At 36.6% G+C, this 57671-nt stretch carries 44 protein-coding genes and 1 riboswitch (1 of these 45 running past the window's edge); of the genes, 21 read left to right on the top strand and 23 right to left on the bottom strand.

Going from position 1 to position 57671, the window contains the following annotated elements; all coding sequences use genetic code 11:
- From A3EE_RS0107555 to thiS, 4 genes are all read right to left on the bottom strand, one after another.
- On the bottom strand, positions 1-29 hold the start of the coding sequence (locus A3EE_RS0107555) for a thiamine phosphate synthase (protein WP_018342840.1). Its footprint begins 574 nt before the window's first position; 29 of the gene's 603 nt are visible here — the first part of the coding sequence; its start codon is at positions 27-29; the stop codon falls past the left edge of the window.
- Positions 30-38: 9 nt separating this feature from the next.
- The gene (locus tag A3EE_RS0107550; protein ID WP_018342839.1) at positions 39-785 is read right to left on the bottom strand and encodes a hydroxymethylpyrimidine/phosphomethylpyrimidine kinase; all 747 of its coding nucleotides are present in this window, start codon (positions 783-785) and stop codon (positions 39-41) included.
- A gap of 277 nt (positions 786-1062) precedes the next feature.
- A complete protein-coding gene (gene thiC, locus A3EE_RS0107545) occupies positions 1063-2955 on the bottom strand; it encodes a phosphomethylpyrimidine synthase ThiC (RefSeq protein WP_018342838.1) in 1893 nt (630 codons plus the stop codon).
- A 3-nt stretch (positions 2956-2958) separates the two neighbouring features.
- Positions 2959-3162: a sulfur carrier protein ThiS gene (gene thiS / locus A3EE_RS0107540; protein ID WP_018342837.1), complete on the bottom strand. Its 204-nt coding sequence runs from the start codon at positions 3160-3162 to the stop codon at positions 2959-2961.
- A gap of 88 nt (positions 3163-3250) precedes the next feature.
- Positions 3251-3359, bottom strand: a riboswitch (TPP riboswitch).
- A 252-nt stretch (positions 3360-3611) separates the two neighbouring features.
- Here thiS and A3EE_RS0107535 point away from each other — a divergent pair.
- From A3EE_RS0107535 to A3EE_RS0107525, 3 genes are read left to right on the top strand one after another with little or no spacing between them, the layout of a single operon-like run.
- Positions 3612-4352 carry a TIGR04255 family protein gene (locus A3EE_RS0107535; protein WP_018342836.1) on the top strand — a complete coding sequence of 247 codons (741 nt, stop codon included), beginning with the start codon at positions 3612-3614 and terminating at the stop codon, positions 4350-4352.
- Positions 4333-4812 (top strand): hypothetical protein, encoded by a 480-nt coding sequence (locus tag A3EE_RS0107530; RefSeq protein ID WP_033417690.1) that lies wholly within the window; start codon positions 4333-4335, stop codon positions 4810-4812. The genes A3EE_RS0107535 and A3EE_RS0107530 overlap by 20 nt, the downstream gene beginning before the upstream one ends.
- Positions 4813-4819: 7 nt before the next feature.
- The gene (locus tag A3EE_RS0107525; RefSeq protein WP_018342834.1) at positions 4820-5203 is read left to right on the top strand and encodes a hypothetical protein; all 384 of its coding nucleotides are present in this window, start codon (positions 4820-4822) and stop codon (positions 5201-5203) included.
- A 23-nt stretch (positions 5204-5226) separates the two neighbouring features.
- On the opposite strand, the gene A3EE_RS0107520 is transcribed toward A3EE_RS0107525, so the two are convergent.
- The gene (locus A3EE_RS0107520) at positions 5227-7284 is read right to left on the bottom strand and encodes an ATP-binding protein (RefSeq protein ID WP_018342833.1); all 2058 of its coding nucleotides are present in this window, start codon (positions 7282-7284) and stop codon (positions 5227-5229) included.
- Between the two features lie 629 nt (positions 7285-7913).
- On the opposite strand from A3EE_RS0107520, the gene tnpA reads away from it, so the two are divergent.
- Positions 7914-8375, top strand: coding sequence for an IS200/IS605 family transposase (gene tnpA / locus A3EE_RS0107515; protein WP_018342832.1), 462 nt, complete (start codon positions 7914-7916; stop codon positions 8373-8375).
- A 138-nt stretch (positions 8376-8513) separates the two neighbouring features.
- Here the strand turns inward: tnpA and A3EE_RS0107510 are convergent, their stop codons facing one another.
- Positions 8514-9866 carry a T9SS type A sorting domain-containing protein gene (locus A3EE_RS0107510; protein ID WP_018342831.1) on the bottom strand — a complete coding sequence of 451 codons (1353 nt, stop codon included), beginning with the start codon at positions 9864-9866 and terminating at the stop codon, positions 8514-8516.
- Between the two features lie 332 nt (positions 9867-10198).
- Here A3EE_RS0107510 and A3EE_RS0107505 point away from each other — a divergent pair, with 332 nt between their 5' ends.
- From A3EE_RS0107505 to A3EE_RS0107470, 8 genes are all read left to right on the top strand, one after another.
- Positions 10199-10393 (top strand): hypothetical protein, encoded by a 195-nt coding sequence (locus tag A3EE_RS0107505; RefSeq protein ID WP_018342830.1) that lies wholly within the window; start codon positions 10199-10201, stop codon positions 10391-10393.
- A gap of 253 nt (positions 10394-10646) precedes the next feature.
- Positions 10647-11219 (top strand): hypothetical protein, encoded by a 573-nt coding sequence (locus tag A3EE_RS0107500; RefSeq protein ID WP_018342829.1) that lies wholly within the window; start codon positions 10647-10649, stop codon positions 11217-11219.
- Between the two features lie 150 nt (positions 11220-11369).
- Positions 11370-12104 carry a hypothetical protein gene (locus A3EE_RS0107495; protein WP_018342828.1) on the top strand — a complete coding sequence of 245 codons (735 nt, stop codon included), beginning with the start codon at positions 11370-11372 and terminating at the stop codon, positions 12102-12104.
- A 609-nt stretch (positions 12105-12713) separates the two neighbouring features.
- Positions 12714-13364, top strand: a complete 651-nt coding sequence (locus tag A3EE_RS0107490) for a hypothetical protein (RefSeq protein WP_018342827.1) — start codon at positions 12714-12716, stop codon at positions 13362-13364.
- A gap of 605 nt (positions 13365-13969) precedes the next feature.
- Entirely contained in the window at positions 13970-14695 is a 726-nt protein-coding gene (locus tag A3EE_RS0107485) for a hypothetical protein (RefSeq protein ID WP_157446934.1), read from the top strand.
- A 150-nt stretch (positions 14696-14845) separates the two neighbouring features.
- Positions 14846-15283, top strand: coding sequence for a hypothetical protein (locus A3EE_RS0107480; protein ID WP_018342825.1), 438 nt, complete (start codon positions 14846-14848; stop codon positions 15281-15283).
- Positions 15284-15469: 186 nt separating this feature from the next.
- Positions 15470-18916: a T9SS type A sorting domain-containing protein gene (locus A3EE_RS21270; protein WP_018342824.1), complete on the top strand. Its 3447-nt coding sequence runs from the start codon at positions 15470-15472 to the stop codon at positions 18914-18916.
- Between the two features lie 298 nt (positions 18917-19214).
- Positions 19215-20669 (top strand): hypothetical protein, encoded by a 1455-nt coding sequence (locus A3EE_RS0107470; RefSeq protein WP_018342823.1) that lies wholly within the window; start codon positions 19215-19217, stop codon positions 20667-20669.
- 227 nt (positions 20670-20896) lie between these two features.
- Here the strand turns inward: A3EE_RS0107470 and A3EE_RS21265 are convergent, their stop codons facing one another.
- The 3 genes from A3EE_RS21265 to A3EE_RS0107455 form a co-directional block, all read right to left on the bottom strand.
- Positions 20897-23743 carry a PQQ-dependent sugar dehydrogenase gene (locus A3EE_RS21265; protein WP_018342822.1) on the bottom strand — a complete coding sequence of 949 codons (2847 nt, stop codon included), beginning with the start codon at positions 23741-23743 and terminating at the stop codon, positions 20897-20899.
- A gap of 153 nt (positions 23744-23896) precedes the next feature.
- On the bottom strand, positions 23897-24067 hold the full coding sequence (locus A3EE_RS21820; RefSeq protein WP_018342821.1) for a hypothetical protein: 171 nt from the start codon (positions 24065-24067) through the stop codon (positions 23897-23899).
- Positions 24068-24272: 205 nt separating this feature from the next.
- Positions 24273-25001: a tellurite resistance TerB family protein gene (locus A3EE_RS0107455; protein WP_018342820.1), complete on the bottom strand. Its 729-nt coding sequence runs from the start codon at positions 24999-25001 to the stop codon at positions 24273-24275.
- A 398-nt stretch (positions 25002-25399) separates the two neighbouring features.
- Here A3EE_RS0107455 and A3EE_RS0107450 point away from each other — a divergent pair, with 398 nt between their 5' ends.
- Positions 25400-25756 carry a hypothetical protein gene (locus tag A3EE_RS0107450; RefSeq protein WP_018342819.1) on the top strand — a complete coding sequence of 119 codons (357 nt, stop codon included), beginning with the start codon at positions 25400-25402 and terminating at the stop codon, positions 25754-25756.
- Between the two features lie 344 nt (positions 25757-26100).
- Positions 26101-26985, top strand: a complete 885-nt coding sequence (locus A3EE_RS0107445) for a hypothetical protein (RefSeq protein ID WP_157446933.1) — start codon at positions 26101-26103, stop codon at positions 26983-26985.
- Positions 26986-27066: 81 nt separating this feature from the next.
- Here the strand turns inward: A3EE_RS0107445 and A3EE_RS21260 are convergent, their stop codons facing one another.
- The 3 genes from A3EE_RS21260 to A3EE_RS21255 form a co-directional block, all read right to left on the bottom strand.
- A complete protein-coding gene (locus tag A3EE_RS21260; RefSeq protein WP_018342817.1) occupies positions 27067-27852 on the bottom strand; it encodes a LuxR C-terminal-related transcriptional regulator in 786 nt (261 codons plus the stop codon).
- A 157-nt stretch (positions 27853-28009) separates the two neighbouring features.
- On the bottom strand, positions 28010-29011 hold the full coding sequence (locus A3EE_RS0107435; RefSeq protein WP_018342816.1) for a serine hydrolase domain-containing protein: 1002 nt from the start codon (positions 29009-29011) through the stop codon (positions 28010-28012).
- Between the two features lie 126 nt (positions 29012-29137).
- Positions 29138-30835, bottom strand: coding sequence for a BspA family leucine-rich repeat surface protein (locus A3EE_RS21255; RefSeq protein WP_169334019.1), 1698 nt, complete (start codon positions 30833-30835; stop codon positions 29138-29140).
- Between the two features lie 375 nt (positions 30836-31210).
- Between A3EE_RS21255 and A3EE_RS0107420 the strand changes: the two genes are divergently transcribed.
- Genes A3EE_RS0107420 through A3EE_RS0107410 form a run of 3 tightly spaced genes read left to right on the top strand, consistent with a single transcriptional unit; the run spans position 31211 to position 34184 of the window.
- Positions 31211-33157 carry a sensor histidine kinase gene (locus A3EE_RS0107420; protein ID WP_018342813.1) on the top strand — a complete coding sequence of 649 codons (1947 nt, stop codon included), beginning with the start codon at positions 31211-31213 and terminating at the stop codon, positions 33155-33157.
- A gap of 43 nt (positions 33158-33200) precedes the next feature.
- Positions 33201-33749, top strand: coding sequence for a hypothetical protein (locus A3EE_RS0107415; RefSeq protein ID WP_018342812.1), 549 nt, complete (start codon positions 33201-33203; stop codon positions 33747-33749).
- Positions 33750-33773: 24 nt separating this feature from the next.
- The gene (locus tag A3EE_RS0107410) at positions 33774-34184 is read left to right on the top strand and encodes a hypothetical protein (RefSeq protein WP_018342811.1); all 411 of its coding nucleotides are present in this window, start codon (positions 33774-33776) and stop codon (positions 34182-34184) included.
- A 115-nt stretch (positions 34185-34299) separates the two neighbouring features.
- Here the strand turns inward: A3EE_RS0107410 and A3EE_RS0107405 are convergent, their stop codons facing one another.
- Positions 34300-37146, bottom strand: coding sequence for a T9SS type A sorting domain-containing protein (locus tag A3EE_RS0107405; RefSeq protein ID WP_018342810.1), 2847 nt, complete (start codon positions 37144-37146; stop codon positions 34300-34302).
- Positions 37147-37379: 233 nt separating this feature from the next.
- On the opposite strand from A3EE_RS0107405, the gene A3EE_RS0107400 reads away from it, so the two are divergent.
- Positions 37380-38777 (top strand): OmpA family protein, encoded by a 1398-nt coding sequence (locus A3EE_RS0107400; protein ID WP_083921254.1) that lies wholly within the window; start codon positions 37380-37382, stop codon positions 38775-38777.
- Positions 38778-38854: 77 nt separating this feature from the next.
- Here A3EE_RS0107400 and A3EE_RS0107395 read toward each other — a convergent pair whose 3' ends face one another.
- The 3 genes from A3EE_RS0107395 to A3EE_RS0107385 all read right to left on the bottom strand — a co-directional run bounded on the left by A3EE_RS0107395 (position 38855) and on the right by A3EE_RS0107385 (position 44237).
- Positions 38855-40864 carry an OmpA family protein gene (locus tag A3EE_RS0107395; protein ID WP_018342808.1) on the bottom strand — a complete coding sequence of 670 codons (2010 nt, stop codon included), beginning with the start codon at positions 40862-40864 and terminating at the stop codon, positions 38855-38857.
- A 166-nt stretch (positions 40865-41030) separates the two neighbouring features.
- Entirely contained in the window at positions 41031-42104 is a 1074-nt protein-coding gene (locus tag A3EE_RS0107390) for an ice-binding family protein (protein ID WP_026209655.1), read from the bottom strand.
- Between the two features lie 270 nt (positions 42105-42374).
- Positions 42375-44237 (bottom strand): PKD domain-containing protein, encoded by a 1863-nt coding sequence (locus A3EE_RS0107385; RefSeq protein WP_083921253.1) that lies wholly within the window; start codon positions 44235-44237, stop codon positions 42375-42377.
- A gap of 256 nt (positions 44238-44493) precedes the next feature.
- On the opposite strand from A3EE_RS0107385, the gene A3EE_RS0107380 reads away from it, so the two are divergent.
- Positions 44494-44715: a hypothetical protein gene (locus tag A3EE_RS0107380; protein ID WP_018342804.1), complete on the top strand. Its 222-nt coding sequence runs from the start codon at positions 44494-44496 to the stop codon at positions 44713-44715.
- A 74-nt stretch (positions 44716-44789) separates the two neighbouring features.
- Here the strand turns inward: A3EE_RS0107380 and A3EE_RS0107375 are convergent, their stop codons facing one another.
- From A3EE_RS0107375 to A3EE_RS0107365, 3 genes are all read right to left on the bottom strand, one after another.
- Positions 44790-46340 carry a PAS domain-containing sensor histidine kinase gene (locus A3EE_RS0107375; RefSeq protein WP_018342803.1) on the bottom strand — a complete coding sequence of 517 codons (1551 nt, stop codon included), beginning with the start codon at positions 46338-46340 and terminating at the stop codon, positions 44790-44792.
- A gap of 187 nt (positions 46341-46527) precedes the next feature.
- Entirely contained in the window at positions 46528-47739 is a 1212-nt protein-coding gene (locus A3EE_RS0107370) for a glycosyltransferase family 39 protein (RefSeq protein WP_018342802.1), read from the bottom strand.
- A gap of 96 nt (positions 47740-47835) precedes the next feature.
- Positions 47836-49350, bottom strand: coding sequence for a sensor histidine kinase (locus tag A3EE_RS0107365; RefSeq protein ID WP_018342801.1), 1515 nt, complete (start codon positions 49348-49350; stop codon positions 47836-47838).
- A gap of 351 nt (positions 49351-49701) precedes the next feature.
- Between A3EE_RS0107365 and A3EE_RS0107360 the strand changes: the two genes are divergently transcribed.
- Positions 49702-50436, top strand: a complete 735-nt coding sequence (locus A3EE_RS0107360) for a hypothetical protein (protein ID WP_018342800.1) — start codon at positions 49702-49704, stop codon at positions 50434-50436.
- A gap of 96 nt (positions 50437-50532) precedes the next feature.
- A complete protein-coding gene (locus tag A3EE_RS0107355) occupies positions 50533-53148 on the top strand; it encodes a CAP domain-containing protein (RefSeq protein ID WP_018342799.1) in 2616 nt (871 codons plus the stop codon).
- 31 nt (positions 53149-53179) lie between these two features.
- Here the strand turns inward: A3EE_RS0107355 and A3EE_RS0107350 are convergent, their stop codons facing one another.
- From A3EE_RS0107350 to A3EE_RS0107335, 4 genes are all read right to left on the bottom strand, one after another.
- A complete protein-coding gene (locus A3EE_RS0107350) occupies positions 53180-54484 on the bottom strand; it encodes a PQQ-dependent sugar dehydrogenase (RefSeq protein WP_026209654.1) in 1305 nt (434 codons plus the stop codon).
- A 70-nt stretch (positions 54485-54554) separates the two neighbouring features.
- Positions 54555-54905, bottom strand: coding sequence for a hypothetical protein (locus A3EE_RS0107345; protein ID WP_033417691.1), 351 nt, complete (start codon positions 54903-54905; stop codon positions 54555-54557).
- Positions 54906-54949: 44 nt separating this feature from the next.
- Positions 54950-56467 (bottom strand): sensor histidine kinase, encoded by a 1518-nt coding sequence (locus tag A3EE_RS0107340; protein ID WP_018342796.1) that lies wholly within the window; start codon positions 56465-56467, stop codon positions 54950-54952.
- Positions 56468-57194: 727 nt separating this feature from the next.
- Positions 57195-57440 carry a GIY-YIG nuclease family protein gene (locus A3EE_RS0107335; protein ID WP_018342795.1) on the bottom strand — a complete coding sequence of 82 codons (246 nt, stop codon included), beginning with the start codon at positions 57438-57440 and terminating at the stop codon, positions 57195-57197.
- Positions 57441-57671: the final 231 nt, after the last annotated feature.

Here is a 57671-nt window from a genome sequence, read left to right as displayed (position 1 = left end):
GTAATATAATGTAGGTTCGAAATTGTCATGTGTTGGATTTAATGTATTCCTAATTTTGTTTCAGATGAACTGAAAAAGCCGCACATATATTTGGATGCTTTTTCACTTGCCTCTGTTAATGTGTTTCCCTGCGCCAGATAAGACGCGATGGATGATGATAAGACACAGCCACTGCCGTGTTTCTTTGCAATTGCATTGCGTTCCTTCGGAAACTCTGTCATTGAACCTTGTACAAACAACCGATCCACCAACGCTTCTTCGTTTGAATGTCCGCCCTTTAAATATACATTCGTGTGCATCGACAGCACCATGGCTGCTTCCAGCGCATTCTGATTCCCTGACAACATTTGTATCTCCGGATAATTCGGTGTAAGCAGATGGATTTTTGAAAGCAGACTTTTAATATCTGCATTCAGCTTCATAAATTCTTTTCCGGAAGAAGTACTCAAGATCGGATCCAGTACAAACTTCATATCGGGTTTTATACTCAACACATAATCGATCAACGCCGTTGCCATCGCCAGATCTTTCAGCGCACCCAACTTGGTTACGCCGATCGGATAATTTTCAAGCAGCGGTTTTAACTGTGTTGTAATTTCCTTTACAGAAAACCATTGTACATGTTCGCAGGTATCTTCTGTCTGTGCCGTTAAACACGTTGCTACCGCAAAACCATAACTTCCCGTAGCTGTGAATGTTTTCACATCTGCCAGTATACCCGCACCTGCCGTGGGGTCTAGCCCGGCGATGGAAAGGACGTATGGTTTGTTTAACGGTTGATACATATTTCTTAGCTTAATGCTTATTTATAGCTTAATGCTGAACGCTTAAGGCCTAAAGCTTTTTAGCGTTTCATTATCTAATGGTTTCTTTTAGTAGAGAGGTTCGTTTCGCTAACGAATCCTCCAAGGTTTTTAAAACCTTGGAGGATTTACGACTAGATCGAAACCATCTTTCTCTATAACCGTTGGCTAAAGCCAACGGCAATGAAAGCTAGGTAGCTCTTAATAATAACAACTGCTCGGCTTTCATTGCCGTCCCATTTATGGCACGGTTAATTAGTTACACATAAAGATCTCCTCCCACCTTCTTAAACTCTTCCGACTTCGCTTTCATTCCTTCTTCAAGAATTCCTGCATCGTTCAAGCCGTTTGCTTCTGCGTAGTCACGTACTTCCTGCGTAATTTTCATCGAACAGAAATGCGGTCCGCACATCGAGCAGAAGTGAGCGATCTTCGCGCCTTCAGCAGGCAATGTTTCATCGTGGAACTCACGAGCAGTATCCGGATCCAACGATAAATTAAATTGATCTGCCCAACGGAATTCGAAACGTGCTTTGCTTAATGCGTTATCTCTGTTCTGTGCTCCCGGATGGCCTTTCGCAAGATCGGCAGCGTGTGCCGCAATCTTATATGCCATTACGCCATCCTTCACATCTTTTTTATTCGGTAAACCTAAGTGTTCTTTTGGTGTTACATAACACAACATCGCTGTACCGAACCAGCCGATCATCGCTGCACCAATTGCAGATGTGATGTGGTCATAACCCGGTGCGATATCTGTTGTCAACGGACCAAGTGTATAGAATGGTGCTTCGTGGCACTCCTTCAATTGCTTGTCCATGTTTTCTTTGATCATGTGCATCGGCACGTGACCCGGACCTTCTACCATCACCTGTACATCGTGCTTCCACGCGATCTCAGTCAATTCACCTAATGTTTTCAATTCAGCAAATTGTGCTTCATCGTTTGCATCGGCCAAACAACCCGGACGTAAACCATCTCCCAACGAGAAGGCAACGTCGTATGCTTTCATGATCTCACAGATCTCTTCGAAGTGTGTATATAAGAAGTTTTCTTTGTGATGCGACAAACACCATTTCGCCATGATGGAACCACCACGGGAAACAATCCCTGTTACACGTTTAGCAGTGGAAGGAATGTAACGCAACAATACACCTGCGTGAATCGTGAAGTAATCAACTCCTTGTTCTGCCTGTTCAATTAATGTATCGCGGAAAATTTCCCACGTTAAATCTTCTGCTTTACCATTTACTTTTTCAAGCGCCTGGTAGATCGGCACAGTACCAACCGGCACCGGACAGTTACGGATGATCCACTCGCGTGTCTCGTGAATGTTTTTACCAGTAGACAAATCCATAAGGGTATCACCACCCCAACGGCAGCTCCATACAGCTTTCTCTACTTCTTCTTCAATCGAAGATGTTACGGCAGAGTTACCAATGTTTGTATTAATCTTCACTAAGAAGTTACGACCAATGATCATTGGTTCGCTTTCCGGGTGATTGATGTTTGAAGGAATAACGGCTCTACCACGCGCAACTTCTGAACGCACAAATTCAGGTGTGATTACTTTCGGAATCGCAGCACCAAAGTCGTGACCCGGGTGTTGATCCCAAAGCGATTTGATGCAGCCATCTTCTGCTTGTAATTCCTGAATGCGGTTGTTCTCACGTATGGCTATGTATTCCATCTCCGGCGTGATGATGCCTTTACGCGCGTAGTGCATCTGCGAAACATTTTGTCCCGGCTTGGCACGCAACGGTTGTTTCAAGTGATCGAAACGTAAGTGATCTAATTTTGGATCGTTGTTACGCAACTGTGTATATTCTGAGAACGATTCTTTTTGCTCTTCCGCATCGCCGCGATCTAAGATCCACTGCTCGCGCAAACGTGGTAACCCTTTACGGATATCGATCTCTATGTTTGGATCGGTGTACGGGCCGCTGGTATCGTATACCGTAACGGATGGATTTTTCTGACGTTTTTCAGCAGCGCCTTTCAGGCCTGAATGAATAACCGTGTCGTCCAGTTTGATTTCACGCATCGCAACTTTTACAGTTGGGTGCAAGGTACCAGTCACATAGATTTTTTGTGAACCTGTTAGTGGCTCGCGCGTAATTTGCGGCGCCATGTCGATGTTTGGTGTTGTCATGTTTTATCCTCCTTGAGTAGCACGAATAAGTAATATCTGGTCATTGTCGTTCAACACACGGCTCTGCCAGTCCGATTTGGGAACCACCTGCTCGTTAACAGCAATGGCTATCCCCTGCGGAGAAGCAATGTTGAGTTGCGCCAATAAAGCGTTGATGCCGGAAGCATCCGGAAGCTCTACGGTTTTGTTGTTGACAATAACGTTCATTACAATGAATAATTAATGTGTAAAGCAACAAGCCTTAACGGGACGGGAAACGGGCGATTGAGATGAACACACTATGGACTATAATGGATAGGTGTTCTGTACTTTTTCCTTTCGCAGGTATCAGCCTGATCAGGTTCAAAGGGTATGATCTCAGTCGCGATTAAATGGTATTTACCGTGACACCCCTAAAGCATGCTTGTATTACTATACAAATAACGAAAAGTTTGGGAGAATTCCTAGTGGTTGGGGCGGGGATTTGGGGAAGGGGGTGTATTTTAGTCGTTTGAACATGGAGAGTTTGAATAAATTGATATATATTGTAATAAAATGTATCTAATTTTGTGAGTAAGTCGTATAATAAAATTTGCATTAGAGTATTATGCATTTTTTATAATAGGATTTAATAAGACGTTTTAAACATCTACTAATAAATTTGTGATTTACTATAAATGAGTAAAACAAAATTAAATAAGGCACCGCTCAAAGAAGTAGTTTTTGAACTTCATTGGGAGTGTTCAGTCGATAACTTTGGCATCCAAACTGATCCGGGTTTTGATCTAGCTCAAGGAAGATTTGCAGAACAACTAAAAAAAGAATTTCCACTCCATCGCAAACTTATCCCTGACGGTACTCCACTTAAAATATTTGGTGCTCCGCTACATCAATACTGGAGGAGTGAATTAATATGGCCTGTCATACAACATGGCCAAGGAATGATTGCAGTTAATGAAATAGAACAAGGATATGAATGGGAGAATAGTTATAAACCATTAATTCTTGCTACCATTAATAAACTTGAAAATAGTTACGAAGAAACTTTAACTTTCAATAAATTAAAGTTGCAATATATTGATGCTTGGGATTTAAATGATTGTGCGCCTGAAGATTTTATGAATAAAAATCTTCAGACACGAATTATAACAAATTATTCTACTCCAGGAAAGCTTATTAGTTTTAATATTCAACAGAACTTTGAATTATCTAATGGTTCAATCATGAATTTGAATATAACTAATGGTGTTAATAATCAAACTCAAAAACAGTCTGTGGTATGGTCAACTACTGTAGAACAACAATCTAATTTTAAGATTGAGTCTGTAGATAATTGGATAGAAGAAGCACATACTAATACTTCCGAAATGTTCAAAAGAATGCTAAACCCTGAATTTTATGCAAGTCTTGATCGATAATTATACTACTAATGAACCATCAACATTATCTAATCCTAATGTTGCTCGCATTTGGTATAAAACAGATGTACAACCTTTGTCATCAAGTATTACAATTACTTTAAAACACCAAATAGGTTTAAATAATCGTATTCATAAATTATTGCGAGAGTTTTCTGTGTTAGAAGATAATTGGGATGAAAATGATTCTATAGCTCCTATAGAATCCGTGATTAAACAAGCTAAATTTATTACTTCATTATTGGAAAAACATGGGCAACCTATTTTTCATGCAGCTCCTGGGCCCAATGGCGAAATAATGTTAGACATTAGAAATAAGAAAAAAGATAGATCATTAGAAATTATATTTTATCCATTAAAGTCCGTTGTTGTATTATTTCCAGAGCGTGGAACTCCCGATCAACAAATTTTTACAATAAATAACTTACCATACCTTTTAGAATGGTTAAACCAAAAATAATCCATTAATGTCAGAAAGAGAATTAGTAAATGAAACTGAATGGCTTTTAAGGCGTAGTTATAGTACTCCAGAAAAAAATTACATGAACCCTATTGATGGATCTGCAACATCAAGAGTTTTTAAACTGCGAGAAAAAGACAAAGGTGAGCTATCTGTGGATGTTAATTCATTAACAGACTTTGCAACTGCTATTGGTGACAAAAGTAAATTCATGTTATTTAGAATACCCAATAGTTCAATTATTAAAATAGGTCTTAAAACGTTTCATGATCCTTTGAAAGACGGAAGTAATGATGCTCATGCAATTATTTTTGGCATGACTTTGCAAGATGAAATAATGCCTGGTTTATTAGCAAAGAATAGTATACGGGTTCTAGGTCCAAATTTATAATTTGCATCTAGTTAGCTAACATTTTAAGAAAGCTTTAATTTGTCAAATAAAATCTTATTTCTTTGCTTAGCATCTTTTATAACTTTTTTAAATGGAAGCACTTCAATATATGATCTTGAAGTACTAGTATCATAGAATCTAAAATAACCTAACCCATCAGGTGTTGGACTAAAACTTTCATAATCTAAAATATCTTTCAAAGTATCAGTTACATCAGCTATTATGTAACAATAAAACGGTGTATTTTTAGATGCTCCAATAGTTTTTCCTTTATTTTTTTCTTTTCCTTTAATAATTTGTTCTATATAAGATCTAACCTGTTTAACAGGGTCTTTTTCTTTATCGCCATGTTTAAAATCATTTCTTTCTGGCTTCTTGAATTCAACTATTGTAAATGATTCAAATGGAAACTTTTCCTCGGAAAATAAAGTTGCATCTTCAAAAACAGCTTCTTTTCTAACAACTAAATCAATCCTATCACTTGATTCTGAATCTAAACTTTTAATTTGCTTGAATAACTTGTCTGATGAAAGAAGTGAATTAAAAGTTAATCTTTCATCGATTAACCATAAATTTTGTTTATCTGAAGCGACAGCACTACCATGTTCTCTAATTGGAAAAAATAAACTATGCACAATTTCCTCATTAGCAAATTTATTCTCTTCGTTCAACTCTATAAGCTTATCAAGTAGGTCAATTACAGCGCGTCTATGAATTATATACCTTGCTAAATCTGATTGTCCAACTTCATTGAATTCAGTCAAAAACTTTTCATAAAGAACGGTATATTCTTCAAGAGTTGTTATATCCTTTTTCTTATCAATTAATTCAATTCCTTCTTTTTTAACTTTAATTCTCCATTCGCTTTCTATCTCATATAATTTTAAATCTAATTCTTCTTTAGTCAACCCAATTGGCAATTTTTCTACTTTCTCTTTGTTATAATTTATAACACTATGATAATTTGGATATTCTTTTTCAATTATTGGATAATATATTTCCAATTTTTCTTTTCTAATATTTGTTAGAAAATCACTTAATAATTCTTCAATTGACAAAATCGCATTTTTTCTAATTTTAGACAATGTGATTTCCTTTAACTCTAGTTCATCATTTTCTTCTTCTAACGTAAAATTAAAACTTGTTCTCTCTTCATTTACATTTTTATTTAAAAAATCACCCACCACAAAAATTTGAAAATAATATCCGTCATTTTTTTGGGTTTTTATAATATATTTTAAATCCTCAATGTATTTAGATAGTCCTTCCTCTTTTACTGAGCGCTCATGCGCACAATAATGTATTTTATGACTTTTTGCTTTAAATGATTTAGAAATAAATATTGTAAATTTGCTATCGGAGACATCAAATTCTTTATCTAATATTTCTTTTTCAAATTCTTCATTAAATATATCTGTCAAATTTATTTCAATATTATCTTGATTTTTGATTATAATTTGGGGCTCAATTCTTTGAATAAAGTATAGCTGAAAATGGGTAATGACTTGCCTCGCAATTTCATGTAAACTCAATGGAACGTGAGCAATATAATCTTCTTCGTAAATTGACAATGTCGAAATTGTCCCAGTATCTTTTTTATTTGTTTCTATATTATCTTCATATTTATCAAACCCTTCATTTGATTTTTTGTATTCGAATTTTCTAATTTTATATGCTTCATCTTCAAAATACACACTTTCAACAATTATTTTTCTAAAAGCCTTTAAACAAACTAACCTTCCAACACCTTTGCCTCCAATTTTAGCTTTTCTCTCAGTATCAAATTCAGCAAAAGATTTTATATTATCACTATCTAATCCAATGCCATTATCTATTACCTGAAAAGAATTAATTGGATATATTTCAATATCAGAAACTTCCTTTAAAGTTTCTTCTCTACCATTTCTAATAGTTTTAATAAAAATTTCGCCTTTAAAATCATCCCCTTTTAAAGCTTGCTTTTCATTAATAGCATGTATTGAATTACTAATTATTTCGAATAAAGGTAAAAGAGGTTTCGTTTTAGGCAAATGAAGTTTATTAACTCTATTTTTTAAATTAGTTGAACTTTGTGGATGCATAATTAAAATCAATTTAAACTATAAAACGGCCGAAAATTAGAAATAGAAATTCAACACACATTGCGATTAAAAATAATAAACATTGTCAATGTATTAGATTAATCATATAATAAAAAGACTATAGACAGATTTATTTACACTGATATTGGCGCTCACCACTCCACACCTGATAACCTGACCAATATGAGCGCAGCGGGGACTGGTGTCCACCATTTGTCTGTTCGCCGCGGCGAATTGGATTTGTAGGATTAATGGACAAAATGGATTGTTATAATTACAATGCTTCTCTCTCCGCACTAACCCCGGCAGGGGTCACATCTTTATAGTAACAAATAACAAACAATACATACGCGCGCTCCCGAAGGGAGCATTCCATATTATAATCCCTTCGGGATTGTGCGTGGAAATTTTAGGAATTGTTTCTTTCTATAAATATGTGACCCCTACCGGGGTCATGACCACATTATAAGAATAGAGGCAATTAATGAAATTCAATTATAAACACACGATTTTATATACTCAACAAAAATAAATGTAACCATTAACAAATGTAGGCTTACTGGTGTCTGTACAAAAAATATTTTACCTTTCACATCTCATATATTTTTCAGACTCATTTTTAACATCGTATGCCGGATACTTTTTCACAAATTTACATTCAGATTGTTTTTGCAGTTAAAGCAAGAAATAGTCTTATTCATTTTTCATGGGAAAATGAACTGCATAAATACATAACAGGATTCGGGCAAAATAACGGACAAAAACTCCTCGCAATAAACGGCATGCCTGATCATATACATATTTTAATTGGAATGAAACCTACATGCTGCCTGTCTGATTTAATCAGAGAATTAAAAAAAGCTTCTTCAACATTTATAAAGGATAAAAATTTCTCTCCTTACGATTTTAAATGGCAAGAAGGTTATGGTGCTTTTTCGTATAGCCATTCTAGTCTGGATCAGGTAATCGCTTACATCATGAATCAAAAGGAGCATCATAAGAAAAAAACGTTCAAAGAAGAGTATCTGGAATTAATTCGAAAATTTGAGATTGAATGTAATCCAATAAATCTGTTTGAATGGATTGAATGATCCCTTAGGGACTGTGTGTAGAAATTTTAGATGGATTTCTTACTATAAATATGTGACGCCTACCTGGATCACTATACAATAAATAAATCCACCTAGCACTGAGTACAGCCGAGATTATGTCAGAGAAGATAGATTAACTTACTCTTTAATAAATTTTATCGGAGTGTAATTTGTATCTGTTTTACCTCTGCATACCAACATGTACAATCCTTCTGTTAAGAAACTCAAATCAATCGAAGAACTGCCGGAATGGATGTACATTGTCTTAAGCGGTTCGCCAAGTGATGAGTATACGGTAAGCTCTACATCTTCTATAACCTTTATGCACGAAAAGCCATTTGAAGGATTCGGATAAAATTGCTCAACCTGAGCAGATGCTCTGCTTCGAATACCCAATGTTTCATCAGCGCTCCATTTGGCAACATATTTTTTCCCGTGTGCATTTGTAAAATCTCCTGCTGCATATACATTGCCGACACCATCGGTAGTAACATCGTATATAATACCATTAGCAGCTAGTGCGCCTGTACCTGCTCCAAGTTCAGTCCAACTGCTGCCGTCCCATTTTGCAACATACCTTAAGCCATCTGCATTTGTAAAATCCCCGGCTGCATATACATTGCCAAATTTATCTACAGACAAGGTCCATATATCCCCATTAGCTTTCAATGCATTGATGCCCATCCCTAATTCAGCCCAGGAAGTTCCATCCCATACTGCAACATAGTTTTTTGATGAAGAATTGGATGCAGCGTATATATTACCTGCTTGATCGGCTGCTAGATCTTGAATAAGATCTAAATTTTCTTGCCCGTTTCCTAATGTGCTCCAAACTGTCCTATCCCATTTAACAACACTTGATTTAGCAACATACACATTACCTAATGGATCAATTGTTATTGCACTTGGAAGCCTATAAAAAGAAACATTTTGTGAATTAGCACCATATCCAGATAAAACAGTAGCACCAGGTACTGACCACCCTGGATATTCAGCAACAACATAAAAACTCACATTCGCATCAAAATCTTCAATAAACATATTAGCAAATATGTCTTGGCTTTTATCAACCGCCAAGGGACCTAAAACGCCCGCAGCAGTTGAAGGAGCAATAACCGTCCAACTAGTTCCATTCCATTTCATGAACATTTTAGGAGTAGCCGAACCCGCGTATGTTACATACACATTATCTATGCTATCAATAGCCAAACAATTCATCTGAGTTGGAATCGTATTGCCTTTATTTATATTATTCGCCATATTACCCAGCTCATTCCAACTTACACCATTCCATTTTGAGACAATGTAATAGCCGGCTGCATTTGTGAATGATCCAGCAGCATATACGTTATCTGATTTGTCAATCACGATCGAGGTTATTGTATTATTCGCTTTTAACGCATTATTTCCTGCACCTAATTCAGCCCATGTTTGCGCAAGCAAATTACTTGCTGCACACGAATAAAGAAGTATTAAAAATATTTTTTTCATAGCTGTAATTATTTTAAAATATTAGTGCTACTAAATATAGTGTAAAAAATTCAATGTGTCAATTTGCCTCATCCTTTGTTGGCGTTCACCACTTCTCACCTAACCACCACACAACCCGCTGTTGCGCCAACAGCCGACAGCCAAGAGCTGTATGATGTTAAGACAATCATCAATTCAGTGCTGCAGATACAAACAAATGTAACATCATAGGGCAGTGGATTGTTGGCCAGAGGTAAGGATAGAAAACACCTTACCTGTCGCATTCTATAACAAAGTCACTAGGATCCGCCAGAGAATGCATTATTTAAGTTTTATTTGCGTAAATTAATAGTATGAAATCAGCGGTTCAAAATAAAATTGATTCTTTGATTGAAATGTCTGAAAAAAACAGTTCAAACATTCCTTCTGTAAATCTCAATGTTAATTCTAATAATGATAGTTTATCTAAAGCTATCCGAACAAAACGAGATGCTGATATTTTTAGAAATGAATTAGAAGCAGCAATTCGTTTATCGAAAGAAAAATAAATTACAAGCCTTCTACCTCAGAAGGCTTTTTTGTGAGTTACTAAATGTTAATCAAACTCTTTCTTATTACAATATAACCTAACTTCAGTCTAAACGTTAGCGGAGACTGGTACCCACCATTTGTCTGTTCGCCGCGGCGAATTGGATTCGTCGGATTAATGGACAAAATGGTTTGTCGTTTCTTTATACCATCTTTCTTGGAAGTATAAAACACAAAAAGTATCTTGTCGCCAATTCAACTAATTCTTTTCTCATGAGCAAAATATATCTTTTATTGATTGTTACAGGCTTTTATTTTTCGGGCTGCAACACAGCAGACCAAACAGATACTGCAACTCATGTAGCAACAGACAGCATTCAAAAAGACACCATCGTAAAGGTTATTGAAACAACAAAAACAGAATCGAGCGATACAGATACTACTCTAGAAGATGGCTGGCATACGATTGATCATACAAATATGGGAGTTAATATAAATTTCTACGGTCATCAAATCTTAAACCTTCCTCAAAAATCTTTTATTTCATTTGCAGACATCCATGATATTCAATCTGAACTATTTATAGATGGTATTGACACCGCTCGGATAATCACTTTTGATCTCACAAAAGATGGTGAAGAAACATGGCACAATATGATAAGTGATACAAGAAACGATTATGTCTATTTTGTTCTTGATAATGAATTGATCAACCTACATAAAGTATTTACAAATACCGATAAGAACCAAGCATACCCTTTAGAATTATTCCTTGGCTACAGCGATTTTACTGCACAGGATGGCCTAGATATAGAAGCAAGAATAAGAAAGAAAATACAAAAATAAATCCTCGCCTGGCCAGTCTTAGCGATAACGGGGACTGGTGTCCACTATTTGTCTGAATCAGGATTCGTTGGATTAATGGACAAAATGGATTGTCGTATATTCGTAATTATGGACAGTAATCAGCTACATTAAATCAACATCGTACACTTCATGACATATATAAAGAATTTATTTAGAGATAAAGCTAAAAGATATATAGCATTCATTTTTGCAATCATTATTTTTTCGGCTGCGAATCCAAATAGCAATCTACAAAATCAGCCATCCTCTGAACTTCCCAAAGGCAAGATTGTGTCTATCTTTAAACAAATCGGACACTTTTCAGATTCTGCCAAAAACTGTTTAATCAATAATGGTGAGTATTATGGCCCCAATAACGACGAGGAAGAAATTTGGGTTTGCAAAATGTATATTGATTCGGTGAATAATACGATACGCATAGAAGATTACTATGAAGTCGGAAATAGTTCATCTTCGATATCTGAATATAAATTAGTTCAAACAAAAAAAGGATGTAAAGTTCTCTATTCTAATTATGGGGGAACAAATGCCTTTACAACACAATATGAATTTGAAATATACGATTACACACTTTCAACAGAAGCACTTCTGCGTGATTCAAGTAAAAGTACATTAAAGAAATTTACCATCGATACCAAAGATTTTTTTGCATCCAATACACCCGATTCTATAATCACAAAATACAAGAGCCACTCAAGTTATTTCTGTCGCCTTGTAGATATTGAAAATGGTATTGCAGAGTACATACTTTTTGACAACTTTGGTAACATGAAAGATATTAAATGGATAAAGGGTGATATAATTCGTTTTGATCTAGAAGGGAATAAATTTGTTCGTTCAGAACCTTATTATGAAGAAGAGTAAAACCCACGTGTCGACAGTCTGAGCGATAGCTGGGACTGGTGTCCCACCATTTGTCTGAATTTGGATTTTTCGGATTTATGGACAAAATGGATTGTCGTAAATTGCAATCCTTTCCATCTCCCCACTGACCCCAGTAGGGGTCACATCTTTATAGTAAAAAAATAATAAACAATACATACGCGCGCTCCCGAAGGGAGCATTCTCTAATTTTAATCCCTTCGGGATTGTGCGTACATATTTTGGATATGGTCTTTACTATATATATGTGATCCCTACCGGGATCATTACTACTTTATGAGATTGGAGGTAGATTAACAAATGTTTAAAAAATTCGCCTAATAATTGCTCCACAAAAAAAATATTTTTTTACCCATGTTGGCGCTCACCACTTCTCACCTAACCACCGCTCAACCTGCTGTTGTGCCAACGGCCGACAGCCCAGTACGCTATCCTAACAGACGCATTCTCAATTGAAAAACTTAACACCATACTGCACCATCGAGCCGAAGAGATAAAAGAAAAAGAACAGGCGGAAATAATTATGTACTGCCAGCTAAAATTTAATATTATAAAAAACTCATATATTAGATAAACGTTTGAATTGTTATTATGAGAGTCATTCTAAAAAATAAAGATCATTACGAAAACATTTACTGGATTAATGTTAAAAAAAGTAAAAAAGAGACAATGCTAATAGGAAGAGTTGGAGGAGATTATTTAGATCAGTTTTTGAACATTGATCCAAAGTTAAAAATTGAATATCATTTCACTTATCCCGAAAGTGGCGATTTCCACCATACATATCATATACTGTATGATTTTGATGAGCAATATATTAATATTTATACTGATAGAATAAATATTAAAAGAATCCTTAAAAGAAAACAATTAACTGATGATATGAATAATAATACTCTATTGTATGATGTATTTAAATTTCTATCTCACGGTGTCCCTATGTTTAAACATCAACCCTTGTTTGAAATAGAATCCTATAGTTTCGCTTCATTAGGTGTTCCAGTAAATGATGGTCAAATTAAAATATCTTACAAAAATCGAATAGTAAATTATCAAAAAAGAAAAGATGATATAATAGTTGACGGTGCAGGTCTAAAAACAGGCGTTTTCAATATTGTTGGACGAATATGCAGAAAAAATATGGAAGAAATAAGTTATGGTAATCATTCCGTTTCTAAAACAATTGAAATTTCAGAAAATTTAAAATTACAACTTTTTGCTGGTTATATAGAAAATAAATAAGAGGGTTTTCACCCATGTTAGCGTTCACCACTTTCTCACCTAACCTCCACTCAACTCGTTGTTGCGCCATCGACCAACAACCAAGTGCTGTATGATGTTAAGGCAATTATCTATTCACTGTTTCCACCTGGCAGCAGTCTTAGCGATAGCGGGAACTGGTGTCCATCATTTGTCTGGATTTGGATTTATCGGATTTAATGGACAAAATAGATTAGCGTAAATTGCAATGCTTTCTATCTACGCACTGACCCCGGTAGGGGTCACATCTTTATAGCAACAAATAACCAATCAACACATACGCGCGCTCCCGAAGGGAGCATTCTCTAATTTTAATCCCTTCAGGATTGTGCATACATATTTTGGATATGGTCTTTACTATATATATATGATCCCTACCGGGATCATTACTACTTTATGAGATTGGAGGTAGATTAACAAATGTTCCACCTGCCTCCAGTCTTAGCGATAGCGAGGACTGGTATTTGTCTGAATCCACCTGGCCCCAGTCTGAGCGAAGCAGTGTCATATATTTATAGCAGCAAACAATATATTGAATATGATTCCCTGAAAAAAATATCTATTTTTATTAAAAAAAATTAATGAAAATGATACGCAAACTTTTATACATACTTTTTAGTTTTTTTATTACAGCGGCTCAAGCACAGACAGTGCTGCAAGTAGCTAAATTTGATAACACCTTTAAATTAAATGATGGCATCTATACTTCTTATGAGCAATTGCTGAATAATGCACCTTTGTTTCCGGATTGCATGATCAACCTTTCAGGCGATAAATGGGATGATCCGGATAATGTGAATCCGAAAAAATTAACCTACTCTGCTATTGGAAATGACAGTGTTGCCATGGAATTTACTTTCCCTCTTTTTGCAACTGTATTAAAAGGAAAACTGAATATATTTTTTCAGAAAGAATTGTCTGCGGTGTATTCCAGAGGAACTATTTCTACATTTATTTTTGTAAGAGATCCGCATTCACAGAATAAGAACTTATCCGGACTGCCGTCGTCTGGTTTCACATTTCCTACTTATCCTGCTTATAATACAAATTCAGAACAATCTAGAAAAAACCTAAAATCACCCTATAAATCTTTCATTTGTATACTGGATATTCAAACCGGTCAGGTAACTAAATTAACTAAAGAAGATCTGGGATTGATCATCAAACGCGATTCCGTTTTATGCCAGCGTTATGAAAAAATAAAACCCGGAAAAAGGAATAAAAATTTACTCACCTTCATCGCCGAGTTTAATCAACGAAATCCAACACTTATTCCAATCAACAATGAAACTCTTGTTATAGAAGAAGAATAAAAACGCGCATTGCCATCACCCGCATTTTTCGCCTTGGTTGGCGACCTCTGCACTCTCCGTGGTTGTGCCTTTTCGGCCAACCACCAATTGCTCCATCCTAACAAACAAATTCAAAATCGTATATTTGTTATAATTCAGAAGGAAAACACTATGGAGAAAAATAAAGAACAAGAATTCATTGATAAAATTGACTGTCGATTTCCTTATCAAAATCGCAAAAAGTGTTTTGATCTGATTAATGAAGCAATAGCTCTTTCTCCAAATGCGGTGTTTTCTGTGATAGAAGAAATATGCAGAATCCCTTCTGACGAAAGAAATTCAACAAGTACATTTTTTCTGATTGAACTATTAACCGATATCAGAAATAAATTTGATCATCCATTAAAAGAAATGATTTTATCCGTGGCTCAAAAAATGGTTCAAGAAGAGGATATAGATGTTGATGATGCTATTTCTAAGATGTTGGTTATTAAAAATTATACCGGACAATATGCAGCATTGAGTATTTTATATTGTTCATGTGATGATATTCATGGCAAGCTTGAACCTGTATGGAAAAGCATTCGTCATCATTGGCACAATAGTTAATTGTATCGCTCAGACTATATGCAGAGACGGTTTTCTTATAATACCTACTAATAGGTATTAGACCTAAACTATAATACGCTTATTTTTACTTCAGCATATATTGGCTGCTCTCTTGCAAAATAAAAGGTATATTTACATAGTAATTTCAAAGGTCTGTACTTTTAATCTCAGCTAACCTCTCTTTCAATGAAAAGAATATTCTTATTCATACTCGTAAGTTTTTTTTCAACTTATTCTTCAAGCGTATTTGCTCAGCAATGTTGGAAATCTGTCTCTGTAGCTTCTGGTCAGTTTATGGACGGAATCAAAGATGATGGTACGCTTTGGACCTGGGGCAGCCGTGGTTCTGGGCAAAAAGTAAAAGAGTATAATGTTCCATCGGATTACTCTTATTATGGAGTCCATGTTCCCAGAAAAGTAACCAATGTTCCTCCTTCTGCCAAATGGAAAATGGTAGCGAACGGAATTTTGGCTATTCAAGAGAATGGAACGTTGTGGTCCTGGAACGCTGAAGGCGCCTATCAAATAGGCACAGATACGGATTGGGATACTGTTTCCACTTCATATAGTTTTGCAGTCCTATTAAAAACAGATGGTTCTATGTGGGGCTGGGGTAATAATCAGTTTAAACAATTCGGCGATACATTATATCAAAAGGATGCTTATACGCACGATCCTTTTTTTCCATATCCAATACGAATAGGTACTGACACGGATTGGAAACATGCGTATGCAGGTGTTGGCTCCATTCTGGCTATTAAACAAAACGGAACGTTATGGTGCTGGGGAAGCGGAAATATTGGCAACGGAACATTTGATAATAGCTACATCCCTATTCAAGTAGGTACAGATACAGACTGGGCCATGGGCGCCATAGGAGCATTTCATTGTTTTGCGCTGAAAACAAATGGCACCCTTTGGTGCTGGGGTGAAAATACCTGGGGACAATTGGGATATGAAATGCAAGGGTACCCTACCAGAACACCTATTCAGATGGGAACCGACACCGATTGGAAATTCATTACTTCTGCCGATTATTACAATGCCGCATTAAAAACCGATAACACATTATGGACATGGGGAAAAAATGATGCGGGCCAATTGGGGACAGGTTATGCAACGAATTATTCTAGTCCGCCATATGATAACGTAAGCAATCACACTCCGGCGCAGGTAGGTACAGCAACAAACTGGGTATATATTTCAACCGGAAGTTCCAATATGGCCGCGATCCAATCCGATGGAACACTCTCTACGTGGGGCACCAATCAATCGAATCAATTAGGAAGACCTGTATCTCTTCTGACAGATCCTTTGATGACTGATAGTTATATGCCTGTATCTGTTACGTGTGCAGAACCTGTTATGCCTATTGTGAAATGCGGCGTGACGTTACAAAATAAGAAAGCCTGTGCAACCGATCAATCTATAACGCTGGCGCCAACATTTGAAGATTATGCATTCATCTCCAGCTCAAATATTGATAGCATCAAATGGTCGAGCAATGGTACCGGCACGTTTTCAAATAAAAATTACAGTATAGTAGATTATAATTTTTCGGCACAAGACCGCATCAATGGTTATGTAAACATTACTGTCACGGCAAGCGGAATTAACTGCAGCGCAATGACAGCAATAGACACCATTACAATTTATCCAGCACCAACATTAGTAACTTCAGTCAATGAATCTGTTTGCGGCGATACCATACGACTTCATGCAACAATCAGTAATACGGATAATATTATATGGACCAGCGGAGGAACCGGAACATTTTCTTCACATACATCCAATCAGGATTCTGTAACCTATTATGCAAGTGCAGCTGATTTAGTAATAGGTGAAGTAATGATCTATGTATATGTAAACCGGGATGTCTGCCCATATAGTTTCGGACGAGGCACTACACTACACTATATAAATACGGTGAACGCCGGATTAGACAAAAACATTTGTGCAGGTTCAGCATTTATTATTGAAAGTGCTTCAACTAAAAACACTATTGGTGCAACTTGGTCGTCCACGGGAACAGGAACATTTTCTCCAAATGCAACATCTCTTAATCCGACCTACCAACCGTCGGCCGCTGATATAGCAGCAGGCACCGTAACACTCACGCTCACAACTTCAGATAATCAAAGCTGTGCTGCAACTTCAGATCAGACAACTCTTACTATTATACCAACTAACGCAGACGCCACAGCAGATGCAGGAGCTGATCAAACGATCTGTGGACAAACCGTTATACTATCAGGTGATGTTACAAATTCAAGTGGTGGTTTCTGGTCTACAAACGGTACAGGTACATTTAATCCCGGCGCGCATTATCTGAACACAACCTATACACTTTCGAGTGCGGATCTTGCAAGCAATACCATTGTTTTAACATTAACTCCTAACAACATATGTAATGCTGTTACTTCAGATGACTTAACAGTGCACCCTTCCACAAGCACAGGCCCTCAGGCAAATGCCGGTGCAGACATGTATATTCAATCAAATGAAACTGCAAATCTATCCGGAACAGCTTCCGGCTCTTCAGGAATAATCTGGACGAGTACAGGCACAGGTATATTCAGCAACAATACTGCGCTTACAACTACGTACACTCCTTCTCCAAACGATATTCAGAATGGCTCGGTAGAACTTATTCTTACTACAACAGGAAATGGTGCATGCTCTCCGGCACAAGACAGAATGTATCTGGCAATCGGTACAACATATTCCATTACAGGATTTGTTTATGCCGGACAGAATTTGCTGGATCAAGGCACTGTAAATCTTTTTAAACAAACTGGAAATACAATTTCATTTATTCAGGAAACGCAGGTTATTTCAGGCAGATACAGCTTTGCACATTTACCTGCGGGAATATATTTTGTTCAGGGATATCCTTCAGTAAACTCTGCTTATCACAATTTATATCTGCCTACGTATTCAGGCGGACATGCAAATTGGTATTATCAAAATTCTATTGTAATCGGAAATGTTGATATGGCTTATATACTTTCCCTTCAAGCGGCGAAGCCTTCCAATACGCTCTGGAATAGCGGAAGAGATACCATTGCTGGTACGGTCTACATGATAGGAAATACGCAAACTCTTACAGCGAGTTCAGGCAAGCCAGCTGCACACATAACCGTATTCTTAACAACTACCCAAGGCGATACGTTAACCAGTACTCAAACAGATAGTAATGGACGTTTTGTATTTTCAAATGTTATAAAAGGTGATTATGCTGTTGTGCCCAATTTTCCGGGAATTACATTAACCGACAATCAACAACGTATTTATGTTTCTACAGATGGTACTGGAACAACGATTGAAGATGCTTCTATGCAAATTGAAAAACAACCTCTTGTAACTGGCTTCACTTCTGCCACAAACACGCATACATTAAATGCTTATCCAAATCCTGCTCATACAACTGTTTCAGTTAATATAGATGGAATATTATATGGTAACGGCACAATTAGTATAATGGATGAAACGGGTGTTGTAAAATTACAACAGGAAGTAGATTTCAATTCTCCTGTTATTACATTCTCAATTGACGCACTACCTGCAGGAATATATATGATGCACATTTCATCCGAAGAAAATACATATATTTCGAAGGTTGTGAAATTTTAATTGTCCACTAAGCTTGGGCTAGATCATCTGTCGCTATTCTTAATAAAACAAAAAATCCGGCTTTCACCGGATTTTTTTGTTTGTCATAAAGTATAGCTCCCCACCTGGCGCCAGTCTTAGCGATAGCGAGGACTGGTGCGCGCCATTTGTCGGAATTTGGATTTATGGAAAAAGGAATTGCATTTTACAAACAATTGCTTTCAATTCTCATTTCTCCATTTGTAAAGTAATCATGAATATAGAATATTTATTATCTTGATACTTTCTATATATTTTAAACCTCTAACATCTACCCCCTATGAAAACTATTTTATTATTCTTTTTATCTTTTGGAATGATTGCTCAAAGCTTTGCCCAAAGCAAAACAGACACTATTAAACTTAATTTTCAAACCAAACATTTTGACGGAATGGACAATCTCGAAAAAATTAAAAGGGGAGAATTCTATCAATTAAAAATTACTAATATTAATTTAAATTTATACAAGGTATCTATTGAAACAAAAGACACTATTATAACTTCTACTCTAACCTTTCCAACATTCGACATGGCTAATCTTGGCGGAATAGAAGATGTTTTAAGTAACCTAAGCCAGATTGCTTTTGCAGAAATACTAGCGCCTAATAAAATATCTGATGAGAAAAAACAAAAAAAAATAGATTCAATTTTTTTTAATACCAAGTCTAATGCAGTATTAAAAGACACTTCCATTAAAAACATCATAAAAACGAAAATACTAGAGGAGAAAATTTTTCTTGAAAATGAAATCAGAACGATCAAAACAGACAAAGTGACTATCGAAAAAATTACCTTATCCATTCAAAAAAAAATACTAAGTTATTCAATTCTGGATACTCTTAGCACTTATTACAAAAGCTTATCTACTGGTATTAATATTGATAAGATACTAACAGAAACAGATCAGTTAAGATTGAAAATTCAACAGATTTCTACAGATCTTGACAAGCATAAGGTAAATTACCTAACATTTACTTCAGATGAACAAGTAAAAATAAAAATAAAGAACGATACTGAATTGAAAGATGCTGATAGCCTGTTGTTAGAATCTTTCAACTCAACAATAAAGCTAGTTGATGAACTATATGAAAGCATCAGTAATGATAAAATCATGTCATGGCTTACAATTTTAATCAATAAAGACAATAATAAAAGGCCATATATATCTCTTCCTCAGCAACTGAATGGAAGTGAAACAAGTCTTAAAATATCCATTATTCCTCATAAAGAGGATTCAGGGCTTCCTTCTTATATGACAACAATCAAATTCCCTCAGAGAAAACGTACGTATGTAGGAATCGGTATGGGTTTTTATGGTGCTACATTTAAAAGCAATACATATAGCACCAGTGCTACAGTAATTGATAGCGCACATACGAATTACAAAGTAGTAAATGAAAATAATCAAAGAGGCGAAATTGGATTGGTAACCTTACTTCATTTCGGATGGAGGCCTTGTAAAAACCATGATTGGTTTGCACTCAACCTATCAACAGGTCCAGCATTATCCTTTACAACTACTGTTAAACCCCGCATTGCGTTAGGCGGCGGAGTAGCCTTTGGAAGAAACCAGCAGATGCTTTCTATCAATGCTCTTTACATGGCAGGATATGTTGATCAAAAAAGCAATGTATACGATACTAACACAACATATAACTACAAACCGGAAAATGTAACTGTAAACAAACTAGCAGGAGCGTTTGGTCTTTCGCTGGGCTATATTTATAAGTTTTAAAAATATTAAATTATTGGATAGGTTGCTGATTCAAATAATTCAAATAAAAAAGGCTCACTAGTTAGTGAGCCTTTTTTATTGAAGATGAAAAAAGGATTATTTTTTAAGTATTTTGATTGTTTGTAAAACGCCTGCCTGTATTGCATACAATGCCGGCTACAGATCTGTAAGATCAAGCATTACAGATTGCTAAGACTGACGCCAGTGAACATCAGATATAGTATCTATTATTTTTTAATGATCTTTTGTTTAACGAGTACATTATGTTGTTTATGAATAAATGCAATGTATAAACCCGATGGCAGAGATGTTACAGAGAGGGTATGTTCCGGATGTTCTACTGAAATAATTTTCATGCCCTGCATGTCATAGATTTCAATACGTATAACAGCTGCTGTATCACTAATGAAAAGTTGATCTTCCACCGGATTTGGTAAAAGTATTAATTGATTTTCTTCTGTGACCGGCTCTGCTGCGGTTACCAGTGGAGTCGTTGTTTGAGTTACCGTAATGTTAAACGTTACTGTGCTGGTCGTGCCACAGGTATTCATATAGGTAGCGATGTAAGCTCCGCTCATCGCAGCAGTAAGACCGGTTCTGCTTATTTCCCTGGCAGTAGCAGTAAATTCATTGGGGCCTGACCATCTCCATGTACCACCAGATACAGGCTGAGGACCAAACTTGAATGACCCTCCTGCTGCTACAGAAGCGCTGGATGTACTTTGCCATGCACCGCCGTTAATCTGTACATACGGCACTATAGCTGTTGCATTACAACCGCTTGTTGTTACCGTGATGTTAAATGTTAACGTACTTATAGCACCGCATGCATTTGTATACGTAGCAACATAACCTCCTGCCATGGCAGGAGTAACTGCAGTTCTGCTAATCTCACGCGTAGTGGCTGTGAATCCGCCCGGACCCGACCATCTCCACGTACCGCCCGTTACAGGCTGTGGACCGAGTTTAAAAGAAGCGCCTGCTGCCAGTGAAACACTTGATGAATTTTGCCATGCACCTGCGTTTACCTGAGCATAGGGCACAATAGCTGTTGGCGCGCAACTGCTCTGTACAAAATTAGCTGTAAGCGTTGTATTTGCTGCAGGTGTTGAAATGGTATGTGTGATGGAACCGCCATCCGACCAGGAAGAAAATGTATACGTAACACCATTCAGTACCTGTGGCGAAGTAGTAGAGATCTCTCTCAGGATACCTCTTACGCCCACAAAAGAATAGGGCGCTGCAACACTTGCACCATCTAATTTTACGGATAATCCCGAAGGATTGGTAGCTAACGTAATTGTTGAAGTTACAGGAATTATATCTCTTGACGTTGTATACGTAGCGCCGCTTGCATCAACCACGGTAAGAAATATCCGGAACAGTACATTCGCAGAAGTTTCCATTTGCGTAGGTATTGTAAACGTGCCGGACTTAATGCCGCTTACCGGTTCCATTGCCGGATGACTATGCGAAGGTGTATCAAAATGATATAAATCAATCTTCCACGTAAAAGCACTTGCCGGTAATGTTCCATCTTCTGCATCCGTACCGGTAGCTGTAAACGTTATAACATCTCCTCCTGAATACGTAGCCCCTATTGCAGGAGAAGTAATAGTTGCTGTAGGTAATTGATTGTTGAGTACCGTAAGCGTGGCTTGATTGCTGGTAACAGTACCAACCGTATTCTGAAGACGTACGCTGAATTTGGCATTGTTGTCAGCTAATACAGTACTGGCTATTGTATAGCTCGCAGAAGTTGCTCCTGAAATAGAGACACCATCTCGCAGCCACTGATATGTTGGTGCCGGGTTACCTGATGCAACTACTGTAAATGTAACTGACTGTCCCGCAGAAACTGTTTTATCCGCAGGCTGCACTGCTACGACAGGCACACCACTTCCGGTATAATTTACTTTCCATACTACGCCGTTTGTGCTGGACGTGTTCGCATCGTCTGAGCCACCCGGAATTCCACCGCGCGCTATAAAATAAAGCGTTCCGTCATTGCCTATTACCATATCCAATGGGCGGTTAATGCCGCTTGCAAAAGTTGTTACAGCTTTTGTAGAAAGATCTAAGGTTTTAATATTTCCATCGCAGTAATCACCAAAAAAATAGTTGCCTGTATAAGCAGATGGGAACTGTGCGACAGCTGGATTATAAAAAGCACCGGCAGTTATTGCGCATCCGCCTGCATTGTGATTGTACGCATAGAAAGGATCCTGGTAATTTGCAGGCATAGTCTGGTTTGTTCTTACCCCTTCAATTTCAGGCCATCCATAATTTTTTCCCGCTAATCCATCATTGATCTCTTCCCATGTACCGGCTCCCACATCGTTAATAAAGAGTCTTCCTGTTCCCGGCTGCACAGCCAGTTTAAAAGGGTTCCGAAAGCCCAGTGCCCAGATTGCACGGTTGTTGCCGGTTGCAGAAGTGTAAAAAGGATTGTCTGTAGGAATGCTTCCATCTGAATTGATCCGCAAAACTTTTCCTAACAAGGTATTAAATGACTGGGAATTTGATGATACAGTATTTTCTCCTGTTGAAATAAAAATTTTTCCATCTTTAAATGCAAGGCCGCCGCCGTTGTGATATCCTACTGAACCGAGATCGTTCAGATTTATCAATACCAATTCACTTCCTGCCACAGCAACATCACCATTCGCTGTAAAGCGACTCACACGATTGTTACTTACATTCGTTGCAGGCGACTTATACGTGTAATAGGTGTATACATAGTGGTTCGTGGCAAAGTCCGGATCTATCAGCACTTTCAACAATCCCCGTTCGTTAAAGTTATCCAGATTGGGAATGGTGATAAATGGAGTAGGCAGTAAAGATCCATTTTTAATAATACGTATTTTCCCATTTTTCTCTGCCAGAAAAATGCGCCCGTCAGGAGCGATGTCCATTGCTACCGGATCAAGTCCTGTGGCAATTTGTACGCCTGCAAAATTTGTTGGGAATGTTTGTGCAAACAGACTTTGAGTCTGTATCAAAAGGAATAGTACGAAAACGTACATACTATTATTTAATGCATTGAAATGCATGTGTGGTATTTTTTTTTTCATACACGATAGCTGTTATGTTAAAAATTATTTATTTAAAAGTTAAAACCCATCTGGCGCCAGTCTGAGCGCAGCGGAGACTGTTGTCCACTATTAGGAAGCGTCTCTGACTGCAATTACACTGGCAGCAGCCTTCACTACTATGAGAGATATAGATTACTTTGAAACAGTGTCAACCTCTTTAGCCATTGTTTTTACAATACTTTTAACAGACTTTTTTATAACCTTCTCAGATTTTTTTGTGTGTTCTGCTTTTGAACTTTTCAATACTTTGTTAATAGCAGTAGTAATTTTTGCTCTTACTGCTTTCCGTTCTTCCTTTTTCATATGTGTATGTTAAAACATTTGATTTAACTAAAGGTGATGATATACTTTTAAGGAAAATTACATCATTACAGAATAAGCTTATACAATCGTACACGCAGTAGGAATATTCTTGTTCTCAGCAAGAACATAGTCATAAAATAGTACTCGTTGTCCCTTCGCTGATAAATCTCACCTGGCGTCAGTCTGAGCGCCAGATTCCATACATTTATGCTTTCTGCTGAATCGCTCTTTTAAGGATCGACCCTAGTCCATTGTAGGGCTTATTGCCGTTAAGGTTTGCAAGGATGGAACCCAAACCTCCTATACGTCCGCCCTGAAACGCGCCTAATAATGTTCCTCCCAAACCGCCGCCTAAGCCACCACCCGAAATACTACCCGATTGTGCTCTTCTGTTTACCATCTTAGAAAGAATAAATGGCACTGCCACACCGATCAATCCTTTTACAATGCTATTGATGGGAATATTTGCTTTCTCCAGCATGTTGCTAAAACCATGCTTTTCGAAAAAACCTTTATCGTTTGCTTCTTCCGGAATCGTTACGAGTGCACTGCTTTTTTCTACCAGATTATTAAGCACACCTGTTTGTTCATCTGTAATATCAAGATACCTGCAGATGCCTTTTATTTTTTCTTGCTCATCTGCTGTATACTGTCCGTCTGATTTTGCAAAACTGATGATGTCGGTGATCAGCGAAAACCTGAGCTCGCTTTGTTTCAATACATCGAGGTAGTATGGCAACTGCGCATTTGTGATATCCTTTGCTGCATCTTGTGCAACAGACGGCTTAACTGCGGCTGCCTCACACAAAGCGCTCAGGTATTCAAGCTCATCTTCTGTAGCCGTACGATCTGCAGTAGCAATAGAAGCGATTGCACCAATATAAGCTGTTCTTTCTTCATCTGTATATACATCTAATAAACCCGTCTCATTCATAGCTGTACTGTTTGTGTTGGTTGTTTAATTAAATTACAACAAACGTTTCATACTTATCAAGTACTACTGTAAGAAGATTATTTTGCACGTAACAAAAAATAAAAAACGTATAATGTATTTTTGAAATAATTTAGTATAGCATATTCTGACTCCAGTCTTAGCGCAGTGGGTCTGCACTTCCGGATTTGTAATCCGGAAGCCAGATAAATAGGATTTACAATCCGTCACCGATGTTAGCATTTCCAACTCTCATCTAACAGCAAATTAATCCACTGCTATAACAGCACCTCACACGCCTTGGAATACTGCATCTTCTCGATCTGAGCATCTACCTATTGTGATCTGCAATTGTGAAAAAATAATTGTATATTAATATATACCAGCTAACATACATCATTATGGACTTAAATAAATTACCTGACAACGAAATGAAGCCACTTAATATCGAGATGGTTTCCACCAAGAAAAAAAGAAATTATGGTTTGCTCATTGCAGGACTTATGCTTGCTAATATTATTTTGTTCCTGCTCTTTTCAAATGAGGAAGGAGATATCAGCCACAAGCTTTTTGTTGGATTAAAAATACTGGTAGTCGGGAGCATTGTAGCAGGCTTTGGCCTTGGACTCATTACTGCACTTATTCCAACTAAAAATGGCCAATACAGTGAAAAATATTTCAGGGCATCGTTACTGAATATAATCATCATACAAGTCATACTACTTCCTGTGCAGATTTTTTTCAGTATATATAAATAATTTATTTTGATTACCCCACTTTCACCTGGCACCAGTCTTAGCGATATCAGGGACTGGTGTCCATCTTTTGTCATTCTCTGTCCACCGCAGAGCAATTAAAATAGTATACTGCTAAAAATTAAAGCTGTTATTTCCGGCTATCGCTCAGACTAGTGCCAGGAAATGTCAGAAGTCAGAATAGTCGAAATGATAAACCCCACCTTCATTCTTCCAAATTGATACAGAAAGGAATTTTATCTATGCGTATAAATACAAGAATTCATTTCCGGTAATTTTTATTTACACTCTTAAGATAGAGTATGAAGCAATGCATCTTTTTAAAAAACGTTTTGTTTATATGTCTTTTGATAGGATTATTATTTTTTCATACTACTCTTTCGCAGGCACAGCAGCGTTATCAAGGGAAAACGCCGATGTACCCTAAAGTATCTTTTCTTTTCGGTGCGGGTATGGTCTCTGCTCACAACCATCCAGGGAATCTAAGCCTCAGCTTTCCTTATCAAACAATGGATGCAGGACACAACATGTACGCACATGTCTTCAAGACAAACACCCGGCATCTTCTATCAAACAGTTCTCCCGAGCTGCTGTTTGGTATAGATATTACAAAGTCCCATGTTACATTTAACTTCAGCACCGGATTCAATACATCTTATAATGGAGCTTTTTATTCTCTTGGCGCCGGAATGAATTTATTTCTTGGACACAACCAACGTTCGCCTGCATCAAGAATGCAGCAAGCCGGATGGATCATAAGACCTTCTCTCAACCTTTCGTTTTTCAGCTTCACCACTGGCGATATCGGATCTATTGATAACAACAATGTAACCATCTACGTACTTGGCAGTACGGCAAAACCAAAATTCACGTACTACAGAAACAAGCATACCTACACAGGGTATGCCAACAAACTTGTTGTAATCTACAAGCAAAATCAGATTGGCATTGAGCCCAAAATAGCAGTATGCACCAACCCATACAGACCTGGAGTAGGTGTGCAATTTTTTGCGTCTTACTTTATTCCGCTATCTCAAAGCTGCGGACTTGTGCTGAGACAACACGATATCAAAAAAAACGCAACACAATTTATATCCGGAAGTTCAAAAAACAATCTGAATCGTCACGATGAGATAACAGCAACATACAACAATCAACGAATTACGTCTACTCCTTTTGACGCAAATTATTTTTTTATAGGAGTTGCCATAGTGTTCACCATTCAGGATTAGTGATTCTAAGCTGGCGTCAGTGTGCGTGACAGATTAGTATTACGCAAAAAATAAATTCAACCTTTTTATTAAAGTATACCACTATTGCTGAATCACCCCTTCAGTAACGCACTTGATGATGAGCTGTGCCAAGGTTTTGCAATTGCCTTTTTTCATAATATTTTTCCGGTGTGTATTAACCGTGTTTATTGAAATACAAAGTTTATCTGCAATCTCTGTGCTGATCATACCGCCGGCCATCAATTTTAGAATTTCTATTTCACGTTTACTAAACAACAGTTGTTTAGTCGATAAAAATTTCTGATCACCGAATGTGAGCGGAATGTCCATGTACGAAGGCTCGCCTAACATGCCTATGACAGAAACTTTATAATTATTTTGTGCAGTAAGATGATTAATGTTTGTATGAACATTTAAGGACTTCCCTATATTTCCTTCTTCGTCGGTTGTTAAGATGATGCCTTGATGATGAAACAACTGATATGTTCCGTCACGTGTTTTTAATCGGAAACAATAGGACACTTTATACTTTTTATTGCTAGACCTATCAATTTTATTGAATATAAGATCCCATACTGCCGCCTCGGCTTTGGCAACAAACATCATATCATCGGGATGAATCTCATCAAGAATATCCTGAAACACTACGCTGTCCGGATCAAAGCCGTGAATGTCTTTAACCGACGGACTCATGTGGTTTATTTTCATATCAAAAAAATCAACGATGAAATAATAAAATGGACCATTTGTAAATATAGACTTGGTAAGATCATCCAGAGTAAGTCCTTCAAGCGCCACTTCTTTTTTACTTACAAATTCTCTGGAATTATTCCATACGGAATGCAACAGATCTACATTGGGTTTCATGGCTGTTCTAAAATTAATATGTTACTAAAACGTATAACGCAAATAACATGCCCAAATACACTAATTTAAATATCCTTATGTACTTACTGAAATCCTCAAGCCTATATTGCGCGATACACTATGGGTAAAAATTTTAGATTCGTTACAGAGAACTACTTTACTCCCCTGCTTCAATCATTGCCTTATAAATAACAGGAAGATAATTTTTTACAAAATTGTATGATTGAAGATCTGGATCTTGTACCGCAATATTATGATTCACTGCGATCACACATTTCCGGTACGGAAAAACAATCAGAAATTGACCTCCATAACCTAAACAATAATTTACGACTTCGCCTTCATACCTGGTCTGATACCAGCACAACCCTACCTTTGAGTCCGGCAATCCCCATGGCGTTTCACGTTTTAGACTTAGGTCGCAAAGGATTTTTATGTATGAATACGAAATTACAGATGTCTTATTTATCGTACCCTTCTGCACAATCAGATTACCAATCTTTGCCAGATCTGTCGTACGAAGTGCCAGAGAAATTCCTGCGCCATCATAAAAACCGTCTCGCAATATGTCCCACTTGTAACTTTTAATACCTAATGGTTTAAATAAATATTGTTGTGCAAAATCTGCCGTTTCCATTTTCGATGCTTTAGTCACAATAGCGGATAAGAGATGTGTTGCAGGGGAGTTGTATCGATACTCTTTACCCGGCTCGGATACTAAAGGTTGCGAAAGTAAAAAGGCGCTGGGGTTTGGACTGTTCAACCAGATTTGCATTTGAGAAGGCCACTCTTCATAATCAGCTAGTCCGGAGGCATGATTCAATACATGCCGGATCGTAATACGCTTCTTTGCTGCAGATGTGTCCGTTAGCAATTCAGGAAAAAAATCAGTCAATGGTTGATCCAGACTCTGAAGAAATTTCTTATCCAATGCAATGCCTATCAACAGAGACATGATGCTTTTTGTGATGGACTTTACTTCTATCAAATCATTTTCTGTTTTGCCCTGATAAAATTGTTTGAAAATAGTCTGATCGTTTTTGGTCACGATCACAGAATACAAACCTTTGTCGGATAATAGTTCCGGAAGTTTCAGCGAATCGTTCGCCTGAAGAAGCAACGGTACAACTGCAAAAAGAGTAAAAAGAATTTTTTTCATATTAAAAAGCTACTGGTTCGTGCAAATAAATATATTATATTTTTCTTTTTTCTTTAACACAGGTTATAGATATATTCTTAAAAGATTGTCTGCAAGGCATTACAATTTCCACATACAACTTTTTTGTTATTCCTTCACAAAGCTTTTAACAATACTTTCATCATTCGTTTTAATTCTTAAGAGATACAAACCTTGCGGGATCTGACCGAGATCTAATTCTGTTTGTAACCCACCCATCTGTATGTTCTTTTCAAATATTAAATTGCCTGTATGACTGTAAACCGAACACGTAATTACCGTACTCGAAGATTTCGGCAAAGCGATATACAATTTATCTTTTGTTGGGTTAGGAAATAGTATCAAAGAATTTTCAGTCAACACTTCTTCCGTATCTGTAGTAGTACACGCCACATCATCTGTAATACCCAAGCCACCATCATTAATAACCCATCCTTTACTTAGAAGTGCCGATCTTGACACATTTCCAATCACAGAGTATTTGCTTTTCCCTCCATCAAAATTCACACCCGACTTCACTGATTGTACCGACCATCCATACAATATAGCATCATAATTATTTTTACATAAGGCAACATTATTAAACATATAATACATATCTGTTACCGATGTAACATTCCAGTTACCTAATGGTTGATTGAAAGCAACTGCATCAGAAAACATCAGTCGCATGTCAGTAACAGAACCCGTATTCCAATTTCCAATAGACTGATTGAAAGTCGTTGCTCTTTGAAACATTGCATACATGTCCGTAACTGATGATGTATTCCAGTTGCCTATTGGTTGATTAAAATTATACGTATCTTGAAACATATATGCCATACTTTTAACGGATACGGTATTCCAATCTCCAATAGGCTGATTGAAGGCTGATGCCGCAAACATAGTATACATTTGTGTAACAGCTCCTGTATTCCAGTTACCTATCGGCTGATTGAAAGCCGTAGCACCGGCAAACATAAGACCCATATCGGTAACGGCTGAAGTGTTCCAATTGCCTATGGGCTGATTAAATTTTTCCGCTCGCCAAAACATGCTATTCATATTCGTAACGGCTGCGGTATTCCAACTTCCAATTGGCTGATTGAAGTTCGCATCATAAAACATACCTTCCATATTGGTGACAGCAGATGTATTCCATGAATCAATCGGCTGATTGAAATTATACGTAGTAGCAAACATATATCTCATGTTTGTAACAGATGATGTGTTCCAGCTCCCAATCGGCTGATTGAAATTATATGCATTATTGAACATACTTCCCATATTTTTAACAGCTGCTGTATTCCAGTTACCTATTGGCTGGTTAAACGTTCTTGCATCAGAAAACATTGATTGCATATTGGTAACCGATGCTGTATTCCAGGTGCCGATCGGCGAATTAAAACTTAGCGCATACTCAAACATATAACTCAGATCTGTAACTGTAGATGGCAATGTTGCAGGCACTTCAACAAGATCTTCAGCTCTTTGAAATGCATACGACAAATCTGTAAGACCTAAGCCATCCCAGCTGAGCACTTTAGTAAGTCTATATGGGCTACCACTATAATGACTTAATATACCTGATATGGTAACCGTTTTTATTCCACTTGTTACATAGGTATGTGTTTTATTGCCTTCTGTAGTAAATACTTCCAGAGCAGAACCATCTCCCCAATCAACCTGTACATCAACTGTACCCTTAAGCGATAAGGTTATTTGCTCATTTGGAACCAACAAGTCGTATTCCAGAACCATTTGTGCATGTGCGACATTCGCAACCATGAAAATAAGTCCAATAAAAAATAATTTTAATTTCCCCATAAATGTAATTTGTAATGAAATATGCATGTCTGCTTTTTAAAAATAAAAAACTATTTAAAAGATTTTTTATATTGAAAGTAAATGTATTACAAAGAGAAAAAGTAACCTAAAAAATTGTTATTTTTAAATTAATCCACACCTGTAACATTTTAACTATTTCTCCCTCGCAATGAATGCAAAAAATCAAATTAGGCTCAACCTCTCTTTAGGCAGTACTTGACAATTATCTTTTTTACTTCCTGGTAATTAAAGGACTCCACTCCTGATTTTACGCATGTAGGAATACACATTCGTGGCTGCAAATTCTCAATTACGTACTTTAAATACCGTCTATACGTTTTAGAAAAAAATGCGTATCTTAGAGTAGTACTTGTTATGAAAAAAACAGATTCTATCTATACCATTCAGAAGATTGCATCTCTGAAATTCTTATTCTTTCTATTCATTGCTCTGTCAGGCACCTATACGAATGCCCAGAACACATTGAATATTAAGGATGATGTATTGCACTATCCATTAAGAAGTGATTTAATTCAGATATATAAAGACTCAAGTAGCAGCTACGTTTCTCCAGAGAGCATTCAAACAAAATTATTCAGCTCAGAAGACAGTTATTTTTTTTCGAATCCTGATCCGGCAGCCACCTATTGGGGTAAGTTCTTACTGACAGACCATTCTTCCGTTAACAATCACTGGTTCTTTATCTCCTATAACTACAGCATAGACTCACTGGATGTGTTTGCGTATAAGAACTCTGCTTTACTTTTCCATAAAAAATACCGTTTCAATTTTCCGGAGGAAACAACAAAAGAAATGCGTCATAAACATTTCACCATTGATTTTTCCATTCCCAAAAACGATACTATAACGCTGTATATTAAATTAAAAAATAAAAACGCAACTCAATACGATTTTGCGTTGGTAGAACACAAAAAACTTTTTTCAGAAAGCGTATTTGAATTCTATCTTTTCGGACTTTTTTATGGTGGCCTTATACTCATGGCGTTCTATCACTTAAGCACCTACTTCAGCTTACGAGACAAAGCATATGTATATTATTCGATATATATTGTATTGCAGGGGCTTTATATGAGTTACAGAGACTCAACTGCTTTAGTGAATTTATTTGCAGGTACACCATGGCTGATTGAGTATACATTGAATACACTGTTCTTTCTTTTATCTGTTTCAGCTTTATTGTATGGACGCTCCTTCCTTAAACTGAAAAATTTCAGATTATTTAATATTCTGATCTATATATTTATCAGTATTCGCCTACCCTTTATATTTATATACAAAGACTATCCGCTTGCAATTATGTGGATCGATCTTGTAGCACCCGTACTTGTTTTTATATTTTCGATTATATCCCGTTTTGAAAAAAATAAAACAGCTACCTTATTCAGTGTCGGTTTTCTTGCTATAAGCATAGGCTATCTGATCAATGTATTATGGCATGCCAACATTATTGATTGCACAACAGATGTATTTTATTCTCTTTACTACACCATCATTATTCAATCGTTGCTGCTTGCCATTGCGAATGCATACCGATTAAATACGCTTAAAGTTGACAAATTAAAAAAACAGTTGCTTGAAGAAAAAGTGATTGAAAATACATTGATGATCAAACACCAGGAAGAACTGATCAAAGAAAAAACAGACGATCTGGATATGCTCTTATACCGTGCGTCACACGATATCAAAGGACCTTTAAAATCCATTGATGGCTTGTGTTATCTTGGCAAGCGCGATCAGGAGAACGCAGACATGTATTTTGAAAATATTCATTTGGTCTCAAAAAGACTTCAGAATATATTGAACTCATTGTTGCAGATCGCAGAGCATAACCGTTCGGAGGTCACTATAGAGCCTGTCAATATTTACACATTAATAAATGAATGCATCCGTGAAAATTTAGTTGCGTATCCGGATATCAAGAAGATCACCTTCAATATAAACGTTCCTGAAGATGCGGTAATCAACTCTGAACGATTTACATTGCTTTCAATTATTCAGAATATTATTGAAAATGCAATTAAGTATATGGACAAATCGAAAGCAGAGAATATTGTTTCGATCACCTTTACTCAATCTGCCGATGAACAGGTATTAACATTCGAAGACAATGGAATCGGGATCAATGAAAAATCCCTTACAAATATTTTTCAAATGTTTTATCGTGCAAACAACGTAAACCCTGGAGGCGTTGGACTTGGTTTGTATATTGTGAAACAACACATAGACCGTTTGAACGGAGAGATCGAAATTGATTCTAAAGAACATGAGTTCACACGGTTCACGATTCGTTTTCCAAGGTAAGTACGATTTTGAAGTATTTTTCTATATTTAATAAAATTTCTGAATGAACTTATTAAAATTAAACCGCTGGAAATTATTTCTTTTAATTTCGCCTTTTTTATTATTCTTTGTCATCATTCCTCTCCTACTCGAATCCATTTATTTGGAGTTCTTAATAGAACCATGTGTCATCCTTTACTCTGTTTTTTTCTTTGGTTGGCATTATCAAATTGGTGCTTACTTGCAAAAAGATACGTCAAAAATAAAATTCTTTAAATTATTCTTTCTGATCCATGGCACTCTGTTTGTAAGTTCTTTTATTGTTCAATTTTATCGTGAATACATCTTACATGAAGATCCGCTTACCTTGTGGATACCGAATGAAATTACTCCATTTTCTGTAGTTGCATTCATTATGCTTATGTTATTGAGCACTTTCTCTATCATATATTTGTTTTCTTTTAATGTTAAAACGCTGTTAAGCCTCAAAAACCCTGCATGGCCCTATAATGGTGTACAAACAACATTGCTTCTTTTATACGCTCCTTTTTTTGGTGTGTTGTTTTTACAACCCAGAATAAATAAATATATAGAGTCAAAAGAAACTAATTAAGAGACTAATCTAAATCAAATAGACATGAATAAAACATGGAATGGATTCTATCTTTACGGACCTGACTACACAGGAAAAAATCCGAAAGTTGATTTCACTGCACAACTGGAATTCAATGGAGATGAATTTGAAGGCACGTGTAAAGAATCCGGCATAAGTGCACATAAAGAAGCGGCCTTCATGAAAGGTTTCATTGATAGAGAAAATAACACCATCAGTTTTATTTTGAAGTATCCATATTCTTACTGGGAAGGAGAAGATGGAACAGTAGAATACGATACTTCTCAACCGCATCCGGATATTTATTACTTCGGAAATTTTAATTCAGAAACAAATTCCTACGATGGTGAATGGGAGCTTACAACCGAAGTATATGATGAAGATGGTGAGCCGTTCGAATGGACTGATTATGGAACATGGGAAATGTTTACATAAAATGGATTGAACAGTAAAAATAAATGTGTGTTGATTAAATTATAATTAAAAAAAACAAAAAAGCTCCTGCATCTATAAAAGATACAGGAGCTTTTTCTTGCTATTAACTATTCGTTTAAAACTTTATTACTTTAGTATTATACACTTCCTCACCGGATGTGATCTGAATGATGTATAAACCTTTGCTCAGACCAGCTATAGAAACATCCGCTGCTTCATTTAATCTAACGTTCATTTGTTGCTCTATATGAACAACACCTGTTTCATCTGATATTGTTATTACATAATTTCCTGATTTAGGTAATTGCAAATGAATGTTATCTGATGCAGGATTTGGATATACATTGATCTGTATAGACTTGTTTTGCGAAAAAACGTTCATTATAAGTGCCCAAACTTTTACAACTGTATTACCATCTTCAATGGTAAGCGGATTACCGTCTACAGCAATAACTCTGCCTCCTGACAGGTCCATCGTGTTTGAACATTCCGAATAAACATAATAATTACCTTCAACCACATTATTAAATGAATATGTCCCGTATTTATCTGTTGATGTATATGCGATCACCTGCCCATTTAAATTTTTCAAATAAACAACAACACCTGCAAGCGGTGCAAAATTTGTACCTGCCAATCTATGCATTACCGGAGTTGGAGGTGTAGAATCAAAAAATACTGCACCTGAAATTGTATCGTTTCCGGCATTCCAGTTTGGCAATGCACTTGTATATGCAACCAATGCTATATCGATTACATTTGCAGAGCTATTACTTATGTGTTTGTCTCCTGCATTTAACCAGTTAGTAGCCGGAACGCTTCCTGCATAAGTTGCAAGATACGATGTTGAAGATATCGAAACTGATTCCGGTACAGCATATATTACATAATTTCCATTTGGTACAGATGAAAATTCATACACACCATTATCTACTTGTTTGATTGTATCAATAGCTATCACTCTTGGTGCAAATCCAACAACATCATATAAATATACGACACCGCGATCCAATGTATTAGCACCCGCACTCACCGTACCACTTATAGAAGATGGTGCTGCAGTAAATACGGTCAACGCATCCGATGCTGTTCCGCAAGAATTTGTAGCAACAAGTGTAAGTGTAACACTTCCTGCAGCAATATCATCTGCAGAAGGAATATAAGAAGCATTTACTAAAGTTGGATTTGGAGTGAATACGCCAACTCCGGATGTTTGCCAAAGCTGTGATGTTGCATCACTCACCGTAGCATTCAGCTGTGTAGTTACAGAAGATGTTTGATCAAGCCCTGCATTTACATGTGGCAATGAGCCGCTTTGTATCGTTACGGTTTTAACATCCGATACAGAGTTGCACCCACCATTGCTGTAAGACGATAAGGTGAATGAAATAGTACCTGCTGATTTATCAGCAGCAGAAAGTATATACAGATTCGCCAGGTGCGATTTTGAGAATATAAAACGTCCTGTCCCATTTGCTGACCAGTTTCCGCCGGATGCATTTACAACAGACCCTAGAAGCTGAACGGTATCTTTTCCGCACACAGATTCGTCTGCACCTGCACTAATGACTGGTTGAGCCGAAACAAGAAATTTAATTTTCGAAGTATTGCTAACGGTTGAACATGTATTCACTCCAGTATACGTAAGTGTTACCTCACCTGAATTGCGATCTGTTGTTGAAGGCGTATAGATAGTAGAATCTTTGCTTGCATTTGCAAATGTTCCTGTACCGCTGGTAGCCCATGTTTTGGCAGTTTCATTAATTACATAACCGGTAAGCTGAACCGAACCGCTGCATGAGATTTGATTGCTTCCTGCAAAAACAATCGGTGCAGTAAGTATATTCAGTTTTACAGTATCTTCTTGTGTACAGCCGGCAGAAGAAGTTGCTTTCAAACGAACCAACGCATACCCTCTTGTTACATCATCTGCAGAAATTCTATAACTAGTTGTAAGTATTGTGCTTCCTGTAATTGTACCTGTACCTGTAACATTAGACCATTGAAGCGTTGCTCCTGAAGATGGTGTAACGGTGCCGTTAAGTACAGCTGTATCTGTGCAAACAGTCTGATCGATCCCTGCAGAAACAGTAGGACGTGCTAAAATAGTAAGTGTGCGTGCATCAGATGCAGAGCCGCATGCGGTGCTGCTTCCTGTAAGAGTTAAGGTAACATTTCCTGCAGCAATATCTGCTGCAGATACAGTATATGGACTTGCCAATTGCGTTGGATCTGAAAAAGTGCCTGTACCGGATGTTGTCCATGCATACGTTGTATACGCACCTGTTGCATTGGAATATATCATGGTATTGGTAGGTGCAGCACAAACTGTTTGATCTGTTCCTGCATTTAATGAAACGCTGGATGCAATATTTACACGAACGGTATCCATGTGAAAGCATCCTGAAATGGGTGTGGTTCCTTTTATTTCAATCAATACAAAACCTCTTGTAATGTCTGCTGCTGAAGGTGTATATACCGTATTGGTTGCAGTAGTAGTTGAGAACGTACCCGAACCAACCTGCGTATACCATTGTAATGCAGACGCACCGGTTGCAGTAGTAGTCACCGGAATTGTTGATCCGCAAACTGTAAATTCATTGTCGGCAATAACAACTTTTGGTTGTTTATATATCGTCACGGCGACTTGAGAAGTAACTGTTCCGCAGGTACCGCCGGATGCTGTTAAGGTTAAGGTTACAGAATTATTTGTAATGTCTGCCTGACTGTATTTATAATAGGCATTTAATGCTGTACTGTTGTATACGGTACCACTGCCGGAAGTTGTCCAGCTATAGGCCGTAAAACCTCCTGTTGCAGCACCATGGAGCTGAATAGAATCCGTTTGAAAAACACATTTGTCCACAGCAGAACCAGCGCTGAGTGTACATTGCGCCTTGGTTAAAATGGGAATGCATGCCAGGCTGAATAGCATGAATCCATAGCGTAAAAGATTCTTCATAAATAAATTTCGGTTATGGTATAAAATTGATTTCAATTCATTCTGCTATTCACTAAAAAACAATGCGCAGAATAGTAAAATTAAAGATCTAATATAAAGAATAATAGTCCAAATTCAAAGATTTGATTTCAGACTATAATGATGTTCAAATAAATAACATAAGTCCGCGAAAAGCAGTATACTTACGATTAAATTTTTACGCCAAAGAAATTATTGACTATTAATTTAAATCAATGAAACATCTCCTATTTTTATTACTCACTTTTCATGTGTGTGCTTCGTATGCACAAACATGTAACGAAGTGTCTGTTTATTTCAAAACGAATAAATCTGCATTAACAAAACAGGATGCAGAAAAGATCAAACAATCGATTGCATCCCTGAAACCATTTACCTTTCAGTCGGTGCGCATCGAAGGATACAGCGACACCACGGGTTCAGAAAAATCAAACATGCTTCTTTCTCAAAAACGAATTGATGCGGCGCGGCGTGTACTCAAACCATTGATCGATACAAGTGTTCGCATTGAAACAATAAACCATGGAGAATCCAAAGCAGCCTCAACAAACGATTTAAGCAAAAACAGATATGCAAAAATTACGTTTGTATTGGATACCTTAATCAATATTGCAGAGAAAGGTAAAGGTCAAATATGGCTCAATTTAAAATCCTTATACAAGCCGGACTTATGTAATTTTCAAATCAGGGTTTGGGCATACATTCGTACTAAATCTGAATATTATTCTGCTATTCCAATAAGCGATACTTCAAACGTATACCACGTTAATACGACCAATAATTGTTTCAATGTGTATTACTTCCCTAAAGCATTTTACAATTCTATAACGCACATTGCAAAATTCCCAAAAGCTATCTCTATATATTCCTGTTCACAATCCAGGGATTCGATAAATTTTAGTGGATATGCGTCCGAATTTCAATACGACTCAATTTCGGAAAGTTACTATTTAATACTGGACTGCAATAAAACCGCCGGCGTATGTTGTGCAACCAAGGGGCCTTGTACATCTATTTTCTCTGTACCAGAAGAAACAAGTACGCATAAAACACTCCTTACTCGTTTTGCTCATTTCGGTTATCGCGAACCTCAAAACGGCGATACCTTATTTATTTCAGACAGTCTATTATGGAAGAAGTGGTACTGCGATTCTTTTGATTATTCAGATTCTATATATAGCATAGCGGTATTTAACTCTACTTATTATTATTTAAATGGGAAAATTCGCCAATATGCAGTAAATGATTCATTATACCTTAGAAGAGGGAAATTTATTTTTGAAATGCAGGGTAAAAAATATTATGACACAAGCGCAACCGCATTCGTTATACTGAAGCGGACTGATTATACATCTTTTTCATCTCCTACAAAAAAACGATTAATTGTAAAAGCCAAACGCGGTTCTGTTCCCGGTTACTATGTAAAAGAGTACGATGTTGTTGTTCCTTTTGAACATGTCCGAGGGAAAAGATATATAGGTTATGCTATAAATTATCCGACTGAATTTGGTTTGCAGCAAAACAATACAATCATTCGGGAAAAAGAATTAAACGTAAAACGGAAAGTAAAAAAATCGAAAACCGTTATACGATTAACACTTCCCAAACAATAAATGGTGAGAAATAAAAAAGGTTCGGATGACTAAATCCGAACCTTGTCTTAAAAAATGCAATACCTGCTTGACTATCTTTATTTGCTAACGATTTTAAATTCTACTCTTCGATTCAACTCTCTTCCTTTAGCAGTTGCATTGGTTGCAACAGGTTTCGATTCGCCAAAATGTTTTACGATAACTCTTTTTTTATCTACTCCGGATTTTGCAATTAAATAATCGGCAACAGCTTGCGCACGACTGCTTGATAATTTATCGTTATATGCCTTCGTACCGATTGAATCGGTGTAACCAGACAATTCAATTTTCATTGTAGGGCTTTTTTTCAAAAGAGCTGCTAATCGATCCAGTTCAGGATACGATTCTCTCTTCAATTCATATTTATTAAAATCAAAGAATACATTATTCAGTGCTACAACTTGTCCGGTTTCAATAGGCGTAATGTATAAATCCTTTTCATATTCTTTATACTCCTTCATGTTCGAAAGATCGATATTTTCATTGATCGAAATATATCCTTCCTTCTCTGCCAAATAACCATACTTAACACCCGCTGGCAATACAATTGTATAGGAAGCAGAATCATAATTTGAACTTGCAATACCAATTTCTGTTGCTGTTGTTAAATTTTCAAATGAAATTCTAACTCCTTTTACAAGCTCTTTTGTTTTGCTATTATATACATGACCATGAACCAACAACACGGGTTCCGGAGCTAACATTGCGGGAAGCTCAAGTACATACATATCTACATCTCTTGAATCTGATGCTACTTGTGATGTAAAGAATACTTGTTTGCCTGACGCACTTAAACTAAAGAAAGACTCATCATGGGAACTGTTAACTACAGGACCTAAGTTTTCCGGTGTAGACCAATTTTGCCATGTACTATCCAGACGTCTGCTCATGTATATGTCTGAACCTCCATAACCACCCAATCCGTCCGACGTAAAATAAAGTGTCTTATTGTCTGAAGCTAAAAAAGGAGCGTCTTCTATAGCATCTGTATTAATTTTATTTCCAAGGTTTAATGGTTTGGACCAGGTACCGTCTGCTTGTAAAAAGCTTACATATAAATCATTTTTTCCATAGCTATCTCCACTGCGATTGTTCGAGATCATTAATATTTTCTGGCTATTGGCCATAAAATAACTAACCATTGTGCTTTTATTACGGTCTTCATCTTCGATTTCTAAACGCACAGGTGCACTCCATCCGGTTGCTGTTTTATGTGCCATAGATACACCATCCTCCATCGTTCCATCTGCATTGTATGAATTACCTAACAATACGGTATTGCCATCGGGAGAAATAGAATTGATAAAATTTGGGTCTTTATTATTTAACGGACAGCCCATGTTATGTGCCTTACCCCACGTTTTAGTAGACGGATCCCAATTTGAATACCAGATATCTTCGAAATCTTTTTTTCCACCTACATCTGAAGGATCTCCTCTACGACTAAAGTATAAGGTCTTTCCATTTGGAGAAACAAGCGGGCCAATTTCCATATAGTTGCTATTCACACTATCGCTCATTTTTTTCGCAACCATATTCGATTTAATCAGATCGGTATCACTTTGCTGTATTTTAAAATGTTTATCATACGTTGTAATTCCTATAGCATCAATGCCTACAGGAACACCATTAGCTACAACAACTACTTTAACTGCCAATACATTGAACGTTACTTCTTGTGTTGAAATCTGCAATAAGCCATCGGGTGAAGCAAATGCATTTGCAAGAGATGCTATACGAAATTCTTTTCCGGATGCATCATATACATACACCGCAGTGATATGGCCTGCATTAAATGATTCGCCAATAATAATTTGCTTGGGAATAATAGGCTTCAGATATCCTACCTTTATAAAACTTTCTTTTTCAGTTGATTTTGGTTCCCATGCCTTAATGCTTTCTCCCTGATGCGGCAACGCATTCGGAATGCCTAATGCTTGTACAGCTGCATAATCCTTAGAGCTCTGCTGACTGGAATGTTCCAATACTTTAAATGCCCATTGAACTTGTTGGGCCGTTCCTAAAAAAGATAAGGATAATAGAATAAGTAGAAATGTAATTTTTTTCATTATAAGTGAATTTATTTTTTCACTTAACAAAGTTCAACTTTTTAAAATCTGAACTGTTACATAAAAATTACGAAGCGTTACATCTTTATTCGTGCAATGATTATACTGAAAAAATAATGCCTTCGCTAAAAGCGAAGGCATCGGTATAAGAATACACTAAATTCAATTATGGCTGTACGATTGTATTTCCATCCAGAATGATAGCAGTCTGAGCCAAAGCACGTCCTTTAAAGGTTGTGCCGGTATTAAATGTTATACCTGTTTTAGAAAGTATAACACCTTCAATATGTGATGTAGTACCTGTTGTTACAGTTCCTGCAACCTGCCAAAAGATATTTTTAGCTTGTGCACCACCTGTTAATGTTATATGAACAGCTGCACTTAATGAAAGATTTCCTGAAATCTGGAAGATCCACACATCATCTGCACTACCTGAGATAGTAACATCTGTGGGAACACTAACGCTTGTTGTCCATTTATACAATCCCGGTAACAATGTTTTACCACCTATATTACCTGTACCTAATTCTAAATAATCCGGAGTTTTTCTTCCGGCAGCATCTGTATACGCTGTTTGCATATCACTGATTGCTGTTGTAAGATTAGACGATGTAGGAGATACCATATCCGCTGCATAAATGTGCCCTGTTACTTGCGATGAAGTTGCATAACCTGTTGCGTTGGTTAAAGAAAGGCCCGTAATGTAAGAGGTTGCTGCCGGACTTAAACCAATTGCTCCTGTGATTGCAGAAGTTGGATTGTTATTAATCGCAGTCTTTGCAAGCAATACGTAATTTGCTGCTGTACGCAAGTTGACAACGGCAAGTGTTGCAGAACTGCTTCCTGTTGTAAAACTCCATACAACGTTTGATGCAAGCGCAGAACCTGAAGCATCTTTAACGCCTGTTGTAACTGTTGCTGTATAAGTAGCATTTGCATCCAACACAACAGATGGATTGAACGTTGCTGTTGTACCACTATAACTTACTGTACCGGGAATTATTGTAGATCCTTTTTTTACTACAAACGTGGATGTTGTAATGGTTGATGCATCCATAGGTTCACTGAAAGTTACTGCAATATCTTTATTGACTGGCACTCCGGTTGCCTGGTCATTTATATTTGAAGATGAAACTGTTGGCGGATTGTTTGGAGCAGGATCATTGTTATTTTTTTTACAAGCTGACACAATAAAGATGAACCCTATTGCTAGGCTTATTAAAACGTTTGAAAATTTCATGAGAGTTGGTTGGTTAGTTTCCGCAAGGGCGGACCAGTATGGAAGTGTTTCCATGAGCGTAATGTATGTAAGTCTAAAGCAATCTACTTACACATATACAGTCATTCGTTATACAATTACTACATAGTGTACTTAAAGCGAATGAAGGAGCATTTAAAATTTCAGAATTGGTATATATTCAATATTATCTAAAAAATAATTTCAATTATTCGATATAAAATAAAAAAGTCTCCCGCTATGGCAGGAGACTTTCAATCAAACATAGAGAAACTACTGAACTATTATTTTCGTCTTATTTACACGACCGTCTGTCAAAACAGATGAAACATAATAAATACCACTTGTAAGATCCGATACATTCACATCGTACTTAACTACATTTAATCCGGAAACAGTTTTCACAAGCATTCCATTCACATCATAAATATCTATTGAAGCGATCATGCCATCTTTACATTTAACCGTGATCTGATGCACCGCCGGATTCGGATGAATACTAATATCTGCAGCTTCAATAACAATATCTTTACAGGTTGTACAGCTATCAACAGAACCTTCTCTGAATGTTGTCTGACAGATACGTTTTGTACCTGGCGATGTAAAGGTATAACGAGCCAGCAAGGTGTCATATACAACCGCGTCGTTTGCAAACGTCCAGATATGTCTGCCATAACTGATTGAATCCACATACGCAGTTACGCTGGAACCATTTAACGTATAATCAAAATTAGAATAACACACAGCAGGAATCGTATCATGGCGTTCACGAATAACTTTACAAACAATACATGTATCTAAAAAACTAGTATTGTCTTGCGTGTGACATACTGTCAATTGTCCATTTGAGGGTACCAGTAAAGTTGTGTCGCCTCCGTAGTTCTGACCGCTTCGAACACCATCTGCATAATACCACCAGTAAGAATTTGGCGCTGACTCAATCGCATTTAATGCAAGTGTAGATCCTGTTAACGTATAGGTAAAATCAGAATTGCAATGTGTAGGTATGGTATCTACAGGTGGTACGGATCGGATGGTATTACATTCTTCGCAATATGCTGAATGCGGACCAACAATAGAATCTGTATACTGACGGTGACATACGGTGAAAGAATCTTGCGAAGAAATCACAAAACCGGCATCGTTCCCCCAGGTGTGTGCAGCGGTATCTCCATGGATCCACCAGTACGAATCACCTATAGCACTATTGGCATGCAGATATAGAACTGAATCTGTTAATGAATAAGAAAAATCAGATCGGCAAATCACAGGTACTGTATCTACAGGATGACTGATGGTAGTACATTCTACACAATATGCTGAACCCGGACCAACAATAGAATCTGTATACTGACGGTGACATACGGTAAACGGTTCTTGTGAAGAAAGAGCAAAGCCAGCATTATTTCCCCAGGCATGTGCATTCGTATCTCCTTCTATCCACCAATATGAATTACCGATCGTACTATTCGAATATAAAAATACAACTGTATCGGTTAATGAATAAGAAAATTCCGGACGACAGATAACAGGCGTTGTATCTTTCACAACAACTGTATGACAAATAGAACAACCTATAGCATCAGGCGCATTCGCTTTATTTTGGTACAAACACACATTGTAAGTGCCTGCTTTCGCATACGTATGTGTTGGATTTAATTCATTTGAAACATTGCCATCTCCAAACACCCATGTATAATTTCTTGCTTTTGCACTTATATGGGCAGAAGCAGAATCAACATTATGCGTTTGAAAAAATGAAACGTCAAGCGTTGATGTGATATATGTAAAATCTGCACATGCATATGTAACAGGAAGAATATGTGTTTCTGTGCAACTTTTTTTTACACCATTTATTTGCTTTTTAATTACTGTAAGTGTTACAGAATAATCTCCACTGGCGTAATACGCATGATAGGGGGTCCGTTCAGTCGAATAGGTACCGTCGCCAAAAGACCAATGTACCGATTGAATATCTGCTGCAATAGAGTCGTGCATAATAAAGCGGAACCAGTTCTTTGCACTGCTCGCGATTTTGGGAGTTGAAAATCCGGCATTGCAGCACGATGCCTGCACACTAGACGATAGCATCCCGAAAAAGAATAAAATTAAAAATGCGTTATAAATCCGTTTCATAGAAATATTTTTTGGTTGTATAGTTTAGACCGGATTTTCTAAAATAGGGTTGCCTGACCGGAAAAAATACTATTAAACCTGGGCTGTATGTAAAATCAAACAGCCATATTCTACGAAATGATTCTGATTTAATAAACATGTTTAAACTCTCATTGTATTAAATACCACGATTTTATATAACAAATCTTTAAAAAGATGTAAGCCTGAATTATATAAAAAGCCGCACATTTGTATACTAACCGTAAACATTACAGCTATGACAAAATCCATCTACAAAGTTTTCATTCAGGAGGATGATAAGAAACTTCAGAAGAAAATTGCAGAAGAGCTAAAAGACAACAATTATCTGATAAGTTTTTTTTCCAAATCAGATTCAATGTTTGATCTGTTAAATCTCAATCCGGATATTCTTATACAAGACTATACAAAAAATAAAATAGTTCGTTGCTTTGAATGGTCTAAGCCATATAATAATTAAAAAATAATTTTATTTACCATAAAAAGAGGCAGTATAAATATACAGCCTCTTTTTTTTACATTTTTTACATAATCTTATTCATCTGCATTTTTCACAGGCAAATAAATTTTAAATATTGAACCTTGCTCCAGGATACTTTCAACTTTAATATAACCGTCCAATAATTCAACTTGCCTTTTCACCAAATGCAATCCAATGCCTCTTCCGTCAACATGATTGTGAAAGCGCTTGTAAAAGCCAAATAACTTATCCTGATACTTTTTCAAATCCATACCAATGCCATTATCCTTGCATTCTATACATACGGTTGATTTGTCAACCAAACAACTCGACAACTCCACAATGGGTGCGCAATCTTCCCGCTTATACTTAATTGCATTTGAAATTAGATTGTATAAAATATTATGAATATATGATTTCACAGAATAAATTTCAGGGCATGAAGAAAAATCATATTTGAATTTTGCTTCCGTTTTTTTGATCTGAACAGATAATAAGCCGGCAATAGCAGAGCATTCATCTTCCAGATTTACAATGCTGTTATTGCTTACATTGCTGTCATGATTGGTAACTACAAAATTCAGATCCGAAATAACTTCATCTAATTTTTGAGTGGTTTTTGTTATGTGAAACAGAAACTGCTCCGTTTGGGTCGCATCTTCTTTATGATGTTTGAATATTTCTACCAAACCAAGTAAGTTGGAAATAGGGCCTCTCAGATTATGAGAAATAATATAGGAGAATTCATTCAGCTGTTCATTTTGTTGTGTTAATTCAACATTTACTTTTTTCAAATAATCTTCGGACTCTTTGTGTTTGGTAATATCAACTCCAATTAATGATACACTCGTAATTTTTGCGTTTTCATATACCGGATTAATAAATAACTCCAGATAAAAAGGAGCATCATCCACCGTGTATTGCCTTACATAATTAATGCTTTCTCCATTTAATACATGATTAAAGTGCTCAACAAAACTTGCTCTGTTTTTTTCCGGAAGAAATGTTTCAGCAAAACAATCTAATTCCAACTTATTTCCAAAAACAACCGGGCTTAACAATTCTGATTTTTTATTAAACCATATAATTTTTCGATCTAAACTTATTACTGTAATGAAATGTTCTGAATTTTCAAAAATTGTTTTCAGTGTGTGTTGATTTTTGATCAGACTTTTTTCAATCAGTTTTTGTTTGGTAACATTTCTGCAATAAAAAAATATCGAAATAACATTTCCATCTTTATTTTTCAAGGGCGATAAAAAATTTTCATAATATTTTTCTTCCCCTTCAAATTCTCCATGCGATTCATAAAAAGCAGGCTCTCCGGTTTGGATCGAACGCTGCAACCCAGCCTGCATACTCGCATGAAATACGTTCGGTATGATGTCGTAAATATTCTTATTCGAAATTGATTCAATATATTCTTTGGAGCGTGCAGGCAAGTGAACAAAACTGATATTAAAATCCATATCCAGCTTAAAAATGACATCCGGACACGCGTCAAAAAAAGCTTTATAGATTGCGTCCTGAGAAACATCCAACAATCGAGCATTTTCAGCCTTCAGTCGTTCAATTTCTTTAAGAAGCTTTTGTCTTTCTTCGTTTGTGAAAATTTCGTTTGGCATCGGGATCTCGTTGTGTAAAAGAATACTTCTGAAAGTAGTATACTATATATTTAAACAAACAATCTAAGAATTCAAAATGAATTATATCAGATCATTCATACAAGATGTCACAAACATTGCTAAAGGCTTTTATACCTGCTTTTAATCAAATATAATTTATAGCAAAAAAACATATAGCAATTCCTCTTTAAGCAAACGGACCATAGGAACAGACATTTACCGCATGCCAGATAGTCACAATCAGCAATAATACAATCTGCACTTTTTTATTATTCAGCATTTCCGCTGCATTAGCAACACTTAAACAAAGTAAAATCGGCATCAATGTAAATGTTAGGCGATCCGCATAAAAACCTAAAAGCATAAAAAAGGAACCGAAGCAAGCTAAATTTAATAGCAGCAGTCCTGTATTATTATTAAATACAAAAGCAGATCCGATTTTAATTTTTCTTCCAATCAATGTACTAACCAGCAGCACTCCAAACAACCACAGACTTGACATTGTAACAGAAAACTGAATTATATTTGAATAAAATACAGAAAAGAAATGTCTTACTGAAACAGAAAGCGTATCAAGTATCCATACAAGCTGTCGATATTGTTTTACCTCATGATTGTAATAAGCAATCCCCTTGAATTTTAAAAAAAACACCCATACCAGCGACGGTAGTGCAAAAAGTATACAGATCACAACAAGAAGCCCTGCTGAAGGAACTTTCATCAGATTGTTCTGCTCATTCAAGGTGTAACAAAGATAAAGTATACACACAGTGAACACAACCAAAAAACTACCATACACCAGCATGCCTATGCCCAACATAAAGGAGAGTATATAAAGCTCTTTCGATGACCTTCCTTTAATAAAATTCATACTGATATATATACTCAGTAACGGCACCAGAAAGGCAAGCATCTGCTGATGTGCAGTCCAAAAGAATGCCTTGGTCATAAAATTTGATGCAATAAAAACAGACAAAATAAGTATTGTAGCATATGAAACTGCCCCATCTGTTACATGCATTGCAATCTTTTCAAATAAACACAATGCCAGCAGCAGTATAATAAAATTTAAACATACATACCCTGTATACATGCTTTTGGTAAGACTCAGTTTATCTGTAAAAAGATTACTTGTATAATAAATGCCGTATCCGACCGCTGACCCAGCAATTACATATAATGGGCGGCCTTGTCTGACATAATCCTTGCGCATCAACGCAGATGGGCTGATTGCACTTTCAATAAATTCATTTGAATCAAAATTATGAATAAACCCTGCATGCCCACCAATCGGAACGTATTCACCCCAAAAAGATTCTTCACTTGTTGGTTTAGGAGAAAATAAAAAACAAAGATTGATTGCTAAAATAAGCAGGGAGAAATGTATGATTCGTTTCATTCAATAAAGATTGCAGGTGCGTTTATAAACTTTAAGAAACACCTTATTAGATTTTTAATAAAGTTAATTCAAAACTCTTCAATTAATTCAATCCCCTTATTCGGGCAACAATACTCTGAATGTTGTACCTTGCCCTACAACACTATCTACTTCTATACGACCGCACAGAACATCTACTTGTTTTTTGATCAAATGAAGACCTAAACCTTTCCCTTCAACATGTGAGTGAAACCGTTTATAAAAGCCAAAAATTTTATCTTTGAATTTCTCCAGATCAACACCAACTCCATCATCTGAAAATTCAATACATATAAATCCTGATTCATGTTTATAGCTACGAACATAGATATTTGGAGCAGTATCCTGTTTTTTATATTTTACTGCGTTCGACAACAGATTGTATAAGATATTATGAATATAACTTTTGATAGAATATACAACCGGATATGCTGAAAAGTCATACTTGACGATTGCCCTAGATAATTCAATTTCGTTTTTCAATAAAAATTGAACAATATCAAATTCCGCATCCAGATCAACGGAAGTCATAATATTTTTTTGATCACTAACCGTTAATACATTATTGAGATCTTTAATGACCGTATCCAGATGGTTGGCAGATTTAGTTATGTGAGCAACCACTTCGTCTGCTTCTTCCGGATCATTTTTTACCTGATTAAAAATTGAGATCAACCCAAGCAAAGTTACAATTGGCGCACGCAGGTTATGCGATATAATGTATGAATATTGATTGAGCTGTTCATTTTGCTGCATCAGCTCTTTATTTGCCATTTCCAGACGTGTTTCATACTCTTTACGTTCGGTATGATTATTTCCTATTAGCGATACGGCAACCAATTCATTTTTTTGATATACAGGTTGCAGCATGATCTCCAGAAAAAATGGTTTGTTTTCATACTCATACTCTCTTGTATAAGTAATAATCTCACCCTTCAGCACCTTTTCAAAATTCGCATTGAATCCGGCACGTAATTCTTCTTGCAAATAGGAATCAAAACGCTCGCCTACTTTAATGAATTTTCCAAATAGGAAAATACTTTTATCATACGCTGCTCTGTTATACCAGATAAATCTACTGTCTTTATCATACAAAGAAATGATCTGCGATGAGCCTTCAAAAAGTGCTGAAAGTTTTTGTTCGTTTTCTTCAGCCTGCATGCTCGCTATCTTTTGGATAGTTGTTTCTCTGCAAACAAAATAGGCGTGATCAATTTCTCCATTTACATTTCTAACAGCAGAAACATGATTTAGATAATACCGATGCGCCCCTCGTACTTCACCATCTGCTTCATATACGTATGTTTCTCCTGTTGAAAAAACTTTCTCCAATACGTTGCGTAATTTTTCGGCCATAGAAACCGGAGTGAGTGTAAAAATATTAATTCCTCGGAATGAGTCTAATTTCTCTACCGGATGCTCGGGTAAATGTGCCACTACTACGTTATAATCTGCATCTACCTGCAAAATAATATCCGGCGAAGATTCCAGGAAAAGTTTATACGCACTTAACTGACTATCTTTTTTCAGCAAGGCTATCTCTTCTTTTAATCGTACAATTTCCTTATGTAAGTCTTCGGTATTGGAATCCATTTGAACGCTGTATTGAAAGTCAAATATAGAAAATTATTCTTCCTTGTAGATGCCATAACGCCATTCATTTCAAATCTAAAAGAAAAGCCCTTTGACGTGCAAATAATGCATTTTTGAGTACTCCTATAGCTATTAAAACAGGTCTGGAATTGAAATTTCAGGTCTGAAAAAATTACCCAAACCAATCATACATTTTTTTTGATTCGACGAGTCTTATGAAAAAAAATGATACGCGTGAACCTTTATCGAATGTTAAAGATCTGACTTATCATACTCCGTCAAATATAATTTTATCAGGGACATAATTTTTTATACTATCTTCGATGTTCAATTTTATATGTAACCTGTTTTATGACACCATTAGCAGCTTTTGGAATCTGTATCCTGATAACATTTGTACTCATACTCTTATCCGCTGCCATTACAGGGGGCGGAGCCTTTTATATTATATATATGCTCTCCATTGCGCTCATTGAAGAAACGAGGCTTGCACGCAAACACTCTCCCGTATTCCCCATCTTACTTGTTTTGTTGATAGCAGCAGAAATAGCACTTGTGTCCTCCATTTTCTTTGGTGTGTTTTGTCTCTTTTACTCATTCTCGGATGTGCATGAAGCTGTAAGCTTAACACCTCAAATGATCGCTGCCAGACACCCGTTCTTTATTGGTCTTAATAAAATTCTACTTCTAGCACTGGTTTATTTTTTAGGCACATTTATTTATTACAGAATCCAATTCAGCAAACGGAATGCCGTGGAAGGCACGCACGCTAAATATCCCAATCCCATCCTGCCATCCATCTCATTTGTATTTGCCTTTATTTATTTGATCGCAAGCTATTATTATCTGACGGAGTATCCTTCGAAAGAATCAATAGGAATACCTGCTACGATAGCAGGCTCGTTATACGCACTCTACATCATATATTCTCTAGGAAAATCGATCTATATACATATTCGACACTACAAGTATATTTTTCCTTCATACACATTATTCCGGATCAGTCAACAGTTGATCTCATTCGCTTATAATTTCACCTTTTTATATTTTTTCTACAGCACAGCCTATATGTTGAAGCTATATTGAACCCTTTTTAATAGAACTTCATGATGGCGAAAATAAAATGTTTTGTACATTTAAATTGAAATATACCCCGGCTTCTTATTTCATTTAAATTTACCTATGCGTTTTTATCTTGTTTTATTTACAATGCTCTTTTTCATTTGTGTACCCCGATACACAAATGCTCAAACGCCTTCCAATATTGTTGATCTGCAGCAGCCCGACAAAGCGAGATTGGAGTGGTTTACCTTCGATGCCGTCAATATGCTCCGCGAACATAAGAAGCTACCAAATTTGGTTTGGGATGATGTGCTCTACAGAGCGGCCATCGATCATGCGCAATACTTATTGAGTGAAAAGAAAATCTCTCACTTCCAAACAATAAAAGGAAAAAAAACTCCTGCTGAACGTGTTAAGATTCATGGAGGATTGGCGTATACCATTGTTGGAGAAAATATTGTTGAAATAACATTGGGTGGTTTAGCATCTTCAAATGGGCTAACATTAAGTACAGCAACTTATGAAGCGGCGGCGGCTACCATGGCTACGCTATGGAAAAACTCTCCGGGCCATTATAAAAATATCATTTCAAAAAACTACAATTGCACGGCACTTGCTGTTGCATACGATAGCACGCGCCAACGATGTATTGCTGTACAGGTGTTCGGATATACAAACACACCCTCTACTACGGCTAAATTCCCCGACTACTCCGACCATTTACTGGATCTACCTAATTCAACTTTGCCTTATGGACTTCAACCATATACCTCAAAAAAACAAAAAGCTACGGATGGCTTCCAGAAAATGTATATTGATAGAGGCTATATAACAAGCACGTACAAAGACGCGAAAAAAATTTTCAAAGGACGCAGAAGCGGCATTACTCAGGAATTTATTCCGTTAAGTCAGTTTGATAGTGCGTCAACAGAGTTCTCTATGGTGCCGAATAGAAGAAACGCATTATTTGAACTAAATGGAAAACTTACTAAGCCCATATACAGAAAAAAACTGCTTAAATACTGCAGACAGCATACACCTCCGACATATTATATAGAAACATCCCTTATACGATGTTTCAGAAAAAAACCTCATTACTTTTTTTACCCACTGCAACCCAATGGTCCGGAAATTGAATTCAATCTTTTTCTCATAAAAAATAAACATCTACAAGCATACAGGTCATATATCGTTGTCCCTTCAAAATTATTAGAGACTTCATATCCACCTGTAACATATATAAAACCCTTCAAACTGCAATCTGTTCCTGACAAGTATCGAACATACAACACATACGACACCTTACATTTAAGGCTTTATTACACTTCTGGACAAACAAATTTGGATAGCTCCAAACAAATTGAAATAGCAAAGAGTTTTAATGCAATCAAAGGAAAGATTACATCAGTGCAAATAGCAGCCTTTGCAAGCATTGAAGGAGAAAAAGCGGGAAACGACTTATTGGCAAAATCACGAATGGATAATTTTATGCTGCTTGTTAAACCATATCTTGATACCATTACGATTCAGCCTAAAATAATTAAACAAGAACAATGGAGATTGTTTTACAAACAACTTGAAGGGACGCGTTTGCAGTTTGTAAAAAAAATGAAACCAGATGAAATACGTGCCTATGTAAACCAACACACATCGGATACATTGCTATCGTATTTTTTAAATCAGCAGCGCTATCTGGATGTAGCCTTAACATACAGACAAGAATTTAAAGAAAAAATAAAAACCAAAACATCAGTCGAAATATACGATTCGTTAAAAACTGAATTTTACAAATACGAAAAACCCAAACAAGAACTGGTTAATGCGTTGGAAAAAGCTCAGTTTTCAGTTTATCTTGAATGGTCGTTGCTGGACAGCACAGCTCTACAAGCTTGTGTGTTGCGCATTCCAAGGGAAGAGAAATATCCTATTTTTACATACAACGAACTTGTATTTAAATACACTGTCCAAGGTTCAATATCGGATAAAACATTTTATGACAGTATTCACGTATTTGGCAATTCTAAATATTTTCCTGCCAAATCAAAAAATGATCTGATCTACAATAATCTCGTTTTAATTTATAAGCATTTTGCTACATATGGCGACTTGAACGAGCTGATGAACTACGAAGCCATTAATAATGAAGCCTACAGAAAGTCTGAATTTTTTCTCAAGAAAAATAAGAAAGGAAAATCGAGTAACCCCAATAAATTATATCAAACAGAATATTTTGCATTAAAAGAACTTCCGGCATTTATTGCTCTTGGCAAACGTGTAAAAGCACCGGATTTTCATGAAGATGAATTATGGAAATATTATTATGTGTATACCATTCATTCCTTATATAATTTCATCCCCATGCATCCTGAAATAAATAAGATGCTTCCGGGAATTAAAAAATATTACCACCCCAATGATGCCATACTGACCGACAGTCAATGCTTGGAGCTGGCATATTTTTATACAGCGATAGACAAGTATGCGGTTGCAAAAGCTCTTATTGAACCTATTGCCACACGCACAAACCCAAATATTGAAGCGTTAAAACTTTACGTTACCCTTAGGTACGAAGATTTTGAAGACGATCATGAATATATAAAATACCTGACCGGTGAATATTCCAGATTAGGAAAAACAGAGTGGTGCGACTTATGGTTTAATCCTAATTATTTAAACTTCCTGCTGCTCGAAGATCTTAGGCTAAAAGAATTTTATAATTGTAATTGTGATAAGTAAATTAAAATGTATCTGTCGCTATCTATTTGTATTATTTAGCTATACTTATTTTCCAGATTGTATTTGCTGAATCATCCGCAACAAGAATAGAACCGTCTGGTAACACTACAACACCAACAGGACGGCCATATACTTCATCTGCATTTGCAATAAAACCAGTTAAAAAATCCTCCGGCGGACCACTAGGCTTTCCATTTTCAAACGGAACAAATACAACTTTATATCCGGAAAAAGTGGATTTGTTCCATGAGCCGTGCTGACCGATAAATGCGCCGTTGTGATATTTTACAGGAAATGTGGTTTGATTATAAAAAGCCAGACCAAGCGATGCAGTATGCGCACCAAGATTTACATCCGGAACGATTGCTCTTTTTACAAGATCTTTGCCTTCACCCTTCATACGGGGATCAAGATGCTGTCCCCAATACGAATACGGCCATCCGTAAAATCCATTTTTCTGTATACTTGTTAAATAATCAGGCACCAATTCATCGCCCAATTCATCCCGCTCATTTACTACAGTCCAAAGTGTTTTGTCATATGGATTAAAAGCCGCACCAACAGGATTGCGTAAGCCTGCTGCATAGATTCTTTTATCGCTTCCATCAACATTCATCACCAATATATTTGCGCGCATGAACTCTTCTTCAATTCCATTTTCGGCAACGTTACTAGCCGATCCAACCGTAATGTATAAGTGAGATCCGTCGTGATCTGCAATAATGTTTCTGGTCCAATGATTGTTATATCCGTTTGCCGGAAGATCCGTTATTTTCTTTCCCGCGGATGTAATAGTTGTTTGTCCTTTTGTGTATGGAAATGCAACAACTCCGTCTGTGTTGGCAACATAAAACGTATTATCAACCAATACCATTCCCAAAGGTTGATTCAAGCCTTCCAAAAACACATCACGCACGTCAGGAATACCGTCTTTATTAGTATCGCGAAACAAGGTAATGCGATCGGCACTTCCCGAACTTAATCTGCTTTTCGAATTACCGCTTACGAATGCAGCTGCTGCTTTGATCGCCCCCTTCGTGCCTGCTTCTGCAACCAATACATCTCCATTAGGCAATACATACAACCATCTTGGATTTTCCAATTTGTCTGCAAACTTCTGAACAACGAAACCTTTCGGTGCGATAGGTGTTTTCCCATCCGACCAGCCTAATGCTTTACTGAATTTCTTTGAAGATTCCGTTGCATAAGGTTCGGGCAATTCAGACGATGTGTCTGCGACACTCATAGTATCTACAGCCTCAACAGTATTATTGGTATCCGTTCCGCAAGACACTAAAAAAGCCGACGATGCAAGCAATGCAAAAAACTTTTTCATTGATTTGGTTTTTTTAATATTAAAAGAAGAATATTCTATTCCGAATATTCTTTGATAAATCATTGCTCGACTATTCGGATATAATAATCGTTACTTTATTAACCTTGTTCTCTGCTAAATTGTCAATCTTCTCTCCTGCACCAAAATTGTTTCTGTCTCCCTTTTCTGCGCTGATGTAAAAATTCAATTGCTTTAGATATTGAAAATAAATCATGCCTTTGCTATCTGTTTTCCCAGAAGCAACGGCATTTTGACTTTTTTCATAATCTTCTTTGGTTGCATATAAGGTTACTTGAACGTCGCCCTCAATTGCCCCCAATTCATTCCGAACTGTGATCTTCAAACTGGTGGGTATCATTTGCGCTGTAAAGGAACAAAATATGCAAATGGCGATAATAGATATTAAGATTTTATTTTTCATGTTCATGCTGGTTATAGCTCTTTATATTAATTTAAACAAAAAAATCAGGCCGGCAAAATTATTTTGAACGTTGTTCCTTCATTTACTACACTTTGCACTTCAATTCTACCCCCCAGCAATCCAACCTGTTTTTTAACCAAATGCAATCCCAATCCTTTTCCATCTACATGCGAATGAAACCTCTTATAAAATCCGAATAGTTTGTCACCGAATTTCTCCATATCAATTCCCAAGCCATTATCGCTGCATTCAATACATACATCCTTTTCATTTTCCATGTAACACGATACATGAATCACCGGAAGAATATAATTGCGTTTATATTTAATTGCATTTGAAATTAAATTATACAAAATGCTATGCACATAACTTTTAATAGAAAATACAACAGGGCATTTTTCAAAATGATGTACGATCTGTGCACTTGCATGGTGGATCTGTGTGCTCAATAAAAATTCGATCGCTTCGCATTCTTCTTTGATATCAATCTTCGAGAACAGACTTGTAACCTGTTCGTCGTATGAAATAACGGTATTTAAATCTTTAATAATGGAATCCAGATTGACAGCAGATTTGTAAATATGCTTCATCACTTCTTCAATCTGTATGCTGTTGTTTTTTTCCTGCTCAAATATCTGAACCAATCCCATGAGCGTTGCAATAGGTCCTCGCAGATTGTGAGAGATGATGTAAGAATATTGATTCAGCTGTTCATTCTGCTGAACCAATTCCAGATTGATGCGCTTTAAATAATCTTCGTATTCTTTGTGTTTGGTAACATTGATACCCGATAACGAAACGCCGACTACCTTATCTTGTTCAGTCACCGGACTCAGTGTATATTCCAAATGAATAGCTTGCCCATTGACATATGCAACCCGTGGATAGGTAATCACTTCACCCTGCACTGCTTTATTGAAATTTAAAATGAATAACTCGCGCTGACTTTCTTCTATGTAGGTTTCCGCACGCTCGCCCATTACCAGTGCACGTCCCAATATGGCAGGACTTCGATCCAACGCATTTTTATTAAACCAGGTGAATCGTCTTTCCAGATCAAGAATGGTAAGTATCTGAATAGAGTTTTCATAAACCGTTTTAAGTTTGCGCTCATTTTCAAGCATTACCTTTTCTGCTAATTTTTGAGAAGTAACTTCTCTGCTTATAAAGTATGTTGATAGAATATGATCGTGTTCATCTTTGATCGGTGCCAAATAGTTTTCATAATATCTGTATGCTCCCAGAGTTTCCCCTTCAGATTCATATACAACTACCTTGCCCTGCTGAACAACCTCTTCCAATGCATGCAGCATTTTTGCATGTGCGTACAATGGAGTAACATCAAAAATATTTTTACCTACAAGCATATCCAATCGTTCTGCAGGTATGTCAGGAATATGTATGATCAGGATTCTATAAGAGTTATCTAATTGAATAATGATATCAGGTGAGGAATCAAAAATAATTTTATAAGCATCGGTTTGAATCTGAATTTTTAAACGCTCCACTTCCGCTTTTAAAAATTCATTTTCTCTTTTAATATTTTCTAATTCCGAACTCATTCTATTTTACTTAAAAATTCACAAGGCTTTGTGATTGAACCAAATAATATCTAACAGCAGCTAAATATAAGTAGAAAATTGCAGCATTAATGCATCGCTATTTGTATAAGAAACGGATAAAAACAAGATTATGTTTTATTTAACTCAAATAGTGATTTATGTCATAGTGGCTAATTGAATTGATGATGTTTTAATTAATCAGAACACTTCACATTTTTCAATTCTTTCAAAATAAATACAACTCTGTATGCACAATATTTCCCAAAACGACCCCAGCGGGATCTCATATTTATAGCATCTATATATAATGGTTTTTCTACGCACAATACCGAAGGTATTTTACAAGTATATGAATACCTTCTGTATTGTGCGTGTTTTATTCGAATCTGATAAATTCTATAAACATATGACCCCGGCTGGGGTCAGTCATAACGTATTAGCTACGACAAGTCCTTGTGCCAACGAATTTGTATGAATTTATTTTGAGCATCTTGTTAAGAAAATAGTATTATTTATCAGGGTAGATTTAAATACTAGAAATAAAAACTTTCTAAAAATCTGCCTCGAAGCAGTTGCTCTGAACCAGTCGAACTAACCTCAATGCAATGAAAAACCTTATAAATAAAAAGGCCTCACATTTCTGTAAGGCCTCTCATTCGTGGGAGATACTGGGTTCGAACTATGTGCCCCTCCTGTTTAAAAAACGGGATGCTCCGAACCAGTCAAACTAATTCCCAATAAGTTGAATAATCCGCTTTCTACTTTTCCATGCTTTTACTTCCCTTTCACGCTTATATGCCAATTCTTTTGTTGTAAATTCTTCTCTGTAAGAAACAATCCAATCGCCAGTTCCTCCTGTAAAACCCTTATGATTTGAATTATGTTTTCGAAGACGCTCTTCCATAGTATCGCCTGTATGACCAATGTAATATGAGTCTCTTGTAACCGAATACAGAATGTAAAAATGAAACATGATAAAATATTTAAATAAAAACTTTCTAAAAAATCTAATTCGAAGCAGTAGAGTTGAACCAGCTGAGCCACTACTCTAAACGCTACGAAAAACACTATAAATATAAAGGCCTCACATTTCTGTAAGGCCTTTATTTGGTGGGAGATACTGGGTTCGAACTATGTGCCCCTCCTGTTTAAAAAACGGGATGCTCCGAACCAGTAAGCTACTCTCAATACAATGAAAAACCTT

The sequence above is a fragment of the Cytophaga aurantiaca DSM 3654 genome, from assembly GCF_000379725.1.
Classification (GTDB): domain Bacteria; phylum Bacteroidota; class Bacteroidia; order Cytophagales; family Cytophagaceae; genus Cytophaga; species Cytophaga aurantiaca.
Note: the sequence above shows the minus strand (reverse complement) of the source record. Positions and strands in the feature narration are given on the sequence as shown.

Coding starts and splice junctions, on each gene's coding strand:
- A3EE_RS0107550 (WP_018342839.1), bottom strand. CDS start 785: ATGTATCAACCGTTAAACAAACCATACGTCCTTTCCATCGCCGGGCTA.
- thiC (WP_018342838.1), bottom strand. CDS start 2,955: ATGACAACACCAAACATCGACATGGCGCCGCAAATTACGCGCGAGCCA.
- thiS (WP_018342837.1), bottom strand. CDS start 3,162: ATGAACGTTATTGTCAACAACAAAACCGTAGAGCTTCCGGATGCTTCC.
- A3EE_RS0107535 (WP_018342836.1), top strand. CDS start 3,612: ATGAGTAAAACAAAATTAAATAAGGCACCGCTCAAAGAAGTAGTTTTT.
- A3EE_RS0107530 (WP_033417690.1), top strand. CDS start 4,333: ATGCAAGTCTTGATCGATAATTATACTACTAATGAACCATCAACATTA.
- A3EE_RS0107525 (WP_018342834.1), top strand. CDS start 4,820: ATGTCAGAAAGAGAATTAGTAAATGAAACTGAATGGCTTTTAAGGCGT.
- A3EE_RS0107520 (WP_018342833.1), bottom strand. CDS start 7,284: ATGCATCCACAAAGTTCAACTAATTTAAAAAATAGAGTTAATAAACTT.
- tnpA (WP_018342832.1), top strand. CDS start 7,914: ATGCCGGATACTTTTTCACAAATTTACATTCAGATTGTTTTTGCAGTT.
- A3EE_RS0107510 (WP_018342831.1), bottom strand. CDS start 9,866: ATGAAAAAAATATTTTTAATACTTCTTTATTCGTGTGCAGCAAGTAAT.
- A3EE_RS0107505 (WP_018342830.1), top strand. CDS start 10,199: ATGAAATCAGCGGTTCAAAATAAAATTGATTCTTTGATTGAAATGTCT.
- A3EE_RS0107500 (WP_018342829.1), top strand. CDS start 10,647: ATGAGCAAAATATATCTTTTATTGATTGTTACAGGCTTTTATTTTTCG.
- A3EE_RS0107495 (WP_018342828.1), top strand. CDS start 11,370: ATGACATATATAAAGAATTTATTTAGAGATAAAGCTAAAAGATATATA.
- A3EE_RS0107490 (WP_018342827.1), top strand. CDS start 12,714: ATGAGAGTCATTCTAAAAAATAAAGATCATTACGAAAACATTTACTGG.
- A3EE_RS0107485 (WP_157446934.1), top strand. CDS start 13,970: ATGATACGCAAACTTTTATACATACTTTTTAGTTTTTTTATTACAGCG.
- A3EE_RS0107480 (WP_018342825.1), top strand. CDS start 14,846: ATGGAGAAAAATAAAGAACAAGAATTCATTGATAAAATTGACTGTCGA.
- A3EE_RS21270 (WP_018342824.1), top strand. CDS start 15,470: ATGAAAAGAATATTCTTATTCATACTCGTAAGTTTTTTTTCAACTTAT.
- A3EE_RS0107470 (WP_018342823.1), top strand. CDS start 19,215: ATGAAAACTATTTTATTATTCTTTTTATCTTTTGGAATGATTGCTCAA.
- A3EE_RS21265 (WP_018342822.1), bottom strand. CDS start 23,743: ATGAAAAAAAAAATACCACACATGCATTTCAATGCATTAAATAATAGT.
- A3EE_RS21820 (WP_018342821.1), bottom strand. CDS start 24,067: ATGAAAAAGGAAGAACGGAAAGCAGTAAGAGCAAAAATTACTACTGCT.
- A3EE_RS0107455 (WP_018342820.1), bottom strand. CDS start 25,001: ATGAATGAGACGGGTTTATTAGATGTATATACAGATGAAGAAAGAACA.
- A3EE_RS0107450 (WP_018342819.1), top strand. CDS start 25,400: ATGGACTTAAATAAATTACCTGACAACGAAATGAAGCCACTTAATATC.
- A3EE_RS21260 (WP_018342817.1), bottom strand. CDS start 27,852: ATGAAACCCAATGTAGATCTGTTGCATTCCGTATGGAATAATTCCAGA.
- A3EE_RS0107435 (WP_018342816.1), bottom strand. CDS start 29,011: ATGAAAAAAATTCTTTTTACTCTTTTTGCAGTTGTACCGTTGCTTCTT.
- A3EE_RS21255 (WP_169334019.1), bottom strand. CDS start 30,835: ATGGGGAAATTAAAATTATTTTTTATTGGACTTATTTTCATGGTTGCG.
- A3EE_RS0107420 (WP_018342813.1), top strand. CDS start 31,211: ATGAAAAAAACAGATTCTATCTATACCATTCAGAAGATTGCATCTCTG.
- A3EE_RS0107415 (WP_018342812.1), top strand. CDS start 33,201: ATGAACTTATTAAAATTAAACCGCTGGAAATTATTTCTTTTAATTTCG.
- A3EE_RS0107410 (WP_018342811.1), top strand. CDS start 33,774: ATGAATAAAACATGGAATGGATTCTATCTTTACGGACCTGACTACACA.
- A3EE_RS0107405 (WP_018342810.1), bottom strand. CDS start 37,146: ATGAAGAATCTTTTACGCTATGGATTCATGCTATTCAGCCTGGCATGC.
- A3EE_RS0107400 (WP_083921254.1), top strand. CDS start 37,380: ATGAAACATCTCCTATTTTTATTACTCACTTTTCATGTGTGTGCTTCG.
- A3EE_RS0107395 (WP_018342808.1), bottom strand. CDS start 40,864: ATGAAAAAAATTACATTTCTACTTATTCTATTATCCTTATCTTTTTTA.
- A3EE_RS0107390 (WP_026209655.1), bottom strand. CDS start 42,104: ATGAAATTTTCAAACGTTTTAATAAGCCTAGCAATAGGGTTCATCTTT.
- A3EE_RS0107385 (WP_083921253.1), bottom strand. CDS start 44,237: ATGAAACGGATTTATAACGCATTTTTAATTTTATTCTTTTTCGGGATG.
- A3EE_RS0107380 (WP_018342804.1), top strand. CDS start 44,494: ATGACAAAATCCATCTACAAAGTTTTCATTCAGGAGGATGATAAGAAA.
- A3EE_RS0107375 (WP_018342803.1), bottom strand. CDS start 46,340: ATGCCAAACGAAATTTTCACAAACGAAGAAAGACAAAAGCTTCTTAAA.
- A3EE_RS0107370 (WP_018342802.1), bottom strand. CDS start 47,739: ATGAAACGAATCATACATTTCTCCCTGCTTATTTTAGCAATCAATCTT.
- A3EE_RS0107365 (WP_018342801.1), bottom strand. CDS start 49,350: ATGGATTCCAATACCGAAGACTTACATAAGGAAATTGTACGATTAAAA.
- A3EE_RS0107360 (WP_018342800.1), top strand. CDS start 49,702: ATGACACCATTAGCAGCTTTTGGAATCTGTATCCTGATAACATTTGTA.
- A3EE_RS0107355 (WP_018342799.1), top strand. CDS start 50,533: ATGCGTTTTTATCTTGTTTTATTTACAATGCTCTTTTTCATTTGTGTA.
- A3EE_RS0107350 (WP_026209654.1), bottom strand. CDS start 54,484: ATGAAAAAGTTTTTTGCATTGCTTGCATCGTCGGCTTTTTTAGTGTCT.
- A3EE_RS0107345 (WP_033417691.1), bottom strand. CDS start 54,905: ATGAAAAATAAAATCTTAATATCTATTATCGCCATTTGCATATTTTGT.
- A3EE_RS0107340 (WP_018342796.1), bottom strand. CDS start 56,467: ATGAGTTCGGAATTAGAAAATATTAAAAGAGAAAATGAATTTTTAAAA.
- A3EE_RS0107335 (WP_018342795.1), bottom strand. CDS start 57,440: ATGTTTCATTTTTACATTCTGTATTCGGTTACAAGAGACTCATATTAC.